We start from the raw sequence: 55,961 nt of genomic DNA, 5'->3' as shown, positions 1-55,961 counted from the left end.
CTTCTTGCCGCCCGTCTGCTTCGGTGTCGCCCGCGACGACTTGCCTGCCGCAAGGCGTCTGACCTCCGCGGGCTCCTCGGCCGGTTCCTCCCCGCGCGACTCCTTCGCTTCCCGCACGCTCTTCTCCAGCGCGGCCATCAGGTCGAGGACCTTGCCCGCGCGGGCCGGCTCGGGCGCCTCCGGCAGGGCCTGCCCGGCTGCCTTCGCCGCGACGACTTCCTCCACGGCCTCGCGGTACTCGTCGTGCAGTTCGTCGAGGTCGATCTCGCCGAGGGTCTCCATGAGGGTGTCCGCGAGGTCGAGTTCCTTGTCGTTGACCATGACCTTGTCGTCGGGGGCGACGCCCGCGGGGTCACGGACCTCGTCCGGCCAGAGCAGTCCGTGCAGGGCGATGGCGTCGCCCACCACCCGCAGCATGCCCAGGCGCTCCTTGCCCCGGAGCGCGAACTTGGCGATGGCGACCTTCTGGCTGCGCTTGAGCGCCTCGCGCAGGAGTGTGTACGGCTTGGCGGCAGCGGCGCCGCCCGCCTCGAGGTAGTACGCGGCGTCCATCTGGAGCGGGTCGATCCGGTCGGCCGGCACGAAGGCCACGATCTCGATCGTCTTGGCCGTCGGCAGCGGCAGGTGGGCCAGGTCCTCGTCGGTGATCGGGATGATCGTGCCGTCGGCGTCCTCGTACCCCTTGCCGATCTCCGCCTGGGAGACCTCCTGGTCGTCCAGCTCGCAGACCTTGCGGTAGCGGATGCGGCCGCCGTCCTCCGTATGGATCTGGCGGAAGGAGATCGAGTGGCTCTCCGTGGCGTTCACCAGCTTGATCGGGATGCTGACGAGGCCGAAGGAGATGGCGCCGTTCCATATGGATCGCACGTGCAGCACCCTTTCGATCGCTTTGTGATGGATTACGACGAGTTTCGACAGTTTTCGGCCAAATCTCTGGGATTCTCATCGTATGACGCCGATCACAGAGGTGGAGGGGCGAAGGCTCGCGCTCAGCAATCTGGAGAAGGTGCTGTATCCCGCGACCGGGTTCACCAAGGCCGAGGTGCTGCACTACTACGCGACCACCGCCGAGGTCCTGCTGCCCCACCTGCGTGACCGGCCGGTGTCCTTCCTGCGCTACCCCGACGGGCCGGACGGCCAGGTCTTCTTCACCAAGAACGTCCCGCCCGGTACGCCCGACTGGGTCACCACCGCCGAGGTCCCCAGATCGGAGGGACCCGCCCGGATGGTGCTGGTGCAGGACCTGGCCAGCCTGATCTGGGCGGCGAACCTGGTCACCGAGTTCCACACCCACCAGTGGCTGGTCGACGCGCCCGGCGAGGCCGACCGGCTGGTCTTCGACCTCGACCCCGGGCCGCCGGCGACGATCGTCCACTGCTGCGAGGTCGCGCTCTGGCTGCGGGAGCGGCTCGCGGCGGACGGGATCGAGGCCTACCCGAAGACCGCAGGGTCGAAGGGGCTGCATCTGCTGGCAGCCGTACGGGGGGCTTCGTCCGATCAGGTGTCCGAGTACGCGAAGGAACTCGCCGTGGAGGCGGAGAAGGCGATGCCCCGGCTGGTCCTGCACCGGATGACGCGGAGCCTCAGGCCCGGCAAGGTGTTCGTCGACTGGAGCCAGAACGCCGCCCGCAAGACGACGGCCACGCCCTACACGCTGCGGGCCCGGGCGCGGCCGCTGGTGTCCGCGCCGGTGACGTGGGTCGAGGTCGAGGACTGCGGGGCGCCCGCGCAGCTGACGTTCCAGGCACCGGACATCGCACCCCGGCTACAGGACCACGGCGATCTGCTGGCCCCGCTGCTCGACCCGGAACGCGCGGGGCGGCTGCCCTGACCACCCGAGGGAGGGGCCAAGGCAGCTCACCGCTGAAGCAGGTCACACCCGCGCCCACGTCTGCCGGTCCCGCGCCATCGCGTGCAGGGCCTCCACGTCCGCCGGTTTCAGGACGCCGCCCAGCCGGGCCAGGCCCTCGACCTCCGCGTCCGTGATGATCCGGACCTCGCGCGGCGGGGCGGTGAGCGACACGGCACCGGGTCCGACGAGGGCCAGGACCGGGTGGACCTCGGCCGTCAGGGTGTAGGAGGCGCGGTCGGCGTCGGCGCGGAGGCGGCGCAGCAGCGGGCGCGGTTCGCGGCGGCCCGGCGTGACCATGGGGTCGGCGACCGTGACCCGCTGCTTGCGCGCGTACAGGCTGTGGACCGCGAAGAGGCCGCCCGGACCGATCGCCAGATGGTGGATACGGTCGCCGCCGGGGAGCGGGATCGAGTGCAGGGCGTGCCAGCCCGCGCCGTCCAGCCGGTCCAGGGCCTCCCCGACCGCCTGCTCGGCCGCCAGCGCCCGGCGGCGCGGGTCGGGGCGGAGCCGGTGCGTGGGGCCCGGATCACGGTCCAGGGCGATCAGCAGCGCCTCGCCGGGGCGGTTGGGCGCCAGGTCGTCGTCCGGGTGGAGGGAGAGCCGGGCCAGCTCCGCGGGGGTCGGCACCGGGGGCGGCCCGACCGCCACCGGGCCGGTCAGGAAGGGTCCGAGTGCGTGGAGTACGTCGTCCTTGCGGTCCTCGCTCAGCAGGTTGACCCGGGCCGCCTCACGGTCGTACCAGGCGATGTTCCTGCCGTCCGTGAGGCAGACGTACAGCCGTTCCTGACCGTGCCGCCAAGTCGGTACGACGCGCAGTCCGCTCATGCAGCATCACCCCAGACCATGGGAACAGGCCGGGCGCTCCCGGGGCAAGGAGCCGGGTCACCTTTGAGGCCGGCTCCGGCCGGGTAGGCACTTTCGTGAGTTGGCAGGGCCTTGGGGAGGCGCCGTTGCGGACGCGCAGGATGCAAGCCGACGTACCCGCTCCGGACAGCCCGTGGAACGAGATCGTGCCGGGTCTGTGGATGGGCGGGCACGAGTTCAGGGGCCGGACCGGGGCGGTGGAGTTCGCCGTCGTGCGCGACGAGTTCGACGTCGTGCAGACCCTGCTGAGGCTGCCGGGGCACGGGCCGGACACCGACGTGGAACACCATGTGTGGCCGATTCCCGACGGGCCGCTGGACGGTACACAGCTCGCTGGGGTGATCCGGCTCGCGCGGGCCGCGTGCGAGGCGCTGGACGGGGGCCGCAAGGTCCTCGTCCGCTGCTACCACGGCTACAACCGCTCGGGCCTGGTCGTCGCGCACGCCCTGATCCGCCGGGGGAACTCCGCGGACGAGGCGATCCGGCTGATCCGGGACCGGCGCTCGCCGTGGGCCCTGCACAACGAGCTCTTCGTGGAGTACCTGCGGGCCGGATTGCCGACGGCTCGGCTGTTGGAGGAGCTTGCGGAGTGAATCGCTGGAGGGGCTTGCCGAGTAACTGGAGGGGCTTGCCGAGTAAAAGGAATGAGTAAATCGTTTCTGTCCTGCGCCTCCACCGGTACGCAAAAAGGACTTCGTGCGGAATAAGGTGTACGGGCTGCTGATCACCCTGTCCCGAGCCGCTGGAGCACCGTGCCCCCCAGACCCGTCCGCACCGCCGCCGCCATCGCCCTGCTGCTGGCGCCCCTGGCGGCCCTGACGGCCTGCGGTGACGCGGGCGGGCTGCGCGGCGCGGGGCCGACGCCGACCGCGATCAGCCCGGACAAGCTGTGGCCGGGCCTGCCGCCGGTGTCGAGTCCGGCCTTCGAGATCGGCGAGGTGGACACGCAGGTCATCAAGGGGATCGCCGTACCCGGCGACGACATCCGCGAGGTGGACCCGGTCGCGATCGTGCGCAAGGAGGTCGCCGCGAGCCCGGGCGACTACGGCTCCGATTCGCCGTACCACGAGACCGGCGGCCGGATGGCCGAGTGCGGCGAGGGCGCGGGGAAGGGCAGGTGCCCCGTCCTCCGGCCGTACTACCGCGACCTGACCGGCGACGGACGCGACGACCTGACGCTGGGCTTCCGGCAGCTGCCCGGCAAACTGACCGCCGTACGCGTCTACACCGTGGACAAGCACCGGCTCACGCAGGTCATGGCCTGGGAGGACGCCATGAGCGGGGTCGAGCTGGCCGGACGGTCGGTGATCATCCGCTCGCCGTCGGAGGTCGCGGGGTACGAGTACCGGCTCCAGTGGACCTGGGACCGGCAGCAGAAGGCGATGCTCCTCACGCACGACGAGATGCTGCGCACCGGCCCGCGCAAGAAGACACCGTCCCCCACGCCGACCGCCGCCCCGGCCCCCTCGCCGTCCCCCACCGCGAGTGGCCGATGAGGCTCGCACTCCCCCGGTGGTCCGGCACGCTCGCCGTGAAGGCCGCCGTCTTCATCACCGTGATGTGCTGCGCGCTGGCCGCGCTGCTCGGCGTCCTCGTGCACGTCTCGGTGACGAACCAGACGGTCGGCCAGGCCCGCGGCCTCGCCCTGACCAAGCTGACGGAGGCGACGGCGGCCTTCGAGGCCGGGGACACGCTGACGTGGGGAGCCGGCGTCGACCCGCCGGGCCTGCCCGAACCGCTGCGCGAACTAGCGGCGGCCGGGGAACGCGGCACGATGGTCGGCGAGCACCATGGGCGCCCCACGATGTGGGCGGCTGGCCCGGTCGACGGCGGCCGCGCCCTGGCCGTGCAGGTCGACTACTCGCAGGGCGCGCGCACGATCGAAGGGCTGGACCGGGCCATCGTCTGGTCGTCGGCGCTGGCGATCGGGGCGACCCTGATCGTGGGCGCGTTCGCGGTGACCCGGGTGACCCGGCGGCTGCACACGACCGCGCGGGTGGCCCGGCGGATCAGCGCGGGCGACCTGGACGCGCGCGTCGACGACCCCCGCACGAAGGAGCCGGCGCGCCCGCAGGACGAGGTGGCCGCGGTCGCCGCCGCGCTGGACTCGATGGCCGCGTCGTTGCAGGGCAAGCTGCTCGCCGAGCAGCGCTTCACGGCGGACGTGGCGCACGAGCTGCGCACCCCGCTGACCGGTCTGCACGCGGCGGCCGAGCTGCTGCCGGCGAGCCGGCCGACCGAGCTGGTCCGGGACCGGGTGGCGGCGCTGCGCACGCTGACCGAGGACCTGCTGGAGATCTCCCGGCTGGACACCGGGCGGGAGCGGCTGGAGCTGGACACCGAGCATCTGGGCGCGCTGGCCGAGCGGGTGGTGCGGGCGTCGGGGACCGACACCGAGGTGGACGTCGTACGGGGTGTGGCGGTGGAGACGGACCGGCGGCGGCTGGAGCGAGTGCTCGGCAATCTGGTGGCGAACGCGCACCGGCACGGGCGGGCGCCGGTGGTGCTGACGGTGGACGGGCCGGTGGTGACCGTGCGGGACCACGGGGACGGCTATCCGGACTACCTCGTGGTGCACGGGCCGCAGCGGTTCCGCACGGAGGGCGGCGCGAGGGGACACGGGCTCGGGCTGACGATCGCGCTGGGGCAGGCGGAGGTACTGGGCGCGGGGCTGACGTTCCGCAACGCGGCGGACGGCGGAGCCCTGGCCACCCTGACGCTCCCTCAGTCTCCTCCGGCGGGGGGCGAGCTCCCCGATGGCCCAGCGTGACGCGCGACCACCCGAAAATACCCCTAATGTGGCGATTAGTCAGGCTTCGCCTCATTCACGGAGGTACCCCATGCCCCTGCGCTCCCGCCTCGCCATAGCCGTCGCCGCCGGCGCCCTTGCCTTCGCCACCGCAGCCACCCCCGCTGTCGCGAGCGACGAGGGTGCGGACGACCCCGCCCTCAGCAGCCAGGAGGACTTGAGTCAGGGCGGTGGCTTCGACCAGAGCGCCGGCGGTGTCGACACCCAGGGCGACCACCGCAACCAGCGCCTCTACAAGGGCCGCGTCACCGCGAGCACGCTGGCGCTGCGCAGCGCTCCGAACCGCGGCTCCCAGATCATCCGGTTCGCCCAGCGCGGCGACATCGTCACGATCTTCTGCAAGACCAACGGCCAGTCCGTCCAGGGCAACCGCCATTGGTACCTCCTCACGGACGGCACCTGGGCCTGGGGCTCGGCCCGCTACATCGCCAACATCGGCCCCAAGCCTCGCTGGTGCTGAAGACCAAGGCGAAGGCGGAAAATACGCACTAATTGGGTAAGTTCCGGACATGACCAAGGCCGGAATCACCATGGTGCGGGCGGGCACGCCCGCCCCCGTCGCACGCCTCCCACGGCGCCGTGGCATCGAACTGGCCCTCATCGTCGTGGCCGTATTCCTCTCCGTGTACGGCTACTGCGATGTCGGCCTCGCCAAGAACGGCACCGTCCCGCCCGGCGCCGCCGGCTACGGCGCCGGGCTCGGCGTGCTCGCGCTCCTCGCGCATCTGGCGGTGCGTTTACGCGCCCCGTACGCCGACCCGCTCCTGCTCCCCATCGGCGTCCTGCTCAACGGCCTCGGCCTGGTCCTGATCTACCGGCTGGACCTGGAGACGCCCGACGACCGGGCGGCCCCCACCCAACTCGTGTGGTCCACGCTCGGCGTGGCCCTGTTCATCGTGGTGGTGTTCCTGCTGCGCGACCACCGGGTCCTGCAGCGCTACTCCTACGTATGTGTCGCCGCCGCCCTGGTCCTGCTCACCCTGCCGATCTTCTTCCCGGCGGTGAACGGCGCCCGCATCTGGATCCGGATCGCCGGGTTCTCCATCCAGCCGGGTGAGTTCGCGAAGGTGCTGCTGGCGGTGTTCTTCGCCGCGTACCTGGCGGCGAACCGCAACGCGCTGGCGTACACGGGCCGCAGGATCTGGAGGTTCACCAGGATGCAGCTGCCCACCGGCCGCGTCCTCGGCCCGATCGTCGCCGTCTGGCTGGTGAGCGTCGGTGTGCTGGTCCTGGAACGCGACCTCGGCACCTCGCTGCTCTTCTTCGGCCTGTTCGTCGTCCTCCTCTACGTCGCCACCGGCCGCACCGGATGGATCGCCGTCGGCCTGCTGCTGGCCGCGCTGGGCGCGGTCGCCGTGGGCTGGCTGGAGCCGCATGTGCACGGCAGGGTCGAGGACTGGCTGCACCCGATCGCGTCGATCGAGGCGGGCGAGGGGCCGAACCAGCTCGCGCAGTCCCTGTTCGCCTTCGCGGCCGGCGGCATCCTCGGCACCGGTCTCGGCCTCGGCCACTCCGTTCTCATCGGCTTCGCCGCCAAGTCGGACTTCATCCTGGCCACGGCGGGCGAGGAACTGGGCCTGGCGGGCCTGGCCGCGATCTTCATCCTGTACGCCCTTCTGGTCGAGCGCGGCTACCGGGCGGGCCTCGCCGTGCGCGATCCCTTCGGCCGGCTGCTCGCCGTCGGTCTCGCCTCGATCGTGGCGCTCCAGGTGTTCGTGATCGCGGGCGGGGTGACGGGCCTGATCCCGCTGACCGGCATGGCGATGCCGTTCCTGGCGCAGGGCGGCTCGTCGGTCGTCACCAACTGGGCGATCGTGGCGCTGCTGATCCGGGTGAGCGACTCGGCCCGCGGCCAGTACGACGGGCAGGTGGCCCCGTGACCCTCGAGGAGGCGTCTTGACGCGCTACATCCGGCACGCCGCCTGCTTCTGCGCCCTGCTGCTGGTGGCCCTCGTGGTCAACGCCGCCCGCATCCAGGTCTTCCAGGCCCGGTCCTACGACGACAACCCGGCCAACCGCCGCACCAGCATCGCCCGCTACGGCCAACCCCGCGGCGACATCCTGGTCGGCGGCGAGCCGGTCACCGGCTCCCGGGACACCCGCGAGCAGCTCCGCTACGAACGGACGTACGCCGACGGCCCCTTGTACGCGCCCGTCACCGGCTTCGCCTCGCAGGAGTACGGGACGAGCCTGCTGGAGCACGCCGAGGACGACATCCTGTCCGGCACGGACCCGATGCTCTCGCCGCTCCCGCTGTGGAACGACTTCACCCGCTCCCAGAACCCCGGCGGCCACGTCGTGACCACCCTCAACCGGGCCGCGCAGCAGGCGGCGTACGACGGACTGGGCGACCGCAAGGGCGCGGTGGCGGCGATCGAGCCGTCGACCGGGCGGATCCTGGCACTGGTGTCGACCCCGTCGTACGACCCGGGGGCGCTGTCCGGGAACAACGCGGCGGTGGGCCGGTCCTGGGCGCGGCTGAACCGCGACGTGGACAAGCCGATGCTCAACCGGGCGGTGCGGAAGACCTATCCGCCGGGCTCGACCTTCAAGGTGGTCACCGCGGCGGCGGCGCTGGACGCGGGCGTGATCAAGAACCTCGACGCGCCGACCGACTCGCCGGACCCCTACACCCTGCCGGGGACGAGGACGAGGCTGACGAACGAGTCCGACGGCTGCGAGGACCTCTCCCTGCGGGAGGCGTTCAAGTGGTCGTGCAACACGGTGTTCGCGAAGCTGGGGGCGGACGTGGGCGTGGCCGGCATGACGGCCACCGCGCAGGCCTTCGGCTTCAACGACACGTCCCTGCGGATCCCCTTCCCGGTGGCGCGGAGCACCTTCGACACGACCGTGGACAGGGCGCAGCTGGCGCTGTCGTCCATCGGCCAGTACAACACGCGGGCCACCCCGCTCCAGATGGCGATGGTCGCGGCGGCGGTCGCGAACGGCGGGCAGGTGCGGCAGCCGTACCTGGTGGAGCGGAGGACCCGGGCGAGCGGCGTCACGTTGACGACGGCCGGCTCGCGCCCCGTGCGGCAGGCGATGCAGCCGTCGACCGCCGCCCGGATGAGGAAGCTGATGGAGGATGTGGTGAGGAAGGGCACCGGCACCAACGCCGCCATCCCCGGCGCCACCGTCGGCGGCAAGACCGGCACGGCCCAGCACGGCCTCGGCAACTCCGGCACGCCGTACGCCTGGTTCGTCTCCTGGGCGCGGGGCGACCGGGACATGGAGGCCAAGGTCGCGGTCGCCGTGGTGGTGGAGGAGGCGGAGGCGGACCGCGGGGAGATCAGCGGCGGCGGGGACGCGGCGCCGATCGCGCGGGCGGTGATGGAGGCGGTGCTCGGCTCATCGCGCGGCGGCCGCGGTTGACACCTCCTGGACCAGCGAGCTCGGCAGGGCCACGTACGCCGTCACGCCCGAGCCGCCGGTCGGCCGCAGCTCGACGTGCGCGCCGAGACGGGCGGCGAGGGCGCCGACGACGTGGTGACCGAGGAACCGGGTGGGCGCCTTGAGGAAGGAGCCCCGGGCGGACAGCAGGGCGTTGGCCTCCGCCATGCGCTCGGCGGTCATGCCGATGCCCCGGTCGAGGACGGCGAGGCAGTACTCGCCGCCGTCCCGCCAGCCGTAGACCTCGACGGGCTGCTTCGGCGGGCTGAACATCAGCGCGTTCTCCACCAACTCCGCCAGCAGATGGGAGAGTTCGGCGACACAGTGGCCGCGGACGCGGCACGGCTCGACGCCGGCCACGGCGACGCGCCGGTACTGCTCCACCTCGGAGACGGCCGACTGCACGACCTCGTGCACGGCGACCGTGCCCCGCCAGATCCGGGCCGGGGACTCCTCGCCCGCCAGCACGAGCAGGGACTCGGCGTTGCGCCGCATGCGGGTGGCGAGGTGGTCCAGTTCGAAGAGTTCGGAGAGCGCGTCCGGGTCGAGCTCCTGGCTCTCCAGGGTGGTGATCAGTCCGAGCTGGCGGTTGAGGAGTGTCTGGTTGCGGCGGCCCAGGCTGGCCAGGGACTCGGTGCTGTTGCGGCGCAGGACGGCCTGTTCGGCGGCGAGGTCGACGGCGGTGCGTTCGACGTTGCGCAGGGCGGCGGCCAGGCGGCTGATCTCCCGTGCGCTTCCGGGAGGTCGGGGGGTTTGTGGTTCCTCGGGGAGCGGGGTGTCGGGGTCGGCCTGCTGGATGTGCCGGACCACGGCGGGCAGCCGGGCGCCGGCCACCGCGTCCGCCTCGTCGGCGAGGGCGCCCAGCGGGCGGGTGATGGAGCGGGCCGAGAACACGGCGAGCGCGGTGGCCACGGCGAGGATGAGCCCGCCGAGGGCGAGGAAGCCGACGAGCTGACGCGTGGCCGCGCCCCCCGTCTCCTCCGCCCGGACGCCCACGTCGTCGCCGACCTGCTTCTGCACGTCGTGCAGATCGTCGACGAGGGTCGTCATGTCGGCCCACCAGCGGGCGGGGGCGACGGCCAGGGCGGAGCCGTCGGCACCGCGTTCGGCCTGCTGCTCGTAGCCGGTGACGCGGCGGGCGGCGGCGGTCGCGAAGGTGTCGTCGAGGGCGGGCTCCTCGTCGCGGGTGGCCAGTTGGCGGAACTGGTCGAGAGCGGCCACACGGGTGGCACGGATCTCGGTGAAGTCGAGGTACTCGCCGGAGCGGAAGCGCCCGGCGGCGAACACCCCGTTGAGGGAGCCTCGTTCGAGAGCGACGGCCTCCGTGGCGCGGGCCAGCGCCTGGAGCGCCTGCACGCCCTGGGCGATACGGCGGTCGCCGTCGGGCGTGCCGGCGGACTCGGCGTCGATCAGGGCGGTGACGGCCTTGGTATAGGTCGTCAGGGTGGCGGCGCGGCCGGCGGTCCCGGCGTCGACGTCGACCCGGGTCCGCGTGAGCGCGGCGAGTGGCGCCTCGGCGGTGTCGAGGGCGGAGACGGCGGCCCGCGGCAGCTCACCGCTCTCTTCCGAGAGCGCCGCTCTCAGCGCCTCCCGCGCCTCGTCGGTACGGCCCCGCTGGGCGCGCACGTCGTCCCGGTACTCCTCGGCGCCGCCCAACAGCCCGCTGGTCAGCCCGCGTTCGCGCTGCACCTCCCGGACGAGATCCTGCACGCGCAGCAGGACGCCGACGTGCGCCTCGGTCGCGCGAGCGGCGGACCAGTCGGCGGCGCGATCGGCGGCGCCGATCCCGATCAGGGCGAGCAGCAGGCAGGTCGGGACGGCCAGCACGATGGCCATACGGCCGCGGATGGAGCTCCAGCCGGGCAGCGCGGGCGCCCTCAGGGTGGAGCGGAGGATGGTCGGTACGTTCCCCGTCATGCCCGACGAGGCTACGGGCGGGCCGGTCAGAGGACAGTTTCCCGCCCGTAAGGCGGCGGTACACAGGTACTCACGCGCAGGTCGGGACCGCTGTGAAACGTGGACGATTCTCACCGGCCGAGAAGTGATCTGGGCCGGACGCGGCCCGCCGACCTATCGTTCGGCCATGACGACAGCCGCCGCGTTGGAACCCGCCCAGGTCAACATCTCCCGTTCGGCCTTGGACTTACCGTGACCCAGAATCCCCTGTTGTCCCACGTGATTCTCGCTCCGCAGACGCCCACTGCCCACGCGAGGGCATCGACCGTCGCGGCGATGCTCCCCGCCCCGGAACAGGTCGCGCGGGTCCGCGCGTTCTTCGGCGAACGCGGCTTCGAGGTGGACGAGATGCAGGGCCTGAGCCTCACGCTGACCGGTCCTCGGTCCGCCTACGCGGAGACCTTCGGGGAGCCGGCCGTGACGGAGACGGGTGAGCTACCGCTCGGCCGACTCCCGCACGAGATCGCGGAGTGCATCGACGCGGTGGTCTTCCCCGAACCGCCGGACTTCGGACCGACGTCCTACTGAGAGGCCCCGGGGTCGTCCTTGGACCCCCCGGCCTCGATCGCCTCCGCCACTTCCGCGACCCGCTCCCGCTCCTCCGCCGCGAAGCGCTCCGCGTCGAGTTGTTCGGCGATCTCCTCGTCCTGGGACATCAGCAGATCCAGGTTGGAGTCGCCCATCTCGAAGACGCCCATGTCGACGTAGGCCTGCTGGAGCCGCTTGCCCCACAGCCCGATGTCCTTGACGCAGGGGACGATGCGGGAGAAGAGCAACTTCCGGAAGAGGGCGAGGAATTCCGACCGCTCGCTGTACTCCTCCGCCTCCGCCTTCGGGATGCCGAAGTTCTCCAGGACCTCCACGCCGCGCAGCCGGTCGCGCATCAGGTAGCAGCCCTCGATGACGAACTCCTCGCGTTCGCGCAGTTCGGCGTCGGTGAGCTGCTTGTAGTAGTCACGCAGGGCCATCCGGCCGAAGGCCACGTGACGGGCCTCGTCCTGCATGACGTAGGCGAGGATCTGCTTCGGCAGGGGCTTGTCCGTCGTGTCACGGATCATGCCGAAGGCGGCCAGTGCCAGGCCTTCGATGAGCACCTGCATGCCCAGGTACGGCATGTCCCAGCGGCTGTCTCGCAGGGTGTCGCCGAGCAGGGACTGGAGGTTGTCGTTGATCGGGTAGAGCAGCCCGATCTTCTCGTGCAGGAAACGGCCGTAGATCTCGGCGTGCCGGGCCTCGTCCATGGTCTGGGTCGCCGAGTAGAACTTGGCGTCGAGGTCGGGGACGGACTCCACGATCCGCGCCGCGCAGATCATCGCGCCCTGCTCGCCGTGCAGGAACTGGCTGAACTGCCAGGAGGCGTAGTGCTGCCGCAGCTCGCCCTTGTCCCGGTCGGTGAGCTTGGCCCAGTGCGGGGTGCCGTAGAGGGACATCGCCTCGTCGGGCGTGCCGAGGGCGTCGTAGGGATCGACCTCCAGATCCCAGTCGATGCGCCGCTGTCCGTCCCACTGTTTGTCCTTGCCCTTCTGGTAGAGGGCGAGGAGGCGGTCGCGGCCGTCGTCGTACTCCCAGCTGAAGCGTGCCGCGCCGGTCGCGGGCACCTGCCAGAGCTGGTTTCCGGGGTTGTTGGCGTACAGCTCGTCTGTCGGCATGCCCCGCAGGCTCACACGTAGACGCCGAGTCAACAAGTCGCGCGGAAGGGATTGACGGCCTTGCTGACAAGCAGTCTCATAAGTCTCGGACGATGTGACCCCGGGTAACGAGGTGAATCAGCCATGACGACCCTGACGGAAGCCGACGCGCTCGACGGGCTGCGCGACGCGCTCGGTCTGCTCAAGGACCGGGAGCAGGTGGCCGAGCGGCTGCTCGCCTCTTCCGCCAAGCACTCCTTCGACCCGGACAAGGAGCTGGACTGGGACGCTCCCGTCGAGGAGGGCAAGTGGTTCTGGCCGCCGGAGCTGGTGTCGCTGTACGACACCCCGATGTGGAAGCGGATGAGCGAGGAGCAGCGGATCCTGCTGTCACGGCACGAGGCCGCCGCGCTCGCCTCGCTGGGGATCTGGTTCGAGATCATCCTGATGCAGCTGCTCGTGCGGCACATCTACGACAAGGCGGCGACGAGCGCGCACGTGCGGTACGCGCTCACCGAGATCGAGGACGAGTGCCGGCACTCGAAGATGTTCGCCCGGCTGATCGCGCACGGCGGGACGCCCTGGTACCCGGTGAGCCGGCCGCACCAGGCGCTGGGCCGGCTGTTCAAGACGATCTCCACCACGCCCGGTTCCTTCACGGCCACGCTGCTCGGGGAAGAAGTCCTGGACTGGATGCAGCGGCTGACCTTCCCGGACGAGCGGGTGCAGACGCTGATCCGGGGCGTGACCCGGATCCACGTGGTGGAGGAGGCACGGCATGTGCGGTACGCCCGGGAGGAGCTGCGGCGGCAGATGGTGACGGCGCCGAAGTGGTCGCAGGAGTTCACCCGGGTCACCTCCGGTGAGTTCGCGCGGGTGTTCTCGGTGGCGTTCGTGAATCCCGAGGTCTACACGAACGTGGGACTGGACAAGCGGGAGGCCATGGCGCAGGTGAAGGCGAGCGGGCACCGCCAGGAGGTCATGCGGACGGGCGCGAAGCGGCTCACGGACTTCCTCGACGACATCGGGGTGTTGCGGGGGGTCGGGCGGCGGCTGTGGAGGTCGTCCGGCCTGTTGGCCTAGGGCCCTTCTGGATCAGGCCGCAGACGCGGGGGCTGGCACGCATCGCCCCCGCTCACCTGCGTTGTGTGGGCCGGGGCCGATACGCTGCTGGTCATGACCCCCCAGGCCCCCGCGTACCGCCGCCTGAGCGTCGAGGAACGCCGCAGCCAACTCCTCGACGCCGCGCTCACCCTCTTCGCGCACCGCGTGCCCGAGGACGTGTCGCTCGACGACGTGGCGGAGGCGGCCGGGGTGTCGCGGCCCCTGGTGTACCGCTACTTCCCGGGCGGCAAGCAGCAGCTGTACGAGGCGGCCCTGCGCTCCGCCGCCGAGGAGCTCCAGCAGTGCTTCGACGAGCCCCGCGAGGGCCCGCTCCTCCCCCGCCTCGCCCGCGCCCTGGACCGCTACCTCACCTTCGTCGACCAGCACGACGCCGGCTTCAGCGCGCTGCTCCAAGGGGGCAGCGTCGTGGAGACCTCCCGTACGACGGCCATCGTGGACGGCGTACGGCGGGCAGCGGCCGAGCACATCCTGCGGCACCTGGAGGTCACGGAGCCCGGCTCCCGGCTGCGGATGACCGTCCGCATGTGGATCACGGCGGTCGAGGCGGCCTCCCTCATCTGGCTGGACGAGGACAAGCAGCCGCCCGCCGACGAGCTGCGGGACTGGCTCGTCGAGCAGTTCGTGGCGGTCCTGTCGGTGACCGCGCGCCGCGACCCGCAGACCTCGGCTCTGGTCGGGGTGCTCGCGGAGGACGTCTGAGACGACCGGCGGCCGATATCCGATCGCCGATGGCCGATGGCCGACACTGGTGCCGTGAAGAGCGAAGACACCCCGTTCGAGGGCGGCCCCATGGACGGCCGCGTGCTGCCCGTGCTGCTGGGCCCCACCGGACACCCGCCCAAGACGTACCGCATCCCCGTCCCGGACGCCGCCGGCGGCCCGCCCACCGTGCTCGTCTACCGCCGCGTGCCGCGCGGGCACAGCAGGCTGGGGTTCCAGCAGGGGTGGAGGTACGAGTACGACCCCGAGGGCGAACGCGGGAGCAGGCTCAAGTGGCCCTGGTCCAAGCCGGGCGCCGGGCAGAGCGGCAAGCCGGACGACACCGACGGGTGACCTCGTTGCGCCGAACCGCGCACACGCGGGGCGCGGACCTCGCATACACGTCTAATCCTCCTATACGTCTAATCCTCACGGTGCGGAACGGCGCGGAGGGTCCGCCTGCCGCGCAACCGGAGGTGATGACGTGTCAGGAAGGCTTCTGCGTCTGGTCTGTACGGCGGCGATGGCGGCCGGCACCGCCCTCGCACCCCTGCCCGCGGCGGCCGCCCCCGAGCCCCGCGCACCGGGTCAGCGCCCGGTCGCCGAACTGCTGACGGACCTTCAGCGCCGGTACCGGGAGGCCGAGCGGGCCACCGAGACCTACAACGCCACCGAGGAGCGGCTGAAGAAGCAGCGCGCCGAGGTGGCCCGGCTGGACGCCGAGCTGGCCCGCACACGGCTCTCCCTGCACGACAGCCGAGGGGCGGCAGGGCGTCTGGCCCGGCAGCAGTACCAGAACAGCACCGACATCTCCCCGTACGTACGGCTGCTGCTCGCGCGCGACCCGCAGCACGCCCTCGACCAGGGCCATGTGATCGGCCAGTTGGCGCGGGAGCGAGCCGAGACGGTGGGCAAGCTGACGGCCGGTGAAAAGAGGGCCGGTGAGCTGACGCGCGAGGCCCGCAAGGCCTTGGACAAGCAACTCGCCCTCGCCGAACGGCAGAAGAAGGACCGGGACGCCGTACACAAGCGCCTCAAGGACGTCGAGGAACTCCTCGCCTCCCTCACCGCCGAACAGCTCACCGCACTGGCCGAGTTCGAGAAGAACGGTATCGCGAAGGCCCAGAAGGAGTTCATGGCGTCCGGCGCGCTCAGCGACGACCCGAAACCGTCCACGGAGGGCGACCGTGCGTTGCGGTACGCCGTACAGCAATTCGGGAAGCCGTACGAATGGGGTGCGGAGGGCCCGAAGTCGTACGACTGCTCGGGCCTGACGTCCGAGGCGTGGGCGAGCGCCGGAACGCCCATTCCCCGCACCAGCCAGGAGCAGTGGGCACGGCTGCCGAGGATCCCGCTGAACGAGCTGAGACCCGGGGACCTGGTGATCTACTTCCCCGAGGCGACGCACGTGGCGATGTATCTCGGCGGCGGGGTGGTGGTGCACGCACCGAGACCCGGCGAGAAGATCAAGGTCTCACCGATCGCGGCCAACCCGGTCCTGGGGGCCGTACGCCCGGACGGACCACCCGCGCCCCCGACAGCGCTCAAGCCCTCGCCGCCGAAACCCCGAATGGGTCACTCAGGGTGAGCTGTCGGCTGTTTCGTGGCAAGCATGGAGGCGTTGACCGACCAGCGGTGAACCGGCAAAGAAGATGAGGTGTGGGCTATGACCAGCCTTTCGAACCCCGTTCTGGAAGCGTTTCTCTCGGTCCTCGACGAGGGCGAGCGGCAGATCCTGCGGCGGAAGCCCCGGGAGACCCAGGAGGCCCTCGCGGAGCAGTGGCAGGACGTGGTCAAGATCGAACTGGGCGACAACGCCAGTGTGTTGGACCCGGCGATGATGACCATGGAGCGCGACAAGGTTCAGGAACTGGCGAGGCGCATGGTCCTCGACAGTGAGTGAGTGAAACGGCCGGACGCGCTCGCCTACGGCTGCCGTCTGCCCCCCTTGGAAGGCCCGCAGGACGGCCTTCCAAGGGGCGTTCGAGGAGCGCCCAACGCGACCGGAACCGGTCAGGCTCCGGCGACCGAGGCCAGATAGGCCTCCGTCTTCTCCGGCTCGTAGAAGAAGTTCTCGAAGTCGGCCGGATCATTGAACCCGTTGGCGAACCGATCGGCGACCGGCGGAAGCTGCCCCGCCGCACCGATCAGGTTGAGCACATGCTCCGGCGGCGGAGCCAGCATCGCGTTGGTCCACTTGGTGACGTACTGGGCGGTGTTCCAGTAGCGCTCGAAGGTCGCCGTCATCCACGCCTGGTCGAACTCCTTGTCCCCGTGCTCGAGGATCGACGCGAGATACGAAGCCGCGCACTTGGACGCCGAGTTGGAGCCCTGCCCGGTGATCGGGTCGTTGGCGACGACCACGTCGGCGACGCCGAGGACCAGGCCGCCGCCGGGCAGCCGGCCGATGGGGTTGCGGACGGTGGAAGCGTAACGGCCGCTCAACACCCCGCCCGCGTCGGTCAGTTCGACCTTTCCGGCCCGCGCGTGTTCCCAGGGAACGAACTTCTCCATGAGTTCCAGGGTCAGGGAGAGGTGCTCCGCCGGGTCCTTGACGCCGTTGAAGACGTCGAGCGGGCCGCCCGGTATGCCCTCCCAGAAGAGGATGTCCGCGCGGCCGGAGGTGGTCAGGCACGGCATGACGAACAGCTCGCCGACGCCGGGGACCAGGTTGCAGCGGACCGCCTCCGTGTCCGGGTGCTCCGGGCGGGGGCCCAGGCCGTGGACGTAGGAGACCGCCAGGGCCCGCTGCGGTTCGCTGTAGGGGGACCTTTCGGGATCCCGGCCGAACATCTGCACCAGCTCGCCCTTGCCCGCCGACACCAGCACCAGGTCGTACGTCCGGGAGAAGTAGTCGAGGTCGCCGACCGCCGCGCCGTGGATGACCAGCTGGCCGCCGCGCTGCGCGAACGTCTCCATCCAGCCGGCCATCTTCACCCGCTGGTCGACGGACTGCGCGTACCCGTCGAGCTTGCCCACCCAGTCGATCGCCCGCTGCGTCGGGCCTGGGTCGTGCGAACCGGGGGCCGCGACCGAGACGCCGAGTCCTTCGATCTTCGGGGCCTGGGACTCCCAGAAGTTCAGTTGGAGGTCGCGCTCGTGCTGGAGTGCCGTGTGGAACATGCACTGCGTCGACATCACCCGGCCGGAGCGGATCTCGTCCGCGGTCCGGTTGGACATCAGGGTGACCTCGTACCCGTGCGACTGGAGTCCGAGGGCGAGCTGGAGCCCGGACTGGCCGGCTCCGACGACGAGTATCTTCCGCATGCGGGTGCGGGCTCCTAACGACGACGACTGGACAATGACTGACGGGGACGACTACTCGGGGGTTTCCTCGAGTGCGTGAGCCACGAGCGCCAGCAGCGTCTCGATCACCGAGATCCGGCGCCGCGCGTCCATGATCATGACAGGTATGTGCGGCGGGATCGTGAGCGCCTCCCGCACGTCCTCCGGCTCGAACAGCTCGCTGCCGTCGAAGTGGTTCACCGCGACGACGTACGGCAGTCCGCAGCTCTCGAAGTAGTCCAGCGCCGGGAAGCAGTCCTTCAGGCGCCGGGTGTCGGCCATCACGACCGCGCCGATCGCACCGCGCACCAGGTCGTCCCACATGAACCAGAACCGCTGCTGGCCCGGCGTACCGAACAGGTAGAGCACCAGGTCGTCGTCGAGCGTGAGGCGGCCGAAGTCCATGGCCACGGTGGTGGTCATCTTGCCGGGCGTGGCGGTGAGGTCGTCGTGCTCCTCGCTCGCCTCGGTCATCAGCGCCTCGGTCTGCAGGGGCGTGATCTCCGAGACGGCGCCGACCAGCGTGGTCTTGCCGACGCCGAAACCGCCCGCCACGACTATCTTCGTGGCGATGGGGGCCCGGGTGGGGTCCGTCTGCCAGGACTTGAGGTCCTCGTCGGCCTCGACGAACGGGGAGACGCCCCTAGGGGCGGGGACGCCACGGGCGGCGTCAGAGACGACGGAGTCCACTCAGCACCCTTTCCAGCAGAGCGCGGTCCGGACGGCCCGTGCCGTGACCGGTTCCGGTTCCGTACACACGGATCTTTCCCTGGTCCGCGAGGTCGCTGAGCAGCACGCGGACCACGCCGAGCGGCATCTTCAGCAGCGCGGCGATCTCGGCCACCGTGCGCATACGGCGGCACAGTTCGACGATGGCCCGCATCTCCGGCATGACCCGGGTGGTGAGGGAACCATTCGTCAGTTCCTTGCGGTCCTCGGGGGCTTCGAGGGCCGCGGTGCTCGCTACGAACGTCTCCACCAGCAGGACGTGTCCGAAGCGGGTACGCCCGCCGGTGAGCGAGTAGGGGCGCACGCGGGCGGGTTTGCGGTCCGCGCCGCGCACGGGAAGCTTCTTCGGCGTACTGGTCATCGGGTACTCCCCGTCGCCTTGAACTCCAGTTCGTTCTCCAGGGACCGCCGTAGCTCACTGCGGAGTTCGGGCGTCAGAACGTGTCCGGCGCGGCCCACGAACAGCGCCATGTGGTACGCCACCACGCTCATGTCGCAGTCCGCCGAACCGTGCACCCCGAGCAGCGAGCCGTCGCTGATCGACATCACGAACAGGCTGCCCTCGTCCATGGCGACCATCGTGTGCTTCACGGGCCCGGACTCCATCAGCTTCGCGGCGCCGATGGTGAGACTGCCGATGCCGGAGACGATGGTGGCGAGGTCGGCGGAGGAGCCGCGGGGGCCGGTGAGCTTTTCGTCGCGGGTTTCCCGTGCCTCGGCGATGGGGGTCCCCCCGCGCGAGGTTGTTCGAGCGTGGGGGAGGCCGGGCTCCGAGGAGAGCAGCAGCAGGCCGTCGGAGGAGACGACGGCGACCGACCGGATGCCTGGTACCTCCTCGACGAGATTGGTCAGCAGAAAGTGAAGATTGCGGGCCTCACGGCTCAGTCCGAAGGTACTGGGCGCGGTCAACTGCTTGCCTCCTCGACTGTGCCCCCCGTGGCTTCTTCGGATCCTGCGGGTCCTGCTGCCGGCCTCTTCGTCTGGCCGGTCTGTTCGAAAATCTCCGCCTCTACGTCGCGGTAGCCGGCCTCCGCCCCCCGGCGGAAGCCGCCGAGGCGGCGGCGGAGAGCTTCGGCGTCCACGGAGGCACTGCGCTGGCGGGGCGGCGGTGCGGGGGCGGTGATCTTGGGGGTGCGCTTGGGGAGGCCCTTGTCGGTGAGCTGCTCATCCGGGGCGCGTTCGTGTTCCGTCTCGGTTTCGCCTTCGACGGGTTCGTTCCCACCCGCACCGCCCGTGCTGCTTTCGTCGTCGGGTGCGGGCGGCCCTTGTGGGGCCTCCTCACCGTCGGCGGCCGCGGGAGTCGGGACCAGGAGTGCCATCGTGGTCTCGGCCGGGGTCTCCGGTGCCGGAGTCTGCGGTGCCGGGTCCTCGTCCGGGGGCGTCGCCTCGGACTGTCGTACGGCCTTCTCCGCGAGCGCCACCAGCGGGTCCCCGCTCTCCGAACGGCCGCGCAGGACGTTGGAGTTGACCTCCGCGTCCGCTCCCGGCAGGGAGAAGCTGTGCGTGTCCGCGGTGACCGGCGAGGAAGAGGACGACGCCGGGACGGCGGCGGACGGTGCGGCCGCCAGCAGGGACTTCGGCAGGACCACGACGGCGGCGACGCCACCCTGCTTCTGCTCGCGCAGCTGCACCCGCACGCCGTGCCGGTGGGCGAGGCGGGCCACGACGTACAGGCCGAGGCCGAGCCCCTCTTCGCCCTCGTGGTCGTAGGAGTCGTACGGCGTCTCAGGGTCGAAGTCGGCGAGCCGGGAGTTGAGGGCGCTCATCCGCTCGGCGGTCATGCCGATGCCCTCGTCCTGGACGGAGAGCATGACCTCGCCGCTCTCCAGGAGCCAGCCGGAGACCTCGACGGGCAGGTCGGGCGGGGAGAACGAGGTGGCGTTCTCCATGAGTTCGGCCAGCAGGTGGGAGAGGTCGTCCGCGGCGAAGCCGGCCACGTGCGCGTGCGGCGGCAGCGCGGCGATGCGGACACGCTCGTACCGCTCGATCTCACTGACCGCTGCGCGTACGACGTCGACGAGCGGGACCGGTCCCGCGCTCTGCTGGACATGCTCGGTGCCGGCGAGGACGAGGAGGTTCTCGCTGTGTCGGCGCATGACCGTGGCGAAGTGGTCGAGCTTGAAGAGCGTGGCGAGCCGGTCCGGGTCCTGCTCGCGCTCCTCCAGGCCCTCGATGACGGCGAGTTGCCGCTCGACGAGGCCCAGGGTGCGCAGCGCGAGGTTGACGAAGGTGGCGGAGATGCCGGTGCGCAGCCGCTCCAACTGGGCGGCGGAATCGGCGAGTTCGCTCTTGAGCTGCTCGCGGGCGTCGGCCATCTTCTGCCGCTGGCCGACCAGGTGCTTGCGGTCGGCCTCCAGGGTGGTGACGCGCTCGGCGAGTGCGACTGCGTGCGCGTGCAGGGCGTTGACGGAGCGGACGACCTGGGCGAACTCGTCGTTGCGGCCGGTGAAGGTGACCGGTTCCTGGGCGGTGGGGTCCTCCGCCTCGGCGAGCCGGGCCGAGCCGCGCCGCAGGACGGACAGCGGCCGGGTGAGGGTGCGGGCCATGGCGGTGGCGATGCCGACGGCCAGCAGCAGGAGGGCGCCGAGGACGGCGATACGGATCTCCAGCGCGGTGACGTCGTCGTCCCTCAGCTGCGCGAGGTCCTTGACCCGGCGGTCGTACAGGGCGGCCTCCGCCCCCCGCATGGCGTCGATGCGGGCGGAGAGGGCGGCGTCGACCTTGGTGGCGCCGGTGCCGAGTTCGCCGTCGCTCAGGGTCGGCTGGTCGGTGAGGGTGGCGAGGTACTTCTCGGCGGAGTTCACCTCGGGGCCGGTGACGGTCGAGTCGTACGACGTGACGGCGGCCTTGGGCGCGAAGTCCTGGAAGTCGGCGAGGGCGGCGTCCGAGCGGAGGCGGGCCTGCTGGGCGGCGGCGGTCAGGGCGTCACGCTGCCTGGCGTCGGCGTCCGAGGAGGTCCTCTCGGTCGTCGGCAGGCCGGTGACGGGGTCGATGACCGTCTGGGTCGTCGTCGGCACGTTGAGGGCGGCGAGGAGGAGCCCGCGGGCGGCGGCGGCCTGCTGGACGGCGGAGTCCAGCTCGGCGAGGGAGTACGTACCGGAGCCCGCGCGGGGCGGCATCCGTTCGGCCAGGCCCTCGGCGAGCCGGTGGAGCTCGGTGATGGTGGTGGAGTAGGCCTGGTGCGCCTCGAGAGCACTGCTCTTGCCGGTGAGCGCCGCTCGCCGTACGGCGTCTATGCCGTCGAGGTCGCCGCGCAGGGAGGCGGGCGCGGCCCCGTCGGCCCGCAACTCCTCGACCTGCCGGTCGACGCGGACGCTGCGCTGCTCGCTGGGCGCCTTGGACTTGGACCGCCCGGCGGCGATGTAGGAGGTGACCTCGTCCCGCTCGTCGGCGAGCGAGTGGGCGAGCGCGAGGGCGTCCTGGGTCTGCTCGGCGAGGGTCACCAGATCCTGCGCGTCGCTGAGCTCCCCGGAGGCGGTGACGACGGAGGGGACGCCGGCCCCGGCTATGGCGGCGGCCACGACGGCGACGGCGAGAATGAGCCGGGTGCGTACGTGGGTGGGCCGGCCCTTGCCGACAGGGGTGTCGGAGCCGATGCCGGAGTTGGCGGTGCCGGGCGTGGGCTCCACCCCTTTGCCGGAGGCCGCCTGCTTGCCTGTGCGACGAGGCCGCGTCTTCTGCACCGGTGCTCGCATTCCTGACTCGTGAGTACCCATGGGCCCGGGTTACGCTCCGCCACTAGTGCCGACTCTGCGTACACGCAGTTACGGACCCCGACCCTCCCAGTGCCGGTGGGCAGTGGCCGCGCATCAGCCAGACCCGCCACCCAAAGGAGTGAACATCGGAGGAGAGTTGGCGGGCAAGTTCCCGCGGCGCATCCGACACTCTTGCCGGGCGGGCCGGTTGGACGTCTGCGGCGGGCGGTGGCAGTATTCGCCGCCACGCCTTCCCGGAGCGGATCATTCCACCCCAAAACAGGCTCCTGACCTGCGAAGGTTCGTTAATTCGGCAATCGATGGCAGCCTTTCGCGCACCTTGTGAAGAGCTCGTGCAGACTGGCCGGATGCGTACGGAACTTGTTTCGGCCCCTGGTGATCCGACCCGCCCCAACGAGGACTTCGCGAGTGTCGGACTTCCGGCTTCCGGACTGGGTGGAGCACTCGTGATCCTGGACGGGGTGACACCACCGAAGGACGCCACGGGCTGTCTGCATTCCGTGCCCTGGTTCACCGCGCGCCTCGGCGGGGCCCTGACCGAACTGACCGTTTCCCGCCGAGATGTGACGCTGCCGGAGATCCTGTCACAAGCGATTCTCCGAACAGCCGAGTCCCACTCGGCCACTTGTGACCTTTCTCACCCACGCACCCCTCAGGCAACGGTGGTTGTGGCCCGCTGGTCCCCGGAGACGGTCGAGTACCTGGTGCTGTCGGACTCGGCGCTGTTGCTGGAATCACCGACCGGTTCGGTCACCCCCGCCCTGGACGACCGCATCTCCCGCCTCCCCCGCTCGGCCCTCGCCACGGACGCACTCGTCGACTCCACCGTCCGCAACAAGGAGGGCGGCTTCTTCACGGCGGCGGCGGATCCGTCGGTGGCGGGGAGGGCGGTGACGGGCGCCCTGCCCCGCTCCGAGGTCCGCACCCTGGTCGCACTCACGGACGGGGCGACGCGATGGGTGGAGAAGTTCCGGGAGGGCGGCTGGGCGGACTGCTTCACCTTCGTACGGAAGGAGGGTGCGCGGGCGCTGGTGGAGCGGGTGCGGGAGCTGGAGCGGGGGGATGCGGAGGAGCGTGCGTATCTGGGCCGGAGCAAGACGCATGACGATGCGACGGTGGTGTACGTGGAGCTGTGACCTACCGGGCCAACGGCAACGGACCAACCGGCGCTCACCCCAGCCAACCCAGAGCGCCCGCCAAACCCTCCCTGCCTCACTTCTCCATCCCCCGATTCAGCTGACGCAGCAACCGCGCCAGCTCCGCCACCTCCCGCCGATCCCAGTGCGCGAGCTGGCTCACGTACCGTGCCCGGCGGGCCTCGCGGACCTTGCCCACGCGGCTGCGGCCCTCCTCGGTGAGGTGGACGAGCCAGGCTCGGCCGTCGGCGGGGTCGGGTTCGCGGGCGATCAGGCCGAGGTGTTCCAGGGCGCGCAGCTGACGGGACATGGTGGCCTTGCCGACGCCGATGTAGGCGGCGAGCTCGGTGGCACGCTGGCGGCCGCACTCGTCCAGGCGTACGAGAAGGCCGTACGCCGCCGACTCCAGGTCCGGATGGACCTCGCGGGCCATCTCGCCCGACGACGCCCGAGCCCGCCGTAGCAGAACCGTCAGCTCACGCTCCAGCGCGAGGAACTCCCGGTCCGCACCATTCGGCGACACCTCGGCTTCGACTCGGCGTCCGTCGCCGTTCTCGTCGCCGTTCCTGTCTACGTGCACGTCAGCCCCTGCCTCGGTCTTCCCGGTCCTGAAACGCTCCGCCAAATCGCGTCATCGCCGCAGCTCCGTCAGTATTTCGCAGGGCTAGACCAACGGCACCCTCCGGACCGGCTTCCCGCCGGCTGAGCCACCCCGCATACGGCGAAGGCCCGGATCTCCCTCACGAGAACCCGGGCCTTGCCTTATCCGATGGCGTCCGTCACGCCGCCACCGGAACCTCCGGCGCGGCCCCGTTCGTCGCCGGGGACAGCGCCAGCTCCAGGACCTGGCGGACGTCGGTGACGGCGTGGACGTCGAGCTTGTCCAGCACCTCCGCCGGGACGTCGTCCAGGTCCGGCTCGTTGCGCTTGGGGATGACGACCGTCGTGACACCCGCCCGGTGCGCGGCGAGCAGCTTCTGCTTCACACCGCCGATCGGCAGGACCCGCCCGGTCAGCGACACCTCGCCGGTCATCGCCACGTCGGTCCGTACCAGCCGTCCGCTCAGCAGCGACGCCAGCGCCGTCGTCATCGTGACGCCCGCGCTCGGGCCGTCCTTCGGCACCGCGCCCGCCGGGAAGTGGATGTGCACGCCCCGGTCCTTCAGGTCGGCCACCGGGAGTTCGAGCTCCGCGCCGTGCGAGCGCAGGAAGCTCAGCGCGATCTGCGCCGACTCCTTCATGACGTCGCCCAGCTGGCCCGTCAGGGTCAGGCCCGCCGCGCCCGTCTCCGGGTCCGCGAGGGACGCCTCGACGAACAGGACGTCACCGCCCGCTCCGGTGACCGCGAGGCCCGTCGCCACGCCCGGCACCGCCGTGCGCCGCTCGGCCGGGTCCTGCGCGGACTCCGGCACGTGGTGCGGCCGGCCGATCAGGTCGCGCAGGTCGCCCTCGCCGACCGTGAACGGCAGCTTCCGCTCGCCCAGTTCATGCTGGGCCGCGACCTTGCGCAGCAGCCGCGCGATGGACCGCTCCAGGTTGCGGACGCCCGCCTCGCGCGTGTACTCGCCGGCGAGCTTGCGCAGCGCGCCCTCGTCGACGGCGACCTCGTCCTTGTCGAGCCCCGCCCGCTCCAGCTGGCGCGGCAGCAGGTGGTCGCGCGCGATGACGATCTTCTCGTCCTCGGTGTAGCCGTCGAGCCGGACCAGTTCCATACGGTCGAGCAGCGCCTCCGGGATGGCCTCCAGGACGTTCGCCGTCGCCAGGAAGACGACGTCCGACAGGTCCAGCTCCACCTCCAGGTAGTGGTCCCGGAAGGTGTGGTTCTGCGCGGGGTCCAGCACCTCCAGCAGGGCCGCCGCCGGGTCGCCGCGGAAGTCCGAGCCCACCTTGTCGATCTCGTCGAGCAGGACCACCGGGTTCATCGACCCGGCCTCCTTGATGGCGCGGACGATACGACCGGGCAGCGCGCCGACGTACGTACGCCGGTGTCCGCGGATCTCCGCCTCGTCCCGGACGCCGCCGAGGGCGACCCGGACGAACTTCCGGCCCATGGCGTGGGCGACGGACTCGCCGAGCGAGGTCTTGCCGACGCCGGGTGGGCCCACGAGGGCCAGTACGGCACCGCCGCGTCGGCCGCCCACGACACCCAGGCCCCGGTCGCTGCGGCGCTTGCGCACCGCCAGGTACTCGGTGATCCGCTCCTTCACGTCCTCAAGGCCCGCGTGCTCGGCGTCGAGGATCTCCTTCGCTCCCTGGATGTCGTACGCGGAAGAGCTGTCATCGGTTCGCTCGTTCCACGGCAGTTCGAGCACGGTGTCGAGCCAGGTGCGGATCCACGATCCCTCGGGCGACTGGTCGCTCGACCGCTCCAGCTTGTCGACCTCCTTGAGGGCCGCCTCGCGGACCTTCTCGGGCAGGTCGGCGGCCTCGACGCGGGCACGGTAGTCGTCGGACTCCTCGCCCTCCTTCTCGCCGTTGAGCTCGCGCAGTTCCTTGCGTACGGCTTCCAGTTGCCGCCGCAGCAGGAACTCCCGCTGCTGCTTGTCGACGCCCTCCTGGACGTCCTTGGCGATGGTCTCGGCGACGTCCTGCTCGGCGAGGTGGTCGCGCAGCTGCTGGGTGGCGAGCTTGAGGCGGGCCACCGGGTCGGCGGTCTCGAGGAGTTCGACCTTCTGGTCGGTGGTGAGGAAGGGCGAGTAGCCGGAGTTGTCGGCCAGGGCGGAGACATCGTCGATGGCCTGCACCCGGTCGACGACCTGCCAGGCACCGCGCTTGCGCAGCCAGGCCGTGGCCAGTGCCTTGTACTCCTTGACCAGTTCGGTGACGTGCCCCGGCAGCGGCTCGGGCCCGCGCTCGTCGAGCCGCGTCCCCTCGACCCACAGCGCCGCACCCGGCCCGGTCGTCCCCGCGCCGATCTTCACCCGCCCCCGGCCGCGGATCAGGGCGCCCGGGTCGCCGTCGGCCAGCCGGCCGACCTGCTCGACGGTGCCGAGCACACCCGTGCCCGCGTACGTCCCGTCGATGCGTGGCACCAGGAGAACCTTCGGTTTTCCGGGCTCGGACCGGGCGGCGGCCTGGGCGGCCTCCACCGCGGCGCGTACGTCGGCGTCGTTCAGGTCCAGCGGAACCACCATCCCGGGCAGCACGACCTCGTCGTCGAGCGGCAGCACGGGCAGGGCGAGCGGTGTGAACGCCGTGGACTCAGCAGCCATGATCTCCCCTTCGGCAGTCAAGTTGAGCTATGCCGACTCAATGCACGTGAGCCTCGGATTGTTCCCCGGGCGGCGTTCGCTGTGAGCGATCACCTCGCAGGGCCCCGAACGCGGGCCTGTCGTCATGCGCGGATGACCGCTCCGATACCCCGGTGGGGCCTGCTGGGGGTATGTCCGACAACGCCCAGCCGGCCCTCGGCCTTCCCGGCGGCCTTGAGCTACGGCCGTGGCGGGCGACGGACGCCGAACTACTGCCCTCGTCACCGCCAGTCACGACCCGGACATCAGCAAGTGGAACCTCTTCCGGGGGCTCACGAATCAGGCGCCGTCGGGCACGGGGTCCCGTAGCGGCCAGGCCCCGGCCCAGCGCCGTACCCACGGCCAGGTCGCGATGCCGATGGCGAACGCCACCAGGTGGCCCCAGTCCGTCATCGGGTCCGTGAACGCGAGCAGATCCAGGGTCAGCATGCCGCCGAAGGCGGCCAGGAGCGGCCGGCGCAGCCAGGGTGTGAGCAGTCCGGCCAGGGCGCCCACGCCGGCGGCGACGCCGAAGCTGACGCCGTAGTCGAGGCGGTGCAGCGAGCTGTCGGGGAGGTGGCCGACCAGTACCGCGAGCCCCACCGGCACCTCGGTCGCGAGGGTGGCGAGGACGTGCCCGAGCAGGAAGACGCAGGCCGTGCGCGCCCCGCCGATCCGGCGCTCCAGCGCGGTCAGGACGAGCAGGAAGCCGATCGCGAACGGCGAGAGGATCCCGCCCGCGATCCACAGCGCGCTGGCCACCAGCACCAGCGCGGGCGTCTGCACGAGGTGCGCCACATCGGTGCTGGACGCCTGGTGCAGGGTGTGCACGAGCGCGGGGTCGGCGTACTCGGTGATCAGCGAGGTGACGGTGAGGACGGCCGCGTACCCGAAGGTGAACGGCGTCCCGGTGGGGGTCGGGAGCAGGCGCCAGGGGCGGAGCGAGCGGTCCCTGGCGACCCGCACAGGATCCTGCGGCGGGGCGGACCGAGGGCCCTGGCCCCGCTGACGCGGCATCGCGTCCAGCAGCCCGGAGACGGCGGGCAGGCATGCGTCGTACGGCGGAGGGGGCACGGCCGGAGACGCGGTCCCGTGCGGCGCGCCGGGCGCGTTCGGAGCCGCCGTCGTGCCGGCCGTCGCAGTCCGTTCCACGGTGAGGCGCTCCTTCCGTCACACCTCACCCTTCGCGCCCCGCCCGGCGCTGTCTATGACCGGCGCCACGGAGGTCCGCATTCACAGCAACTTGTCAGGTTCGAACCGGAGCGGACGGCTACCGCCAAATCACCGTCCCGGCCCGGTAATTCACTCGGGCGTTGCCTCACCGAAGTGCCAGGATGGGCAGATGGCCACCTCGTACGACATTCCCGACACCCCTCCCGAAGTCCTGGACCGTCGTGAAGGCCCCCACGGCGAGGTCGTACTGCGCCGGCACGGCGCGTTGCTGCAGATCGTCGCCAACGGCTGCTTCCTGATGGACACCTCCGACGGCCGCTCGGAGCGGCGGCTCGTCGACGCGGCACTCGACGCCCTCGGCGGGCGGGCGCGGCCGAGTGTGCTCATCGGCGGCCTCGGTGTCGGTTTCTCGCTCGCACACGCCGCGGAGAATCCCCGGTGGGGCCGGATCACGGTCGTCGAGCGCGAGGCCGCCATCATCGACTGGCATCTCGGCGGGCCCCTGTCCGCGCTCTCCTCGCGGGCTCTGGCCGATCCGCGTACCGAAATTCTGAAAACCGATCTGGTCGCTTTCGTCAATGAGACTTCCGACACATTCGACGCCCTGTGTCTCGACGTCGACAACGGCCCCGACTGGACCGTCACCGAGGGCAACCGCGGTCTCTACTCGCCGGACGGACTGGCAAACTGCGCAAGGGTGTTGAGACCGGGAGGAGTCCTGGCCGTGTGGTCGGCCAAGCCCTCTCCGGAATTCGAGGGAACCTTGCGGAATGCCGGGTTCCAACGGGTGCGTACCGAAGAGATCCCGGTTGCCCGGGGCGTTCCCGACGTCGTACACCTCGCCGTCCGGCCTGGATAGCAAATGCGAGGTGACTCCCCGTACGCTGCACCCCTGACGCCGATCATTCAAGCGTCAATCGCAGTCATGCGCAGACAAGGAATCACCCCACTGGTTCCGGAAAGCACACCTCAGGGGCGGGCGATGGAGCAGACACACACCTCCCACAACGGCACGGCGACGACTCCGGGTGCACAGCGCCGAGTCCTGGTCGTCGAAGACGATCCGACGATCGTGGACGCCATCGCGACCCGCCTGCGCGCCGAGGGATTCCTCGTGCAAACGGCGAGCGACGGTCCGTCCGCCGTGGACACGGCCGAGGCCTGGCAGCCCGATCTGCTGATCCTCGACATCATGCTGCCCGGCTTCGACGGTCTGGAGGTCTGCCGGCGCGTGCAGGCCGCCCGGCCGGTGCCGGTGCTGATGCTCACCGCGCGCGACGACGAGACCGACATGCTGGTCGGACTCGGTGTCGGCGCGGACGACTACATGACCAAGCCGTTCTCGATGCGTGAGCTGGCCGCGCGCGTGCACGTACTGCTGCGCCGGGTGGAGCGGGCCGCGCTGGCCGCCGCCACGCCGCGCAGCGGCATCCTGCGCCTGGGCGAACTGGAGATCGACCACGCGCAGCGCCGGGTACGGGTGCGCTCCGAGGACGTCCACCTGACGCCGACGGAATTCGACCTGCTCGTGTGCCTGGCGAACACCCCGCGCGCGGTGCTCTCCCGTGAGCAGCTGCTCGCCGAGGTGTGGGACTGGGCGGACGCCTCCGGCACCCGCACGGTCGACAGCCACATCAAGGCGCTGAGGCGGAAGATCGGCGCCGAGCGGATCCGCACGGTGCACGGCGTGGGCTACGCCCTGGAGACGCCGACGCCATGAGCGACGGGCCGGCCGCACGGAGAGGCCTCGGGGACGCCTGGGGCGGCGTACGCCCGTTCTCGATCAAGACCAAACTGGGCGCGCTCGTCGTCATCTCGGTGTTCATCACCACGGGTCTGACGTTGATCGCCGTGCGCACCGAGACCGAGCTGCGTTTCATCACGGTCTTCTCGATGATCGCCACACTGCTGCTCACACAGTTCGTGGCGCATTCGCTCACCGCGCCGCTGGACGAGATGAACGCGGTGGCCCGCTCCATCTCGCACGGTGACTACACGCGCCGGGTGCGTGAGAACCACCGCGACGAGCTGGGCGACCTGGCCCAGACGATCAACCGTATGGCGGACGACCTGGAGGCCCAGGAGCGGCAGCGCAAGGAGCTCGTGGCGAACGTCTCGCACGAGCTGCGCACGCCGATCGCGGGCCTGCGGGCGGTCCTGGAGAACATCGTCGACGGCGTCACGGAGGCCGACCCCGAGACGATGCGTACGGCCCTGAAGCAGACCGAGCGTCTGGGGCGTCTCGTGGAGACCCTCCTCGACCTGTCCCGGCTGGACAACGGGGTCGTACCGCTGCGCAAGCGGCGTTTCGAGGTGTGGCCGTACCTGTCGGGCGTGCTGAAGGAGGCCAACATGGTCGCCTCAGCGCGCGCGGGCATCGCGTCCGGCTCCGGCAGCCACACCCGTACGGACGTCCATCTGCACCTCGACGTGTCCCCGCCGGAACTGACCGCGCACGCCGACCCGGAGCGGATCCACCAGGTCGTCGCCAACCTGCTCGACAACGCGGTCAAGCACAGCCCGCCGCACGGCCGGGTCACGGTCAAGGCGCGGCGCGGGAGCGCCCCGGAGTCGCTGGAGCTGGAGGTTCTCGACGAGGGCCCCGGCATTCCCCGCTCGGAGTGGCGTCGCGTCTTCGAGCGGTTCAACCGGGGCAACGTCAGCCGGCCGCACGGCCCCGGCAGCGACGGCGGCACGGGACTCGGTCTGGCGATCGCCCGCTGGGCGGTGGATCTGCACGGGGGCCGGATCGGAGTGGCCGAATCCGAGCGGGGTTGCCGGATTCTTGTCACCCTTCCGGGACTTCCATCTTTGCCAAGTTGACGTAAAGTTCGAAGCGGAGCCACAAGATCCACGGGCGTCCGCGCTGCCGGACACGTGTGATCAGGCACAGGCCCGCGCCGTCGTCGCGCTGGGGCCCGCTCAGCCCTTCCCTGCCGAAGCGGAACCACGCTTGTTTCCCGCCATTTCCACCCCTGAAACACGCTGTTTGATGTGACTTACGCGACGATGAACGGGCCCGGCCTGACCTTCGCGGTCTTGGAGGCGTAGCCTTAATTCCCGCTGTCCATCACCTTGTGAAGCGGAAGAGGGCGGTTGCCGCCGTGTCGCCACAGTCCCCCAGTAACTCGAGCATCTCGACCGACGCCGACCAAGCGGGCAAGAACCCCGCTGCCGCGTTCGGACCCAACGAGTGGCTCGTCGATGAGATCTATCAGCAGTACCTCCAGGACCCGAATTCGGTAGACCGAGCCTGGTGGGACTTCTTCGCCGACTACAAGCCGGGCGCGGCCGCCGCCTCGGCTCCGGCGGGTACTGCGGCCGCGGGGGCCGCAGGGACCACGACGGCCCCGTCCACCCCTGCTGCCCCGCCTGCCCAGGCCCAGGCACCCGCGCAGGCTCCGAAGCAGGCCCAGGCTCCGGCCCCGGCGCCCGCCGCGAAGCCCGCGGCCGCCGCTCCGGCGCCCGCGAAGGCCGCCCCGGCAGCCCCGGCAGCCAAGCCTGCCGCCGCGAAGCCGGCGGCCAAGGCCGAGCCCGCCGCCGCGTCCGCGGACGGCGCGGGACCGGAGCTGGTCACGCTGCGCGGCCCGGCCGCCGCGGTCGCGAAGAACATGAACGCCTCCCTGGAGCTGCCCACGGCCACGTCCGTGCGCGCGGTCCCGGTGAAGCTGCTCTTCGACAACCGCATCGTCATCAACAACCACCTCAAGCGCGCCCGGGGCGGGAAGATCTCCTTCACGCACCTGATCGGCTACGCGATGGTGCAGGCCATCAAGGCCATGCCGTCGATGAACTGGCACTACGCCGAGAAGGACGGCAAGCCGACCCTCGTCAAGCCGCCGCACATCAACTTCGGCCTGGCGATCGATCTGGTGAAGCCGAACGGCGACCGTCAGCTCGTCGTCGCCGGCATCAAGAAGGCCGAGACGCTGAACTTCTTCGAGTTCTGGCAGGCCTACGAGGACATCGTCCGCCGCGCCCGCGACGGCAAGCTGACGATGGACGACTTCACCGGCGTCACGGTCTCGCTGACCAACCCGGGCGGCCTCGGCACGGTCCACTCGGTCCCGCGCCTGATGCCCGGCCAGTCGGTCATCATGGGCGTCGGCTCGATGGACTACCCGGCCGAGTTCCAGGGCACCTCCCAGGACACGCTCAACAAGCTGGGCATCTCCAAGGTCATGACCCTGACGTCGACGTACGACCACCGGGTCATCCAGGGCGCCGCGTCCGGCGAGTTCCTGCGCATCGTCGCGAACCTGCTGCTCGGCGAGAACGACTTCTACGACGAGATCTTCGAGGCCCTGCGGATCCCCTACGAGCCGGTCCGCTGGCTCAAGGACATCGACGCCTCGCACGACGACGACGTCACGAAGGCCGCCCGCGTCTTCGAGCTGATCCACTCCTACCGGGTCCGCGGCCACGTCATGGCCGACACCGACCCGCTGGAGTACCAGCAGCGCAAGCACCCCGACCTGGACATCACCGAGCACGGCCTCACCCTGTGGGACCTGGAGCGCGAGTTCGCCGTCGGCGGCTTCGCCGGCAAGTCGATGATGAAGCTGCGCGACATCCTCGGTGTGCTGCGCGACTCGTACTGCCGCACCACCGGTGTCGAGTTCATGCACATCCAGGACCCGAAGCAGCGCAAGTGGATCCAGGACCGCATCGAGCGTCCGCACTCCAAGCCGGAGCGCGAGGAGCAGCTGCGCATCCTGCGCCGGCTGAACGCGGCGGAGGCCTTCGAGACCTTCCTGCAGACGAAGTACGTCGGTCAGAAGCGCTTCTCCCTGGAGGGCGGCGAGTCCGTCATCCCGCTCCTCGACGCGGTGATCGACTCGGCGGCCGAGTCGCGCCTGGACGAGGTCGTCATCGGCATGGCCCACCGCGGCCGCCTGAACGTCCTCGCGAACATCGTCGGCAAGTCGTACGCGCAGATCTTCCGCGAGTTCGAGGGCAACCTCGACCCGAAGTCGATGCACGGCTCCGGCGACGTGAAGTACCACCTGGGCGCCGAGGGCACCTTCACGGGCCTGGACGGCGAGCAGATCAAGGTCTCGCTCACCGCCAACCCCTCGCACCTGGAGGCGGTCGACCCGGTCCTGGAGGGCGTCGCCCGCGCCAAGCAGGACATCATCGGCAAGGGCGGCACGGACTTCACGGTCCTGCCGATCGCCCTGCACGGCGACGCTGCCTTCGCGGGGCAGGGTGTGGTCGCCGAGACGCTGAACATGTCGCAGCTGCGCGGCTACCGCACGGGCGGCACGGTCCACGTCGTCATCAACAACCAGGTCGGCTTCACGGCGGCGCCCGAGTCCTCGCGTTCCTCGATGTACGCGACGGACGTGGCCCGCATGATCGAGGCGCCGATCTTCCACGTGAACGGCGACGACCCCGAGGCCGTCGTCCGCGTCGCTCGCCTGGCCTTCGAGTTCCGCCAGGCGTTCAACAAGGACGTCGTGATCGACCTCATCTGCTACCGCCGCCGCGGTCACAACGAGTCGGACAACCCGGCCTTCACGCAGCCGCTGATGTACGACCTGATCGACAAGAAGCGCTCGGTGCGCAAGCTGTACACCGAGTCGCTGATCGGCCGGGGCGACATCACCCTGGAAGAGGCCGAGCAGGCCCTCCAGGACTACCAGGGCCAGCTGGAGAAGGTCTTCACGGAGGTCCGCGAGGCCACCTCGCAGCCCCCGTCGGTGGAGCCCTCGGACCCGCAGGCGGAGTTCCCGGTCGCTGTCAACACCGCGGTCACCACGGAGGTCGTCAAGCGGATCGCCGAGTCCCAGGTCAACATCCCCGACCACATCACCGTCCACCCGCGTCTGCTGCCGCAGCTGCAGCGCCGGGCGTCGATGGTCGAGGACGGCACGATCGACTGGGGCATGGGCGAGACCCTCGCGGTCGGCTCCCTCCTGCTGGAGGGCGTCCCGGTCCGGCTGTCCGGCCAGGACTCCCAGCGCGGTACGTTCGGCCAGCGCCACGCGGTGATCATCGACCGTGAGACGGGCGAGGAGTTCACGCCGCTGATGTACCTCGCGGAGGAGCAGGCGCGTTACAACGTCTACAACTCCCTCCTCTCCGAATACGCGGTGATGGGCTTCGAGTACGGCTACTCGCTGGCGCGTCCCGACGCGCTGGTGATGTGGGAGGCCCAGTTCGGCGACTTCGTCAACGGCGCCCAGACGGTCGTGGACGAGTTCATCTCGTCGGCGGAGCAGAAGTGGGCCCAGACCTCCGGCGTCGTCCTGCTCCTGCCCCACGGCTACGAGGGCCAGGGCCCGGACCACTCCTCGGCCCGCCCGGAGCGCTTCCTGCAGCTCTGCGCCCAGAACAACATGACGGTCGCGATGCCGACGTCGCCGTCGAACTACTTCCACCTCCTGCGGTGGCAGGTGCACAACCCGCACCACAAGCCGCTGGTCGTCTTCACCCCGAAGTCGATGCTGCGTCTGAAGGCCGCGGCGTCCAAGGCGGACGAGTTCACGACCGGTCAGTTCCAGCCGGTCATCGGGGACGCGTCGGTCGACCCGGCCGCGGTCAAGAAGGTCGTCTTCACCGCGGGCAAGGTCTACTACGACCTCGATGCCGAGCGGAAGAAGCGCGGCGCCACGGACACGGCGATCATCCGCATCGAGCGCCTGTACCCGCTCCCGGGTGCCGAGCTCGAGGCCGAGATCGCCAAGTACCCGAACGCCGAGAAGTACCTGTGGGCCCAGGAGGAGCCGGCGAACCAGGGTGCATGGCCCTTCATCGCCCTCAACCTGATCGACCACCTCGACCTGGCGGTCGGCGCGGACGTGCCGCACGGCGAGCGGCTGCGGCGGATTTCCCGTCCGCACGGCTCTTCGCCGGCGGTGGGTTCCGCGAAGCGGCACCAGGCCGAGCAGGAGCAGCTGGTGCGTGAGGTGTTCGACGCGTAGTCCTCACCGGCACTGCGGAAAGGCCCGGTCCCGAGTTTCGGGGACCGGGCCTTTCCCTGCCCGCACGGCCTCGCGGACTCCGGGCCCCCCACCCAGTCCTTAGGCTGTTTCCGGCACCACCATCCCGTACGAACGCAGGAGAACAACCCATGTACTTCACCGACCGCGGAATCGAGGAACTTCAGAAGCGGCGCGGCGAGGAGGAGGTCACCTTCGAGTGGCTCGCCGAGCAGCTGCGGACCTTCGTCGATCTGAACCCGGACTTCGAGGTGCCGGTGGAGCGGCTGGCGACGTGGCTGGCCCGGCTGGACGACGAGGACGACGAGGACGACGAGTAGGGAGCTTCGTGGTTGTCGGTCGCGCGGGGGTCAGTCGCGCGGATGTCAGTCGCGCGGATGTCAGTCGCGCGGGTGGGCCAATTCGTACGCGAGTCCCAGCGCGCCGTGCGCCAGCAAGAGCACCCCCGCGGTGATCCAGCCGCCACTGCGGCGCCGTACGCCCCAGGCCGTGAGCGGGAGGCCGACCGCCACCTGGGCGAGGGACAGGGCGTGAGCCTGGGGCCCGCCCGCCCAGGGGAGCCAGGGAGTCATACGGCTTCCGTGGACCGCGTCGCGCCGTCCCGGCCCCATCTCCCCGATCTGCCGGGCGTCCGGACGGACGTGGGCAGCCGCGCTGAGGCGCTCGGCGGGTTCGCCGGGGGTGAGGCCCACGGGTAGGGAGACGCCCGCACGCGTGAGAACGGCGAGCAGGCCGCGCAGGCGGGCGTGGGCGTCGGCCGCGGAGTCGGGTTTCGTGAGCCGGTCGAGAGACTCCAGGTCCATGACCGGGTCGAGGCCCAGGCGCCCGGCGAAGGTGCGCATGGCCTCGTCCTCGCCCGCGGGGGTGCCGTTGGCCAGCCAGACGTAGCCGACGGGGCGGCGGAAGCCGGAGGCGAGGGTGTAGCCGGCCCGGTCGGCGTCCCACCACAGGGCGAGTACGGGACAGGCGGCGCCGACGGCGAGAGCGGTGGCCCAGCCGGTGGCGACGCGGTCGACGGGGTCGGCGCCGTGCCGCCAGGGCGTGCCCTCGGGGACGAGGACGCTCCAGTCCTCGCCCGCGCGCGTGAGCAGCGTCCGTTCGCGCAGCAACCGGGCTGCGGGGGCGACGGAGTCGGGCACCGCCCGGCACAACAGCAGGGCGCCGGGGGCGGGACCGGTACGGGCGGCTTCCGTCGACATGGTCACACGCTAGGGTTATTCGCCCCATTTGAGAACTTTTGAGACATTTTTGAGGCTCTCGAGGCGTCAGACATCCCCAAAACGAGTGTCTTGACTTTCCCTCCCCGCGATATATCGTGAATTGCATGGAGACGCGATATGGCGCGTCACGACGGGGAGGTCTGCACCATGTCCGAGTGGTCCGTCACGGAGCCCGCGAAGCTCACGTTCGACGATCCCGTCACGGCCCTCCACGTACGCATCGTCGACGGAACGGTGAACGTGGTGGGCACGGACGAAGGTTCCGCCCGCCTGGAGGTCTCCCACCTCGAGGGACCACCCCTGGTGGTGACCCAGGAGGACGGCACGCTCACCGTGGCGTACGACGACCTGCCGTGGAAGGGCTTCCTGAAGTGGCTCGACCGCAAGGGCTGGCGGCGCAGTGCCGTCGTCTCCCTGGCCGTGCCGGCCGAGACCCGCGTCGAGGTGGGCGTGATCAGCGCCGGTGCCGTCGTCTCCGGAGTGCGCGGGACGTCCGTGGTGAAGGGCGTCACCGGTGACACGACACTCGTCGGGCTGTCCGGCCCGGTCCGCGCCGACACGGTCTCCGGGAACCTGGAGGCCCAGGCCGTCACCGGAGACCTGAGGTTCAACTCCGTCTCCGGCGACCTCACCGTGGTGGAGGGCTCCGGCTCCTCCGTGCGGGCCGACTCGGTCAGCGGCTCCATGATCGTCGACCTCGATCCGGACGGCCCCACCGATGTGCGGCTGACCAGCGTCTCGGGCGAAATCGCCATCCGGCTGCCGCATCCGGCGGATGCGGAGGTCGAGGCGAACACCGCGAGCGGCACGATCTCCAACGCCTTCGACGGCCTCCGGGTGCACGGCCAGTGGGGCGCGCACCGGATCACCGGCCGCCTCGGCACGGGCAGCGGCAAGCTGCGGGCGACGACCCTCTCCGGCTCCATCGCCCTGCTGCGCAGGCCGCCCCGGGAGGACGAGGACGAGCGGTGGGACGACATGGGGAACTCCGACGCGTGGGCGAAGGACACCAAGTCCGGCACCGGCGACCCGACGGACAGTCCGCAGGGCGACCCGGCGGACGGCCCCCAGGGCGACTCGGGAGACAATTCCGCTTCCGGCCCGGGCGCGGACTCGACCAGCGCCCCGGCCGACAGCACGACCGACAAGAAGGTGCTCTGACATGCCTCCCGTCTTCGCCCACGGCCGCCTCCGCCTCTATCTGCTGAAGCTGCTGGACGAGGCCCCGCGCCACGGCTACGAGGTGATCCGCCTCCTGGAGGAGCGCTTCCAGGGCCTGTACGCGCCGTCGGCGGGCACCGTCTATCCGCGCCTGGCCAAGCTGGAAGCCGAGGGCCTGGTCACCCACACCACCGAGGGCGGCCGCAAGGTGTACGCCATCACGGACGCGGGCCGCGCCGAACTGGCCGACCGCAGCGGCGAACTGGCCGACCTGGAGCTGGAGATCCGCGAGTCGGTCGCGGAGCTCGCCGCCGAGATCCGGGCCGATGTGCGCGGCGCGGCGGGCGACCTGCGGCGCGAGATCCGGGCGGCGGCCTCCGAGGCGCGCCGCGAGGGCGGGCCGCGGGCCGGTGGCGAACAGGAGGGCCCCTTCGGGGACTTCGGGGAGCACGCCGACAAGGAGGCCTGGCGCGCCGCCAAGGAGGAGATGCGCCGCGTCAAGCAGGAGTGGAAGGAGCAGGCCCGGCGTGCCAAGGACGAGAGCCGACGGGCCCGCGAGGAGGCCCAACGGGCCCGTCGTCAGGCCAAGGAGGCGCAGGAGCGGGCCCGGGCGCAGGCGCAGGAGGAGGTGCAGCGCATCGCCCGGAGGGTCCAGGAGCAGGTTCAGGACCACTTCACCCGGGGCGACTGGCCGACAGGGGTGCGTGAGGGCCTGACGGAACTGGCCAAGGAGTTCGGCGAGTTCGGAAAGGACTACGGCAAGGAGTTCGGGAAGGACTTCGGCTTCGGCCGGGGCCACGGCAACGCGGAGAAGGCGGCACCGACCGCCGAGTACTCGCACACCCCGGAGGACTTCCCTGCGGAGTACGAGCCGGCCTGGGCCCACGAGGACTCCACCGGCGACCCGGCCCGCGACCTGGACCGCCTGCTCGACCGCTTCCGGGACGACATCCGCGACGCCGCCCGGGACCACGGCGTCACACCCGACCAGCTCCGCGACGCCCGCCGCCACCTCTCGACGGCGGCGGCACACATCGGGGCACTGCTGCGCGCCCCGAAGGCCTAGACGCGAAGGCCTAGACGCGAAGGCCTCCTGGATGCAGGCTGCCGGAGCGTCGTTCACGCGCTGGCCGGGCGGCGGGCCACCGAGCAGCCCGCCGCCCTCCCCGCACGCCTCCCACCACGCACCGGTCAGCCCGCCTTGGCCTCTCCCCCGCCGTACAGCACGCGCGTCAGCGATTCGTACGTCACCCCGTGGTCGGCGAGAACCTCTGCGGGGACGCCGGGCCGGACGGTGAGAGCCAACAGGATGTGCTCGTCGCCGATGTGACGGTCGCGACGGGCGACGGCGATACGCAAGGCCTTCTCCAGCACCTCCTTGGCGCCCCGGCTGAAGGACCGGCGGCCCGCCCACCACCCCTTGTCCTTCCGGTCGCCGGACATCGCCCCGACGCCGTGCACCTCCTCGACGCGGGCGACGATCTCCGAGACGTCGATCCCCAGTCCCGCCAGGGCATCGGCCTCGGCCTGGGACAACCCGGCACGCCGCCGCGCCTCGACCAGCGCCGCCCGGACCTCTTCCCTCCGCTCCCCCAGCCCGACCGCGGCCAAGGCGAACGAGCCCCGACTGCCCTCCCGATCGAGCAGAGCAAGCAGCACATGCTCCGCGTCCACGGACTGCGCCCCCGCCCCTTCCGCGTGCTCGACCGCCCCCCGCACCACGTCCCGGGCGTCCTTCGTGAACCGCTCGAACATCAATGCCTCCCGTACTTCTTGTGCACGGCCTGCCTGCTCACACCGAGTTCCGCGGCGATCTCCTGCCACGACCAGCCCTGATTGCGCGCGCTGCGCACCTGCACGGCCTCCAACTGCTCCAGCAGCCGGCGCAGCGCGGCGACGGCCCGCAGCCCGACCCGGGGATCGCGATCACCCGCACGCTCGGCGAGATCCGTTGCTTCACTCATGACGTCAACCTACGTTGACGCGACCCATTTGTCAACCATGGTTGACACGCGCACACACCAACGGCCGGCCCGGGAACGGAGCCGGACCGGCCGCAAGTCAGAAGGAACTACTAGCCGTTCGTGAGGACGATCTTGCCGAACTGCTCCCCGGACTCCATCCGCTCAAAGCCCTCGCGGGCCCGGTCCAGAGGCAGCACCTCGTCGATGACCGGGCGCACACCGGTGGCGGCGCAGAAGGAGAGCAGGTCCTCCAGCTCGTCCTTGGTCCCCATCGTCGATCCCACGATCTTGAGCTCCAGGAAGAAGATCCGGGTCAGCTCGGCGTGCGAGGGCCGGTCACCGCTGGTGGCCCCGGAGATGACGAGCGTGCCCCCCGGCTTCAGCGACTTGACCGAGTGCGACCAGGTGGCGGCACCCACGGTCTCGATGACGGCATCGACGCGCTGCGGCAGCCGAGCCCCCGACTCCAGGGCCTCCACGGCCCCGAGCTCAACCGCCCGCTTCCGCTTGGCCTCGTCCCGGCTGGTGGCGAAGACCCGCAGCCCGGCCGCCTTCCCGAGCACGATCGCGGCCGTGGCGACACCGCCCCCCGCGCCCTGCACGAGCACGGAGTCACCGGGCCTGACGCCCGCGTTCGTGAACAGCATCCGGTACGCCGTCAGCCAGGCGGTGGGCAGACAGGCGGCCTCCTCGAAGGAGAGCTCCTTGGGCTTCGGGAGCAGATTCCACGTCGGTACGGCGACCTGCTCGGCGAACGTCCCCTGATAACGCTCGGTGAGGATGGAGCGGGGCTCCTTGGGGCCGACGCCGTGCCCGCTCTGTCCGACGACGGAGTGCAGGACGACCTCGTTGCCGTCCTCGTCGACGCCGGCGGCGTCACAGCCGAGGATCATCGGCAGCTTGTCCTCCGCGAGGCCGACGCCGCGCAGGGACCACAGGTCGTGATGGTTGAGGGAGGCGGCCTTGACGTTGACGACACTCCAGCCGGGGCGGGCCTCGGGAGCCGGACGCTCTCCCGACTCAAGGCCGGAGAGCGGCTGGTCGCGGTCGATTCGGGCGGCGTAGACAGCGAACATGACCTTGACGATAGGCTCCGCCGGCGGTGCGGGGAACCAGGGGGTGCTGTGACACACGCCCTGTCGCCGGAGTGGGTCGGGTCATAGTGCCCCCGGCCACCCACCCGAACAGCCGCACCCAAGGTAAAGAAACGGCCCCGCCCAACCGGACGGGGCCATCACAACACGACTCAACTCCGTGCAGGCTTGCTCATCGCAACGGCTACCGCCGAGCAACCCCCGCCGCCCGAGCCGCCGCAGCCACCGCCGCCGTAACGGCCGGAGCCACCCGCTCGTCGAACGGCGACGGAATCACGTAGTCCGCGGCGAGGTCGTCCCCGACCACCGCGGCCAGCGCCTCGGCCGCCGCGAGCTTCATCCCCTCGGTGATCCGGGAGGCCCGCACCTGCAACGCCCCCGCGAAGATCCCGGGGAACGCCAGCACGTTGTTGATCTGGTTCGGGAAGTCCGACCGCCCGGTGGCCACCACGGCCGCGTACTTGTGCGCCACATCGGGGTGCACCTCAGGATTCGGGTTGGCCATGGCGAACACGAACGCCCCCGGAGCCATCGACGCCACCGCGGCCTCCGGCACCGTACCGCCGGACACGCCGATGAAGACGTCCGCACCTTCCAGCGCCGTCTCCAGCGACCCGATGATCCCCGCCTTGTTCGTGAACGAGGCCAGCTCCCGCTTGACCGACGTCAGATCGTCCCGGTCCCCCGACACGATCCCCTTCCGGTCCGCGACGGCGACATCCCCGATTCCGGCCTCGACCAGCATCTTCGCGATCGCGACACCCGCCGCTCCCGCACCCGAGATGACGGCCCGCAACTCCCCGATCCCACGACCGGTCAGCTTCGCCGCGTTCCGCAGCGCCGCCAGCGTCACCACCGCCGTACCGTGCTGGTCGTCGTGGAAGACCGGAATGTTCAGCCGCTCCTGCAGCTTCCGCTCGATCTCGAAGCACCGCGGCGCCGAGATGTCCTCCAGGTTCACGCCACCGAACGACGGCGCGAGCCGCACCACGGTCTCGACGATCTCGTCGACGTCCGTGCAGTCCAGCGCGATCGGAACCGCGTCCACGCCCCCGAACTGCTTGAACAGGATCGCCTTCCCCTCCATCACCGGAAGGGAGGCCTCGGGCCCGATGTCGCCGAGTCCGAGCACGGCCGTACCGTCCGTCACGACGGCGACGACCGACGACTTCCACGTGTAGTCGTGGACCAGGTCCGGCTGCTCCGCGATGGCACTGCACACCTTCGCGACGCCGGGCGTGTACGCCAGGGACAGGTCGTCCTTGTCGCGGACCGGCACGGTGGCCTGCACGGCCATCTTGCCGCCGCGGTGCAGCGCGAACGCCGGATCGAAGGAATCGAGGGGCTCGGCCCCGGCTTCCTGCTCCGTACTGCTGTCGCTGCGAGGATTGACGATCTCCGCTGCCACTTTGTTCTACCCCTTAGGTCTTCATGGTTTGAGGGTGGCCACTCCTGGTTGAGAAGTGGGCGGGCACCGCGTACGGCCCTGATGGTGCTGTGCACGGGATACGCACGGGCACATACGCGACGGGCGCGCCGCACACGCGCCCTGAGCCCCGGATGAGGGGTGTAAAGAACCTTCTTACCGGACGGACGGCGCCGACGACGAGTCGATTCCGCGCAAGGCCTGCAAGATCACACGCAACACCGCGGAACCCGAGGCGAACGCCTCCGTGCCGGTGACATGAATCATGACGGCATTCCAGGCACAAACCCTCAAGAGCTCCTTGACGGCCACCGCAGGGGCGCTCAACCGGCCCCGACCAGCACAGACCCGATCGTCCGCATCCCGAGATGCGCCGAAGATCTTCCGGCCGGAAGGACAGATTCCCGCAGATGGTGCGGTCGGGATGTACCGACCTGGTGCGGTTCGGGGGTCGCCCGTTATCCGATTTTGACATGGCGGGCCCCCTGAATGCCTTCGTCCGAATGGCAAGATGCCGTAATCACACGAGGTCGCGACACTCGAAGGCGTGTGCTCTCGTCGACCCAGGACCCAAGGCACCTGCCGAACCCATCGGCCGTTGCCCGCCCCATCGGCAACTCCACCCATCCGCCGGAGGAACCCACCATGACCGCAAGCTCCACCCGTCGTACGACCGCCGCGCACAACCGGCTAGCAGCGGTCGGTGCGATCGCGGTCGCAGGCGCTCTGCTGCTCACCGGTTGCGGTGACCAGACCAAGGACAGCGGCTCGGACAGCACCGACACCGCCTCGGCGCCCTCGGCACCGCTGGCCGACAAGCTGCCGCAGTCGATCCGTGACAAGGGCACCATCAAGGTCGGTTCCGACATCGCCTACGCGCCGGTCGAGTTCAAGGACAGCTCCGGCAAGACGGTCGGCATCGACCCGGACCTCGCGGCCGCGATGGGCAAGCAGCTGGGCGTGACGTTCGAGTTCGAGAACGGCACGTTCGACACGCTGATCACGGGTCTGCGCTCCAAGCGGTACGACATCGCCATGTCCGCGATGACCGACACCAAGGACCGCCAGGAGGGCGTCGACTCCGACACCGGCAAGAAGGTCGGCGAGGGCGTCGACTTCGTGGACTACTTCACCGCCGGTGTCTCGATCTACACCAAGAAGGGCGACGACCAGGGCATCAAGACCTGGTCCGACCTGTGCGGCAAGAAGATCGTGCTGCAGCGCGGCACGGTCTCCGAGGACCTCGCCAAGGCCGAGGCGAAGAAGTGCCCGGCCGGCAAGAAGCTGTCCATCGAGGCCTTCGACAACGACCAGCAGGCCCAGACCCGCCTGCGCGCGGGCGGCGCCGACGCCGGTTCCTCCGACTTCCCCGTGGCCGCGTACGCCGTGAAGACCTCCGGTGGCGGCAACGACTTCCAGCTGGTCGGCGAGCAGGTCGAGGCCGCGCCGTACGGCATCGCGGTGGCCAAGGACAACACGCAGCTGCGGGACGCCCTGAAGGCCGCGCTGGACGCGATCATCGAGAACGGCGAGTACGGCAAGATCATCGAGAAGTGGGGCGTCGCGGACGGCGCCGTCAAGGAAGCCACCATCAACGGCGGCAAGTGACCGCGGCCGGCGGGCACTGAAAGGCAACACCCGTGACTGTTGACATCGACAAGACGGACGGGCCGGCGGACACCCCGCCGGCCGGCCCGGAGGCCATCAAGGCCATTCCGGTCCGTCACTACGGCCGGTACGTCTCGGCCGTCGTCGCCCTCGCCGTGCTGGGCGGCATCGTCTACGCGTTCTCCCAGGGCAGGATCAACTGGGGGGCGATCCCGGACTACTTCTTCAACGACCGCATCCTCAGCGGCGTGGGCAAGACCCTTCTGCTCACGGTGCTGTGCATGCTGATCGGCGTCGTCGGCGGCATCCTGCTGGCGGTGATGCGCCTGTCGAAGAACCCGGTCACCTCGTCCATCGCGTGGTTCTACATCTGGTTCTTCCGCGGCACCCCGGTCCTGGTCCAGCTCATCGTCTGGTTCAACCTGGGCCTGGTCTTCGAGTACATCAACCTCGGGCCGGTCTACAAGGACGAGTGGTCGCAGTTCATGACCCCGTTCCTGACGGCACTGCTGGGCCTCGGCCTCAACGAGGCGGCGTACATGGCGGAGATCTGCCGGGCCGGTCTGCTCTCGGTCGACGAGGGCCAGACCGAGGCGGCGCACGCGCTGGGCATGAGCCACGGCAAGACGCTGCGCCGGATCGTCGTCCCGCAGGCGATGCGCGTGATCGTGCCGCCCACGGGCAACGAGGTCATCAACATGCTGAAGACGACCTCGCTGGTGTCCGTGGTCCAGTACTCGGAGCTGCTCCGCGTCGCCCAGGACATCGGCCAGACCTCCGGCGCCCCGGCCGAGATGCTGTTCCTCGCCGCGGCCTGGTACCTGGTGCTGACCTCGGTCTTCAGCGTCGGCCAGTACTACCTGGAGCGGTACTACGCCCGCGGTTCGAGCCGCAGCCTGCCGGCGACTCCGCTGCAGAAGATCAGGGCGAACCTGCTGTCCCTGTCGAACCGTCCGTCGGCGGGAGGTACCGCATGACCGCCATGGTGAAGGCCGAAGGCGTCCACAAGTCCTTCGGGCTCGTCGAGGTCCTCAAGGGCATCGACCTGGAAGTGAAGTCCGGCGAGGTGTTCTGCCTCATCGGCCCCTCCGGCTCCGGCAAGTCGACCTTCCTGCGCTGCATCAACCACCTGGAGAAGATCAACGCCGGGCGGCTGTACGTCGACGGTGAGCTGGTCGGCTACCGCCAGAAGGGCGACAAGCTGTACGAGCTGAAGGACGCCGAGGTCGCGGTCAAGCGCCGGGACATCGGCATGGTCTTCCAGCGCTTCAACCTGTTCCCGCACATGACGGCCGTGGAGAACATCATGGAGGCGCCGGTCCAGGTCAAGGGCACCAGCAGGGCCGAGGCCAGGGAGCGCGCGCTTGAGCTCCTGGAGCGGGTGGGGCTGGCCGACAAGGCGCAGAACTACCCCTCGCAGCTCTCCGGCGGCCAGCAGCAGCGTGTGGCGATCGCCCGGGCGCTGGCGATGGACCCGAAGCTGATGCTGTTCGACGAGCCGACCTCGGCCCTCGATCCGGAGCTGGTCGGCGACGTCCTGGACGTCATGCGCGACCTCGCCGAGTCCGGCATGACGATGATCGTCGTCACCCACGAGATGGGCTTCGCCCGGGAGGTCGGCGACAGCCTGGTCTTCATGGACGACGGCGTGGTGGTCGAGTCCGGCGACCCGAGGGAAGTACTGACGAACCCGCAGCACGAACGGACGCAGTCGTTCCTGTCGAAGGTGCTGTAGCGAGCCGGCGCGATCGGAGAAGGGGCGGTACGGGGATCCCCGTACCGCCCCTTCTCATGCCCCCGCTACTTCAGCCCCAGCAACAACGTGTCCGCGGGCGAGCACCACACCGGCCGCGCCTCCCCGAACCCCTTCTCGCGCAGCACGCGCGCGTGCCACGCCGCCGACGGCATGTCGCCGTCCGCGTGTTCGCCGTAGATCTCGAAGCGCTTGGCCGTCGGCTCGGCCAGCACCGGATCCTTGGCCGCCACCTGCCACCACTCGGCCCAGTTCAGGGCCCCGTCCCGCTTGGCCTGATCCATACGGGCGTGCCGCAGTGCGCGCTCCGCCGCGTTGATCCGGGGCGTGGCGTCGTCGATCATGTGGTCCGCGTTCATGAAGACACCGCCGTCGCGGACGAGCTCCGCGACCTGACCGTAGAGGGCCGCGAGGGGTTCGCTGTGGAGCCAGTGCAGGGCCGTGGCGGTCAGGACGGCGTCGTACGACTCGTACGGCAGCTTGGCGGGCCAGTCGGGGTCCTTGAGGTCGGCGGTGACGAGGGTGACCCGCTCGTCGCCCGCGAAGGTGCCCTCGGCGATGGCGAGGAGCGCCGGGTCGAGGTCGACGCCGGTGCTGGTGGCCTCCGGGAACCGGGCGAGCAGGCGGGCCGTGATGGTTCCCGTGCCGCACGCGAGGTCCAGCACGCGCGGGGCGGTGCCGACGAGGGCCTCGACCATGTCGAGCATGGTCCGGAAGCGTTCCTCCCGGTCGGGCATGTACCACCCCTGCTGGCGGTCCCAGCTCTCCTGCCAGGCCTGCCAGTCGGCGCCGGTCGTCGTGGTGTCCGTGTCCGTCATCGAGCCCCTCCGTCATGAGATGCCATGTAACACACGTCACGTAATACCCTGGATGCACGACCGGCTGTTACCCCGACCGCATCACGACCATAGAACGCCTCCGTAAGGACTACAAGTGGAACTGGCCTATTACTCGGATTACGCGGTACGTCTCGTCAACAGCGAGGAACCGGGCCGGGGCAAGGACTCTCTGACCTCGGTCGAGGCCGTCCGCGACCTGTTCGGGGTCAACCAGTCGGCGGCCCGCCGCGCCACCGACGCGGACGTGACGCGGTTCCGCTCGGTCCGGGCCCGGCTGCGTGCGGTCTTCGAGGCGGCGGACGGCGGCGACGAGACCCTCGCGGTGGACCTGCTGAACTCACTGCTGCTGGAGTTCCCGGTGAGCCCGCAGATCTCCGGCCACGACTTCCGGGACGACGACGGCCGCCCGCTGTGGCACATGCACCTGGCGGACCATCCCTCCAACGCGACCGCCGGCTTCGCGGCCATCGCGGCGATGGGCCTGGCGTTCCACCTGACGGAGTACGGCGTGGACCGCCTCGGCCTGTGCGAGGCGGCACCGTGCCGCAACGCCTACCTGGACACCTCCACGAACCGCTCCCGGCGCTACTGCTCCGACCGCTGCGCCACCCGCGCCAACGTGGCGGCCTACCGCGCCCGCAAGCGCCTGGAGGCGGACCGGTCGGGCAGGACCGGCCTGGCGGCCGACAGCGCCCAGCGCAGCACGGCGAGCGGCGAGCGCTGATCCGGCTTCAGCGGCCGGTAGCGGAAACGGACCTTGCCCAGGATCAGCTCGTCGGGCACGGGCCCGTAGTCGGTGCTGTCGCCACCGGCGTACGCGTTGTCCCCGAGCACCCACCAGCCGCCCTCACGGCGCTCCGCCGCGCGCTTGACGACGAGCAGGTCCTGCTGGAACGGATGGCGCAGGACGACGATGTCGCCGGGCCTGATCCGGCCCCGGTGCCGCACCACGAGCCAATCGCCGTGGTACAGCGTGGGCACCATCGACGGCCCGGTCACCTCGACCCAGCCGAAGGGCCGCTCCGCCCTCCCCCGTTCGGCATCCTGCGACAGCTCCGGCATCACCCGGCACCTCCCCGGTTCGTCCTCCACCAGTCTCAGTCTCACCCCGGACTTTTGTCCTAAGCCCATGGGGGCACTCGCGAAATCCCCTCCCCCGGGGAGTAATGTCGCACCTGAGAAGACGATCACGAGGAAGGATTGCTTCATGCTTTCCCGCCTGTTCGCCCCCAAGGTCAAGGTCAGCGCCCACTGCGACCTGCCCTGCGGCGTGTACGACCCGGCCCAGGCCCGCATCGAGGCGGAGTCGGTGAAGGCCATCCAGGAAAAGATGGCCGGCAACGACGACCCGCACTTCCAGGCGCGCGCCACCACCATCAAGGAGCAGCGCGCGGAGCTCGCGAAGCACCACGTCTCCGTGCTGTGGAGCGACTACTTCAAGCCGCCGCACTTCGAGAAGTACCCGGAGCTGCACCAGCTGGTCAACGACGCCCTGAAGGCCCTCTCGGCCGCCAAGGGCTCGACCGACCCGGCCACGGGCCAGAAGGCGCTGGACTACATCGCCCAGATCGACAAGATCTTCTGGGAGACCAAGAAGGCTTGATCTATGGCTAGGCAGCCTGACCTGCGGTTTCGCGGGTCGCATCGCCTACCTGTCCGCACCCGGTCCGCAGGCCGCCGAGAACGGCGTCCATGACGGAGCGGGTGCGGTCTTCTTCTCCGGGCCACAGGTGCGCGTAGATCCGCAGCGTGATGACGGCGGACGCGTGGCCGAGGACGAGCTGGACCTGCTTGCCGCTCGCTCCGCCGGCGATGAGGGCGGAGGCGTAGAAGTGGCGCAGGTCGTGGGTCACCATGTGCGGCAACTCGCCGGGCTTACGGCTCTCCCGCTCGGCCGCCTCGGCCTCCGCCGCTTGGAGCGTCCTGCGAGCGCAGTTCCACTCCGTCTTCCAGCGGCGGTAGTTGAGGGGCTCACCCTCCTCCATCCTGAACAGCCACTCCTTGGAGGGGCGTGCGGCGAGGTGCGTGAGGAGGGCGTCTGTGACGACCTCGCCGACCGGGACGGTGCGCCGGGACTTGGCGGTCTTCGGCAGGCCGACCTTCCCGGACTGGAGGCGCTGGCGCTCGACGCGGATGGTGCCGGCCTTGAAGTCGACGTCCGACACCTTGAGGCCGAGCAACTCGCCTATTCGCAAGCCTGATCCGGCGAGCGTGACGATGGCCGCGCGGATGTACGGCGGCATCACGTCCATCGCCTTGGCCGGCGCCCCCGACCCCGGCCGCGACCCCACCGCCACCTACACCCAGCTCGCCCGGCGCCTAGACCACCATGTCAACCTGCGCACCCGGGAGCTCGGTGGAGAGAAGCCGCCGCAGCATGTGAGGCACTGCCCCGTACGCACCGCGCCTGGCGACCGCTACCTCACCGACGCCGAGTGGGCCGAGGTCGCCCGCCGCGTCGTCGCCGCCACGGGCATCGCCCCCGAGGGCGACGAGAAGGCGTGCCGATGGATCGCGGTCCGGCACGCCGACGACCACATCCACATCATGGCCACCACCGTCCGTGCCGACGGCCGCCGCCCCCGTACGAACCGGGACGGCTGGCGGGCACAGCGGGAATGCCGCAAGATCGAGGCTGAGTTCGGGCTGCGCCGCCTCAAGTCCGGCGACCTCACCGCCCCGCGCACCCCCACCGGAGCCGAGCACGCGAAGGCCGAGCGCCAAGGGCGGGATGAGGCCGCGCGAGAGTGGCTGGGCGAGCGGGCGTACGCGGTCGCCGCCGCCGTACGCAGCATCGACGAGTACTTCACCGTGCTGCACTCCCTAGGCATCCAGATCAGGCCGCGCATCGGCCCCGAGACCGGCGAGGTGACCGGCTACAGCCTGGCCGCGCCCGGCGACACGGCCAACGGCGAGCCGGTCTGGTACGGCGGCTCAAAGCTCGCCCCCGACCTGTCCTACAACCGTCTGTGCGAACGCCTCCCGACCCAGGACCTGGCCGACCGCCCTCAACCGGTGGCGGACCCGGCCGAGCCGTGGCGCCGCGCCGTAGCTGCCATCCGCCACGCCCACGCCGTCCTCAACTCGGCTGGCGACGCCGTGGCACAGGGCCACCTGGATGCCTTCGGCGACACCCTCCACAACCTGGCCCTCGCCACCCACGGCTCGCACCGGGCCGAACTACAAGCAGCGGCACAGGTGTTCAGCCGAGCCCGCCGCTCGGCGATCCGGGCCGACCATCAAGCCGCCACCGCCCTACGGGAAGCCGCCAAGCAACTCGTCTACGCCACACACGATCCGGGCGGACTCACCATCGCCCTTGATCTTTGCCGCACTCCAGTTGGCGCGGGCAGCCGCCAAGTGGCACGAACAACGCGGCCACGAGCAGCAGGCCGCCGCAGCTGAGCAAGCCTTCCGTCACCTACAGGCCGGTTACCAGGAAGCCGCCGCGCCAGTCCTGGCGGATCTCACCCGACGCGCGCCACGCGCCGCCACCATCAGCCGCTTCGAGCAGGATCTACGCGCAGCCCTCCCCGACCAGGCCGACCGCATCCTCGCCGATCCCGCCTGGCCAGCCCTGACCACAACCCTCGCCCGCGCCGAGACCGCCGGCCACAACCCCCGGCGTCTCTTGGCCGAAGTCGCCGCCCAGCGAGAACTCGACACCGCCGAACGCCCTGCCGAGGTCCTCAACTGGCGCATCACCGTCCAGCCGAACAGGCGAGCACAGGCAGCACGCAGGCGAAGTACCCGGACACCCACGCCCGTCACACCCGCACCGCAGCCCACACCCATGACAGTGAGCGAACCGCCACTGGACCGCAACCGACGCCGCTAGCGAAGTTGGCCCTCAGCGACGGCAGACGAGGATGCCGCCCAGGCACGTGACCTCGAAGGCCCCGTACTGGGCGATGTGATCGACGAGAATCGCGCGGGCCCGCTCGATCGTGGCCTCGAACGGCACATCGTGCTGGTCCGCCCAGGCCCGGTAGGACGCCATGTGCGCGATGACCGGCTCGGGATCCTGGACCGAGATGGTGCCGGGCAGTTCGATCGTCTCCACGCGACCGAACTGCTCCCCCAGGAAGGCCCCGGCCTTCTCCAGGGAGAAGCGGGCGCTGAGCGAGATGCGGGCTGGGCCCCGTCCGGTGCCGAGGACGTCGCCTGCGGCCCGCTGCCACAGGTCGTCGAGTTCGGCCTTGTCCTGGTCGCTGTTGGTGGAGGCGATCACCAGCCCGTCACGGGCGACGACGCGGGATAGCTCCCGCACTGCCTGGGGGATGTCGGGGACGTGGTAGAGCATGTGCAGCGCCAGGGCGGCGTCGACACTCGCCGTGACCAGCGGCAGGCGGGTGGCATCCGCCACGGCGACGGGGCCCGGCACGCTAGCGAGGATGCCGGGGGCGATGTCCAGGCCGAGCAGGGCCAGATCGGGCCGCTCGTCGCGAAGCCGCTGGATGAACTTGCCATTGCCGCAGCCGACATCGACCAGGCGCCCATGCACACCGCTCAGTTGCTCGGCGACGATGCCGGGCAGGTCGTAACGGGGCTTCTGCCACTGGTAGAGCGACTGGCGGGCGGCCAGATCCCGGTCACTACTGTAGGCGCTCCCGGCAAGGCGGCTCCGGTCGGTGACAGCGGCGTTGTGTGCGGCGGACAGTTCGGTCACGTCGGCAGCTCCGGTGGGCGGGCGGCGGGTGAGGCCGCGAGGACGGCCGTGTGCTGGAGTCGTTCGCGTAGGTGTGCGGCCTGCGCGGCTCCACCGTACTGCGGGCCGCTCAGCTCCCGGCCCAGAGCAGTGAGCCGGCGCACGACAGCGGGTACGCCTACGACGCGTTCGGCCGGGCCACCGCCCTGCCCGGCGGTGCGGCGATCGACTACTACACCACCGATCTCGTCCACCGGCAGATCGCCAACGGCAAGCGGCAGACCTGGCAGCTCGACGCCGCCCACCGGTTCCGTTCCTGGACGGTGGAGACCGGCAGCGCAAGCACCTGGACCCGGACCGAGTCCAAGCTCAACCACTACGACGGTGATTCGGACAGCCCTCGCTGGATCGTCGAGGACACCGCCACGGGAGCGCTCACCCGCAACGTGGACTCACTCGGCGGATCCCTCGCCGCGACCACGAGCAAGACCGGCGACACGGTTCTGCAGCTCACCGACATCCACGGGGACGTGGCTCTCCAGCTCCCGCTGGACGGGGCCACGGCGCCCGTCGCCCTCGACACGGAGGAATACGGAAAGGCCCGCGGCGGCACGGCGGCCCCCCGGTACGGCTGGCTCGGTGGAGAGCAGCGCTCCAGCGAGACCGTCACCGGGCTCACTCTCATGGGAGTTCGCCTGTACGACACCACCGCGGGACGGTTCACGTCGGTGGACCCGGTCGTCGGCGGCAACGCCAACGCCTACGACTACTGCTCGGGCGATCCGATCGACTGCACGGACACGACCGGCCGGTTCAGCATCAACGACATCTGGCACGAGGGCGTGGCCTGCGCCAAGTACTGGTGGGCCTGCTGGGGTGTCGCCGACGACAGCTACTGGGCACTGAAGGAGGCCAAGAAGGCGTACAAGAACTCCAACAAGCAGAACGCGTACCGGCACTGCATCTGGCAGGCCATGCTGGTGTGGGACTTCGGTAAGACGATCGCCAAGGCGTTCGGCGACGCCCACGAGAAGAAGCACAAGAATTCCAAGAACAAGGCCCAGCGGAGGGACTCGAAGGTCGACTACTACAACAACAAAGTAGGCCGGAAGATCGGCAGCCAGATCACCGCGTGGACCCGGTGGGGCGCGCACAAGGCAGCCTGCAGCAGGTGCAAGAAGGCTTTGAAGAACGGCAAGCTGGCCCTGCGCTGACCCGATGAACACCCCTGTGCCGGGTGGCGAGGTACACCTCGCCACCCGGCCTCCCCACATCACCAGAGAGAGCACTGCTCAATGAACTCGTCAGCACAGCGGCTGGCCCCGCGATGGACCATCGTTCTGGCACTGGACACGGTCACCACGTCTCTCACCGCGCTCGTATCGGTGGGCATCGGTCTGCTGCTGCCGGGAATCACCGAGAACTACGACGCGTCCCTGGCCGACTCCATCCCCTATTTCGCCCTTGCCGCCTTCCTCCTGCTGTCGCTCGCCGTCACCGCCTCGGTCGTCCGTAACCGGGTCGGGGGCCGGAATAGCGACAAGGCGGTGCGCGTCTGCCTCTCGCTGTCGGCCGTGCGACTCGGGCTCATCGTCTGCGGCTTCCTCGTATACGTGGTCTACGGGGCGCTCACGTACGGATTCTGAGAACCTCCCCGCTTCGGCGTAGTCGCGTGAAGCCCGGTTTGTGATCAGTCGGGGCCGAGGAGTGCGAGGGGGCGACGTGGGTTGCGGGCATTGTGGCGGAGGCCGGCCGCGACGTTCTTCACTCCGGCTGCCCTGTTCCAGCCGTCCGAGGGTGAGCGGACCACGCGCCGGCTGCCGCTGGTGGCCGAGGCCGCGCCGGGCACGTACGACAAGGTGTCGTTCTCCTGGCGGCGTTCGGAGGCCGACGAGTGGGTGCGGATCCCGGCCGGTGACGTCACCTCCGGCGACACCGCGCTGACCGCCTGGCCGGTGGCACTGACCGACGGCAGGAACTCCCCGCTCGTGTGGTCGGCCACCGACACCGTCGACCCGGACGGCACGGTCCAGATCAAGGCCGACTTCACCGGCCCCACCTCCGCCGCGCGCAGCACCGACCCGCTGACCGTTGTAGTGGATCGCAACGCCAACACGGCCGCGACGACGGACGTCGGACCCGGTTCGCTGAACCTGCTCACCGGTGACTCCACGCTCTGCGCCGACGACGCCTCGTTCTTCGGCATGAGCGTCACGCGCAGCATCTCCTCGCGCACCCCCGGCGAGGGCGCGAAGCAGGAGGGCCAGGCCGCGATCTTCGGCAAGGAGTGGACCTCCGGCACGGTCGCGGAGACGTCCCAGTCCGACTACACCTACCTGGAGAAGGTCTCCAACACGGCCCGGCGGGTGGTGACGCAGGACCAGCGCAAGCTGAGCTTCACCGCGAACGCCGCGCAGACCGGCTGGATCGCCGAGCACGGCCTCGACGACCTGGCAGGTGACCGGCTCACTGCTGGGCGGCCTGACGAACTCGACGACCACGGTCGCCTCCGAGAACGTCGTGGTGGCCGGCGAGACGCTGGCCTGTCCCAAGCGGATCATCGCCCCGACGGCGGCCGCCACCGCGGCCGCGTGCGAGGCCGATCACGGTGAGTTCGCTCATGCTCATGGGCGTGCGCCTCGGCAACCCGGACACCGGGCGCTTCCTCTCCGTCGCCCCCGTCCACGGCGGGAACGGTCCGCTGCTGGAGGCCGTGGTGGTCGCCGAAGTACTTCCTCAGGCTCGGCCTGACCAGGTCGGAGACCGCCTGGGTTCACCAGCTGTGCCAAGGACATCAAGTGGACCCCGAAGAACTGGAAGCACGCGATCACCGCGCTGCGCGGATACCTCTGGTACTGCACCACGGTGGCCGCGTGCGCCGCCGCAGTCCTGGCGGCCCTGGCCATCCCCCTCGCGGACCAGCACGAGACCGCACTCGCCGTAGTCCTGGCCGTGGGCTGCGCCTCCTTCGTCGTCGACGCGACGCGGCGGGTCCGCAGGAGCGGCAGGGACTGACGTCGGCACCGACCGGGGCGCCCCGTACACGGGGCGCCCCGGTTCTCTGTACGAACAACCCGCGCTGCGGCAGCACATCAAGGACACCATGGACGGCTGAAGGCCCCGGCGAACCGTCAGGTCAGTGGAACTGAGGCACGATCAGATAGATGCCGTACGCCACCACCGCCGCGCAGGCGAGGAAGCACAGGCCGGCCTGGGTGAGGGCGACGGCGGATGTGCCGTTCTGTTCCCGGGCGTCCTCGTAGCGGGCGAGGCCGAGAATGCCGAGGGCGAAGACGACGACCACGGCGACGGTGACGCCGATGCTCACCGCGGCGACCTGGCCCAGTGCGGTCCAGTCGAGACTCATGCTGTGAACTCCCGTGACTCAGGCGGCCGTACCGACGCTCGACGGCGTGGTGGCTCGGATGGCGACCTCGTGGGCGTCGTTGACGTTGTTGGCGTGCACCGGGTTGCGCCGGGAGAGGGCCACGATGCCCGCGGCGACGGCCGCGCCCACCAGGGCGACGACGACCGTGCCCGTGTTCCCGCCGTGCTTGACCACGCTCGCGGAGACACCGCCGACCAGCGCGGCGGCGGGCAGCGTGACCAGCCAGGCGATCACCATCCGGCCGGCGACGCCCCAGCGGACCTCCGCCAGCCGCCGGCCCAGCCCCGCGCCGAGGATGCTGCCCGAGGCGACCTGCGTGGTGGACAGGGCGAAGCCGAGGTGCGCGGAGGTCAGGATGACGGTCGTGGAGGCGGTCTCTGCGGCGAAGCCCTGCGGCGACTGGATCTCGGTCAGGCCCTTGCCCATCGTGCGGATGATCCGCCAGCCGCCCAGATACGTGCCGAGGCCGATCGCGAGGCCCGCGGACGCGATCACCCAGAACGGCGGACCGGCGTCGTGGCCGAGCGCCCCCGCGGAGATCAGGGTCAGCGTGATGACGCCCATGGTCTTCTGCGCGTCGTTCGTGCCGTGCGCGAGCGAGACCAGCGAGGCCGAGGCGATCTGACCGAGCCTGAAGCCCTTGGTCACCGACTGCTTGCGGGCACGGGTGGTGAGCCGGTAGGCGAAGTACGTCGCGATCAGCGCCGCGACCCCGGCCACCACCGGCGAGGCCACCGCCGGGATCAGCACCTTTTCGACAACCTTGTCGAAATGCACTCCGTCGGAGCCGGCACCGACCCAGACCGCCCCGATCAGCCCGCCGAACAGCGCGTGCGACGAACTGGACGGCAGTCCGACCAGCCAGGTCAGCAGGTTCCACAGGATCGCACCGACAAGGCCCGCGAAGATCATTCCAGGCGTGACGAGGGTGTCGTCCACGATGCCGCCGGAGATTGTCTTCGCAACCTCGGTGGACAGGAAGGCGCCGACCACATTGAGGATCCCGCTGATCAGTACGGCCGTTCTCGGCCGCAGCGCCCCCGTGGCGATGGAGGTGGCCATCGCGTTCGCCGTGTCGTGGAACCCGTTGGTGAAGTCGAAGGCGAGCGCCGTGACGATGACGACGGCCACCAGGAACGTGATGTGGTCCATTCCTTAATGCAAACAAGCGGAAGGCAATCTCAGGCGAACTGAAGGCAAAGGCTGTTCCAGGACCACGCGCCCGAGTGATGGAGGGCGTGCGATGCTGACGTGGTGACGCCATTGTCTACGATCACGCCATGAGCATCCGTTGGACGTACGCCTTCGCCGACCGGCCCCAGGACGTGTTCGGCCGGGCAGGTGAGTTCTGGACCGCGGTGACGGACACGCGGCTGTCCGAACTCCGGGGTGAGCGGGACGAGTTCGTGACTCTCGTGCCGGGTGAGGGCGATGCGTGTGCGAAGGTCCAGGGCGTCGTCGAGGGCGCGGGCGGGGCGCATCTCGACTTCGCCGTCGAGGACGTACCGGAGTTCGTCGTGTCGGCGCTGCGGCTCGGGGCGAGGGCGGTGGCCGATCACGGCACGCTGGTCGTGCTGCGCTCCCCCGCCGGGCAGCTGTTCTGCACGGTGCCGTGGCGCGGCGAGTCGGTCCGGCCGCCGGTCGTGCGGGGCAGCCGCCTCGACCAGGTCTGCATCGACATCCCGCCTTCCCTCTACGACGCCGAAGTCGCCTTCTGGAGCGGCCTGTTGCCCGAGTGGCAGTCGCTGCCCGGCTCGCTCCCCGAGTTCCACGTGCTCAAGCCGCCGCCCGGCCTGCCCATCCGCATCCTCCTCCAGCGCCTCGGCGAGGAACGGCCCCTCTCCGCCCACCTGGACCTGGCCTGCGCGGACATCGAGGCGACCCGCGCCGCCCACGAGCGGCTCGGTGCGCGTCTGGTCGCTCACGGCAGCCACTGGACCGTGATGCGGGACCCGGCGGACGGCCTCTACTGCCTGACGGGACGCGATCCGGAGACGGGCGGGCTGCCTAGTGCCCCGGCAGGCAACGTTCGCCCCGTCGCGACGCCCGGCACGCTCCCCCACTGCCTTAAGGGCGTGGGAGGTGCCCCACTCGCCGCACCGGACGCCGCTCCTTAACGGGCAAACGTTGCCTGCCGGGGCACTAGTGTGATGCACCAGAAATCCTGAGGGTTAGTCCTCCTCTGTTTCCTGACTGTTGGTTCCGACCTTGGTGAGGTAGTCGGCGAGCGAGTTGAGGATCTCGTCGGCGGTCTTGGTCCAGGCGAAGGGCCGTGGGTTCTCGTTCCAGGTGTCGATCCACCCGGCGATGTCGTCTTCCAGGGC

General features: G+C 70.4%; 51 protein-coding genes and 4 pseudogenes (1 of these 55 running past the window's edge). 32 read left to right on the top strand and 23 right to left on the bottom strand.

Going from position 1 to position 55,961, the window contains the following annotated elements; translation table 11 throughout:
* A protein-coding gene (ku, locus tag ABT063_RS35325; RefSeq protein WP_502990943.1) for a non-homologous end joining protein Ku crosses the window boundary here: on the bottom strand, positions 1 to 867 show its 5' portion. The gene continues 246 nt to the left of window position 1, outside the view; 867 of the gene's 1,113 nt are visible here — the first part of the coding sequence; the start codon lies at positions 865 to 867; its stop codon lies beyond the left edge, outside the window.
* Positions 868 to 949: 82 nt separating this feature from the next.
* Here ku and ligD point away from each other — a divergent pair, with 82 nt between their 5' ends.
* Positions 950 to 1,831, top strand: a complete 882-nt coding sequence (ligD, locus tag ABT063_RS35320) for a non-homologous end-joining DNA ligase (RefSeq protein ID WP_351064184.1) — start codon at positions 950 to 952, stop codon at positions 1,829 to 1,831.
* Between the two features lie 42 nt (positions 1,832 to 1,873).
* Here ligD and ABT063_RS35315 read toward each other — a convergent pair whose 3' ends face one another.
* Positions 1,874 to 2,677: a nuclease-related domain-containing protein gene (locus ABT063_RS35315; RefSeq protein WP_351064183.1), complete on the bottom strand. Its 804-nt coding sequence runs from the start codon at positions 2,675 to 2,677 to the stop codon at positions 1,874 to 1,876.
* Between the two features lie 140 nt (positions 2,678 to 2,817).
* Here ABT063_RS35315 and ABT063_RS35310 point away from each other — a divergent pair, with 140 nt between their 5' ends.
* The 6 genes from ABT063_RS35310 to ABT063_RS35285 all read left to right on the top strand — a co-directional run bounded on the left by ABT063_RS35310 (position 2,818) and on the right by ABT063_RS35285 (position 8,897).
* Positions 2,818 to 3,309: a protein-tyrosine phosphatase family protein gene (locus ABT063_RS35310; protein WP_351064181.1), complete on the top strand. Its 492-nt coding sequence runs from the start codon at positions 2,818 to 2,820 to the stop codon at positions 3,307 to 3,309.
* Between the two features lie 159 nt (positions 3,310 to 3,468).
* Entirely contained in the window at positions 3,469 to 4,212 is a 744-nt protein-coding gene (locus tag ABT063_RS35305) for a hypothetical protein (protein WP_351064179.1), read from the top strand.
* Positions 4,209 to 5,486: an ATP-binding protein gene (locus tag ABT063_RS35300; protein WP_351064178.1), complete on the top strand. Its 1,278-nt coding sequence runs from the start codon at positions 4,209 to 4,211 to the stop codon at positions 5,484 to 5,486. The genes ABT063_RS35305 and ABT063_RS35300 overlap by 4 nt, the downstream gene beginning before the upstream one ends.
* A 70-nt stretch (positions 5,487 to 5,556) precedes the next feature.
* Positions 5,557 to 5,985 (top strand): SH3 domain-containing protein, encoded by a 429-nt coding sequence (locus ABT063_RS35295; protein ID WP_351064177.1) that lies wholly within the window; start codon positions 5,557 to 5,559, stop codon positions 5,983 to 5,985.
* Between the two features lie 49 nt (positions 5,986 to 6,034).
* The gene (locus tag ABT063_RS35290) at positions 6,035 to 7,405 is read left to right on the top strand and encodes an FtsW/RodA/SpoVE family cell cycle protein (RefSeq protein ID WP_351064176.1); all 1,371 of its coding nucleotides are present in this window, start codon (positions 6,035 to 6,037) and stop codon (positions 7,403 to 7,405) included.
* Between the two features lie 16 nt (positions 7,406 to 7,421).
* Positions 7,422 to 8,897 (top strand): penicillin-binding transpeptidase domain-containing protein, encoded by a 1,476-nt coding sequence (locus tag ABT063_RS35285; protein ID WP_351064174.1) that lies wholly within the window; start codon positions 7,422 to 7,424, stop codon positions 8,895 to 8,897.
* Here the strand turns inward: ABT063_RS35285 and ABT063_RS35280 are convergent.
* On the bottom strand, positions 8,874 to 10,832 hold the full coding sequence (locus ABT063_RS35280) for a sensor histidine kinase (protein WP_351064172.1): 1,959 nt from the start codon (positions 10,830 to 10,832) through the stop codon (positions 8,874 to 8,876). The two genes, ABT063_RS35285 and ABT063_RS35280, sit on opposite strands and share 24 nt — an antisense overlap.
* A 249-nt stretch (positions 10,833 to 11,081) precedes the next feature.
* Between ABT063_RS35280 and ABT063_RS35275 the strand changes: the two genes are divergently transcribed.
* Positions 11,082 to 11,399: a hypothetical protein gene (locus tag ABT063_RS35275; RefSeq protein ID WP_351064170.1), complete on the top strand. Its 318-nt coding sequence runs from the start codon at positions 11,082 to 11,084 to the stop codon at positions 11,397 to 11,399.
* On the opposite strand, the gene ABT063_RS35270 is transcribed toward ABT063_RS35275, so the two are convergent.
* Entirely contained in the window at positions 11,393 to 12,520 is a 1,128-nt protein-coding gene (locus tag ABT063_RS35270; protein WP_351064168.1) for a ferritin-like domain-containing protein, read from the bottom strand. The two genes, ABT063_RS35275 and ABT063_RS35270, sit on opposite strands and share 7 nt — an antisense overlap.
* A gap of 123 nt (positions 12,521 to 12,643) precedes the next feature.
* On the opposite strand from ABT063_RS35270, the gene ABT063_RS35265 reads away from it, so the two are divergent.
* From ABT063_RS35265 to ABT063_RS35245, 5 genes are all read left to right on the top strand, one after another.
* Positions 12,644 to 13,582, top strand: a complete 939-nt coding sequence (locus tag ABT063_RS35265) for an AurF N-oxygenase family protein (RefSeq protein WP_351064167.1) — start codon at positions 12,644 to 12,646, stop codon at positions 13,580 to 13,582.
* 93 nt (positions 13,583 to 13,675) lie between these two features.
* Entirely contained in the window at positions 13,676 to 14,323 is a 648-nt protein-coding gene (locus ABT063_RS35260; protein WP_351064166.1) for a TetR/AcrR family transcriptional regulator, read from the top strand.
* A 54-nt stretch (positions 14,324 to 14,377) separates the two neighbouring features.
* Complete coding sequence (locus ABT063_RS35255) at positions 14,378 to 14,677, top strand: DUF8847 domain-containing protein (RefSeq protein WP_351064165.1); 300 nt, start codon at positions 14,378 to 14,380, stop codon at positions 14,675 to 14,677.
* Positions 14,678 to 14,807: 130 nt separating this feature from the next.
* Positions 14,808 to 15,911 carry a C40 family peptidase gene (locus ABT063_RS35250; RefSeq protein WP_351064163.1) on the top strand — a complete coding sequence of 368 codons (1,104 nt, stop codon included), beginning with the start codon at positions 14,808 to 14,810 and terminating at the stop codon, positions 15,909 to 15,911.
* Between the two features lie 78 nt (positions 15,912 to 15,989).
* Positions 15,990 to 16,226 carry a hypothetical protein gene (locus ABT063_RS35245; RefSeq protein WP_351064162.1) on the top strand — a complete coding sequence of 79 codons (237 nt, stop codon included), beginning with the start codon at positions 15,990 to 15,992 and terminating at the stop codon, positions 16,224 to 16,226.
* A gap of 110 nt (positions 16,227 to 16,336) precedes the next feature.
* Here ABT063_RS35245 and ABT063_RS35240 read toward each other — a convergent pair whose 3' ends face one another.
* The 5 genes from ABT063_RS35240 to ABT063_RS35220 are packed head-to-tail and all read right to left on the bottom strand — an operon-like array spanning position 16,337 to position 22,020.
* Entirely contained in the window at positions 16,337 to 17,590 is a 1,254-nt protein-coding gene (locus ABT063_RS35240) for a styrene monooxygenase/indole monooxygenase family protein (protein ID WP_351064160.1), read from the bottom strand.
* 51 nt (positions 17,591 to 17,641) lie between these two features.
* A complete protein-coding gene (locus tag ABT063_RS35235; protein WP_351064158.1) occupies positions 17,642 to 18,298 on the bottom strand; it encodes a GTP-binding protein in 657 nt (218 codons plus the stop codon).
* Entirely contained in the window at positions 18,279 to 18,698 is a 420-nt protein-coding gene (locus ABT063_RS35230; protein ID WP_095755634.1) for a DUF742 domain-containing protein, read from the bottom strand. The genes ABT063_RS35235 and ABT063_RS35230 overlap by 20 nt, the downstream gene beginning before the upstream one ends.
* Entirely contained in the window at positions 18,695 to 19,246 is a 552-nt protein-coding gene (locus tag ABT063_RS35225; RefSeq protein WP_351064157.1) for a roadblock/LC7 domain-containing protein, read from the bottom strand. Before ABT063_RS35225 ends, ABT063_RS35230 begins: the two co-directional genes overlap by 4 nt.
* Positions 19,243 to 22,020, bottom strand: coding sequence for a sensor histidine kinase (locus ABT063_RS35220; RefSeq protein ID WP_351064155.1), 2,778 nt, complete (start codon positions 22,018 to 22,020; stop codon positions 19,243 to 19,245). Before ABT063_RS35220 ends, ABT063_RS35225 begins: the two co-directional genes overlap by 4 nt.
* Before the next feature lie 380 nt (positions 22,021 to 22,400).
* Between ABT063_RS35220 and ABT063_RS35215 the strand changes: the two genes are divergently transcribed.
* The gene (locus tag ABT063_RS35215) at positions 22,401 to 23,189 is read left to right on the top strand and encodes a hypothetical protein (RefSeq protein ID WP_351064153.1); all 789 of its coding nucleotides are present in this window, start codon (positions 22,401 to 22,403) and stop codon (positions 23,187 to 23,189) included.
* A 76-nt stretch (positions 23,190 to 23,265) separates the two neighbouring features.
* Here the strand turns inward: ABT063_RS35215 and ABT063_RS35210 are convergent, their stop codons facing one another.
* The 3 genes from ABT063_RS35210 to ABT063_RS35200 form a co-directional block, all read right to left on the bottom strand.
* A complete protein-coding gene (locus ABT063_RS35210; RefSeq protein ID WP_351064151.1) occupies positions 23,266 to 23,769 on the bottom strand; it encodes a MarR family winged helix-turn-helix transcriptional regulator in 504 nt (167 codons plus the stop codon).
* Between the two features lie 199 nt (positions 23,770 to 23,968).
* Positions 23,969 to 26,401, bottom strand: a complete 2,433-nt coding sequence (gene lon / locus ABT063_RS35205; protein WP_351064149.1) for an endopeptidase La — start codon at positions 26,399 to 26,401, stop codon at positions 23,969 to 23,971.
* A 318-nt stretch (positions 26,402 to 26,719) separates the two neighbouring features.
* A complete protein-coding gene (locus ABT063_RS35200) occupies positions 26,720 to 27,571 on the bottom strand; it encodes a rhomboid-like protein (protein ID WP_351064148.1) in 852 nt (283 codons plus the stop codon).
* A gap of 190 nt (positions 27,572 to 27,761) precedes the next feature.
* Here ABT063_RS35200 and ABT063_RS35195 point away from each other — a divergent pair, with 190 nt between their 5' ends.
* The 5 genes from ABT063_RS35195 to ABT063_RS35175 all read left to right on the top strand — a co-directional run bounded on the left by ABT063_RS35195 (position 27,762) and on the right by ABT063_RS35175 (position 34,856).
* On the top strand, positions 27,762 to 28,451 hold the full coding sequence (locus ABT063_RS35195; RefSeq protein WP_351064147.1) for a spermidine synthase family protein: 690 nt from the start codon (positions 27,762 to 27,764) through the stop codon (positions 28,449 to 28,451).
* A 123-nt stretch (positions 28,452 to 28,574) separates the two neighbouring features.
* Positions 28,575 to 29,312 carry a response regulator transcription factor gene (locus ABT063_RS35190; RefSeq protein ID WP_351064144.1) on the top strand — a complete coding sequence of 246 codons (738 nt, stop codon included), beginning with the start codon at positions 28,575 to 28,577 and terminating at the stop codon, positions 29,310 to 29,312.
* The gene (locus ABT063_RS35185) at positions 29,309 to 30,415 is read left to right on the top strand and encodes a HAMP domain-containing sensor histidine kinase (protein WP_351064142.1); all 1,107 of its coding nucleotides are present in this window, start codon (positions 29,309 to 29,311) and stop codon (positions 30,413 to 30,415) included. Before ABT063_RS35190 ends, ABT063_RS35185 begins: the two co-directional genes overlap by 4 nt.
* 281 nt (positions 30,416 to 30,696) lie before the next feature.
* Complete coding sequence (locus tag ABT063_RS35180) at positions 30,697 to 34,518, top strand: multifunctional oxoglutarate decarboxylase/oxoglutarate dehydrogenase thiamine pyrophosphate-binding subunit/dihydrolipoyllysine-residue succinyltransferase subunit (RefSeq protein ID WP_351064141.1); 3,822 nt, start codon at positions 30,697 to 30,699, stop codon at positions 34,516 to 34,518.
* Positions 34,519 to 34,667: 149 nt separating this feature from the next.
* Positions 34,668 to 34,856 (top strand): DUF6104 family protein, encoded by a 189-nt coding sequence (locus ABT063_RS35175; RefSeq protein ID WP_351064139.1) that lies wholly within the window; start codon positions 34,668 to 34,670, stop codon positions 34,854 to 34,856.
* A 60-nt stretch (positions 34,857 to 34,916) separates the two neighbouring features.
* Here ABT063_RS35175 and ABT063_RS35170 read toward each other — a convergent pair whose 3' ends face one another.
* A complete protein-coding gene (locus tag ABT063_RS35170; protein ID WP_351064138.1) occupies positions 34,917 to 35,735 on the bottom strand; it encodes a hypothetical protein in 819 nt (272 codons plus the stop codon).
* 168 nt (positions 35,736 to 35,903) lie between these two features.
* Here ABT063_RS35170 and ABT063_RS35165 point away from each other — a divergent pair, with 168 nt between their 5' ends.
* Together ABT063_RS35165 and ABT063_RS35160 are read left to right on the top strand one after the other, a co-directional pair.
* Positions 35,904 to 36,917, top strand: a complete 1,014-nt coding sequence (locus ABT063_RS35165; protein WP_351064270.1) for a DUF4097 family beta strand repeat-containing protein — start codon at positions 35,904 to 35,906, stop codon at positions 36,915 to 36,917.
* A gap of 1 nt (position 36,918) precedes the next feature.
* Positions 36,919 to 37,983, top strand: a complete 1,065-nt coding sequence (locus ABT063_RS35160) for a PadR family transcriptional regulator (RefSeq protein ID WP_351064136.1) — start codon at positions 36,919 to 36,921, stop codon at positions 37,981 to 37,983.
* A gap of 125 nt (positions 37,984 to 38,108) precedes the next feature.
* Here ABT063_RS35160 and ABT063_RS35155 read toward each other — a convergent pair whose 3' ends face one another.
* The 4 genes from ABT063_RS35155 to ABT063_RS35140 all read right to left on the bottom strand — a co-directional run bounded on the left by ABT063_RS35155 (position 38,109) and on the right by ABT063_RS35140 (position 41,383).
* Positions 38,109 to 38,672, bottom strand: a complete 564-nt coding sequence (locus ABT063_RS35155) for a Clp protease N-terminal domain-containing protein (RefSeq protein WP_351064134.1) — start codon at positions 38,670 to 38,672, stop codon at positions 38,109 to 38,111.
* Positions 38,672 to 38,881, bottom strand: a complete 210-nt coding sequence (locus ABT063_RS35150; RefSeq protein WP_014674937.1) for a helix-turn-helix domain-containing protein — start codon at positions 38,879 to 38,881, stop codon at positions 38,672 to 38,674. Before ABT063_RS35150 ends, ABT063_RS35155 begins: the two co-directional genes overlap by 1 nt.
* A 110-nt stretch (positions 38,882 to 38,991) precedes the next feature.
* Positions 38,992 to 39,957 (bottom strand): zinc-binding dehydrogenase, encoded by a 966-nt coding sequence (locus ABT063_RS35145; protein ID WP_351064132.1) that lies wholly within the window; start codon positions 39,955 to 39,957, stop codon positions 38,992 to 38,994.
* A gap of 202 nt (positions 39,958 to 40,159) precedes the next feature.
* Positions 40,160 to 41,383 (bottom strand): NAD(P)-dependent malic enzyme, encoded by a 1,224-nt coding sequence (locus tag ABT063_RS35140; protein ID WP_351064130.1) that lies wholly within the window; start codon positions 41,381 to 41,383, stop codon positions 40,160 to 40,162.
* A 663-nt stretch (positions 41,384 to 42,046) separates the two neighbouring features.
* On the opposite strand from ABT063_RS35140, the gene ABT063_RS35135 reads away from it, so the two are divergent.
* From ABT063_RS35135 to ABT063_RS35125, 3 genes are read left to right on the top strand one after another with little or no spacing between them, the layout of a single operon-like run.
* Complete coding sequence (locus ABT063_RS35135) at positions 42,047 to 43,009, top strand: ABC transporter substrate-binding protein (protein WP_351064129.1); 963 nt, start codon at positions 42,047 to 42,049, stop codon at positions 43,007 to 43,009.
* Positions 43,010 to 43,041: 32 nt separating this feature from the next.
* Positions 43,042 to 43,986 (top strand): amino acid ABC transporter permease, encoded by a 945-nt coding sequence (locus tag ABT063_RS35130; protein WP_351064127.1) that lies wholly within the window; start codon positions 43,042 to 43,044, stop codon positions 43,984 to 43,986.
* Positions 43,983 to 44,744 carry an amino acid ABC transporter ATP-binding protein gene (locus tag ABT063_RS35125; protein WP_351064125.1) on the top strand — a complete coding sequence of 254 codons (762 nt, stop codon included), beginning with the start codon at positions 43,983 to 43,985 and terminating at the stop codon, positions 44,742 to 44,744. Before ABT063_RS35130 ends, ABT063_RS35125 begins: the two co-directional genes overlap by 4 nt.
* A gap of 65 nt (positions 44,745 to 44,809) precedes the next feature.
* On the opposite strand, the gene ABT063_RS35120 is transcribed toward ABT063_RS35125, so the two are convergent.
* Positions 44,810 to 45,580: a class I SAM-dependent methyltransferase gene (locus ABT063_RS35120; RefSeq protein ID WP_351064123.1), complete on the bottom strand. Its 771-nt coding sequence runs from the start codon at positions 45,578 to 45,580 to the stop codon at positions 44,810 to 44,812.
* 115 nt (positions 45,581 to 45,695) lie between these two features.
* Here ABT063_RS35120 and ABT063_RS35115 point away from each other — a divergent pair, with 115 nt between their 5' ends.
* Entirely contained in the window at positions 45,696 to 46,325 is a 630-nt protein-coding gene (locus ABT063_RS35115; RefSeq protein WP_351064121.1) for a CGNR zinc finger domain-containing protein, read from the top strand.
* On the opposite strand, the gene sodX is transcribed toward ABT063_RS35115, so the two are convergent.
* A complete protein-coding gene (gene sodX / locus ABT063_RS35110; RefSeq protein WP_351064119.1) occupies positions 46,229 to 46,663 on the bottom strand; it encodes a nickel-type superoxide dismutase maturation protease in 435 nt (144 codons plus the stop codon). The two genes, ABT063_RS35115 and sodX, sit on opposite strands and share 97 nt — an antisense overlap.
* Positions 46,664 to 46,808: 145 nt before the next feature.
* Here sodX and sodN point away from each other — a divergent pair, with 145 nt between their 5' ends.
* Positions 46,809 to 47,204, top strand: a complete 396-nt coding sequence (sodN, locus tag ABT063_RS35105; protein ID WP_059416585.1) for a superoxide dismutase, Ni — start codon at positions 46,809 to 46,811, stop codon at positions 47,202 to 47,204.
* A 7-nt stretch (positions 47,205 to 47,211) separates the two neighbouring features.
* On the opposite strand, the pseudogene ABT063_RS35100 reads toward sodN, so the two are convergent.
* Positions 47,212 to 47,856: pseudogene (locus ABT063_RS35100) on the bottom strand (site-specific integrase); the annotation flags it as partial.
* Between ABT063_RS35100 and ABT063_RS35095 the strand changes: the two are divergent.
* Positions 47,819 to 49,439, top strand: a pseudogene (locus tag ABT063_RS35095) (relaxase/mobilization nuclease domain-containing protein). The pseudogenes ABT063_RS35100 and ABT063_RS35095 sit on opposite strands and share 38 nt — an antisense overlap.
* A gap of 12 nt (positions 49,440 to 49,451) precedes the next feature.
* Here the strand turns inward: ABT063_RS35095 and ABT063_RS35090 are convergent.
* Positions 49,452 to 50,270, bottom strand: coding sequence for a class I SAM-dependent methyltransferase (locus tag ABT063_RS35090; RefSeq protein WP_351064118.1), 819 nt, complete (start codon positions 50,268 to 50,270; stop codon positions 49,452 to 49,454).
* Positions 50,271 to 50,413: 143 nt separating this feature from the next.
* Between ABT063_RS35090 and ABT063_RS52410 the strand changes: the two are divergent.
* From ABT063_RS52410 to ABT063_RS35070, 4 genes and pseudogenes are all read left to right on the top strand, one after another.
* Positions 50,414 to 51,463 (top strand): annotated as a pseudogene (locus ABT063_RS52410) (DUF6973 domain-containing protein); the annotation flags it as partial.
* Between the two features lie 81 nt (positions 51,464 to 51,544).
* Positions 51,545 to 51,895 (top strand): hypothetical protein, encoded by a 351-nt coding sequence (locus ABT063_RS35080; protein WP_351064116.1) that lies wholly within the window; start codon positions 51,545 to 51,547, stop codon positions 51,893 to 51,895.
* Between the two features lie 123 nt (positions 51,896 to 52,018).
* A pseudogene (locus tag ABT063_RS35075) lies at positions 52,019 to 52,853 on the top strand (sugar-binding protein); the annotation flags it as partial.
* A 261-nt stretch (positions 52,854 to 53,114) separates the two neighbouring features.
* On the top strand, positions 53,115 to 53,264 hold the full coding sequence (locus tag ABT063_RS35070) for a hypothetical protein (RefSeq protein WP_351064114.1): 150 nt from the start codon (positions 53,115 to 53,117) through the stop codon (positions 53,262 to 53,264).
* Between the two features lie 121 nt (positions 53,265 to 53,385).
* Here ABT063_RS35070 and ABT063_RS35065 read toward each other — a convergent pair whose 3' ends face one another.
* The gene (locus tag ABT063_RS35065) at positions 53,386 to 53,616 is read right to left on the bottom strand and encodes a hypothetical protein (RefSeq protein WP_351064112.1); all 231 of its coding nucleotides are present in this window, start codon (positions 53,614 to 53,616) and stop codon (positions 53,386 to 53,388) included.
* Between the two features lie 18 nt (positions 53,617 to 53,634).
* Positions 53,635 to 54,789 (bottom strand): inorganic phosphate transporter, encoded by a 1,155-nt coding sequence (locus ABT063_RS35060; RefSeq protein ID WP_351064110.1) that lies wholly within the window; start codon positions 54,787 to 54,789, stop codon positions 53,635 to 53,637.
* A 128-nt stretch (positions 54,790 to 54,917) separates the two neighbouring features.
* On the opposite strand from ABT063_RS35060, the gene ABT063_RS35055 reads away from it, so the two are divergent.
* Entirely contained in the window at positions 54,918 to 55,754 is an 837-nt protein-coding gene (locus ABT063_RS35055) for a VOC family protein (protein WP_351064109.1), read from the top strand.
* Positions 55,755 to 55,961: the final 207 nt, after the last annotated feature.

The organism is Streptomyces sp. NPDC002838 (assembly GCF_040295365.1).
Taxonomy (GTDB): Bacteria; Actinomycetota; Actinomycetes; order Streptomycetales; family Streptomycetaceae; genus Streptomyces.
This window is presented reverse-complemented; position numbering and strand designations above follow the sequence as displayed.

What these genes read in the sequence shown, in the direction of transcription:
- ligD (WP_351064184.1), top strand. Translation starts at nt 950, where the DNA reads ATGACGCCGATCACAGAGGTGGAGGGGCGAAGGCTCGCGCTCAGCAAT.
- ABT063_RS35315 (WP_351064183.1), bottom strand. Translation starts at nt 2,677, where the DNA reads ATGAGCGGACTGCGCGTCGTACCGACTTGGCGGCACGGTCAGGAACGG.
- ABT063_RS35310 (WP_351064181.1), top strand. Translation starts at nt 2,818, where the DNA reads ATGCAAGCCGACGTACCCGCTCCGGACAGCCCGTGGAACGAGATCGTG.
- ABT063_RS35300 (WP_351064178.1), top strand. Translation starts at nt 4,209, where the DNA reads ATGAGGCTCGCACTCCCCCGGTGGTCCGGCACGCTCGCCGTGAAGGCC.
- ABT063_RS35295 (WP_351064177.1), top strand. Translation starts at nt 5,557, where the DNA reads ATGCCCCTGCGCTCCCGCCTCGCCATAGCCGTCGCCGCCGGCGCCCTT.
- ABT063_RS35290 (WP_351064176.1), top strand. Translation starts at nt 6,035, where the DNA reads ATGACCAAGGCCGGAATCACCATGGTGCGGGCGGGCACGCCCGCCCCC.
- ABT063_RS35280 (WP_351064172.1), bottom strand. Translation starts at nt 10,832, where the DNA reads ATGACGGGGAACGTACCGACCATCCTCCGCTCCACCCTGAGGGCGCCC.
- ABT063_RS35270 (WP_351064168.1), bottom strand. Translation starts at nt 12,520, where the DNA reads ATGCCGACAGACGAGCTGTACGCCAACAACCCCGGAAACCAGCTCTGG.
- ABT063_RS35265 (WP_351064167.1), top strand. Translation starts at nt 12,644, where the DNA reads ATGACGACCCTGACGGAAGCCGACGCGCTCGACGGGCTGCGCGACGCG.
- ABT063_RS35260 (WP_351064166.1), top strand. Translation starts at nt 13,676, where the DNA reads ATGACCCCCCAGGCCCCCGCGTACCGCCGCCTGAGCGTCGAGGAACGC.
- ABT063_RS35245 (WP_351064162.1), top strand. Translation starts at nt 15,990, where the DNA reads ATGACCAGCCTTTCGAACCCCGTTCTGGAAGCGTTTCTCTCGGTCCTC.
- ABT063_RS35240 (WP_351064160.1), bottom strand. Translation starts at nt 17,590, where the DNA reads ATGCGGAAGATACTCGTCGTCGGAGCCGGCCAGTCCGGGCTCCAGCTC.
- ABT063_RS35230 (WP_095755634.1), bottom strand. Translation starts at nt 18,698, where the DNA reads ATGACCAGTACGCCGAAGAAGCTTCCCGTGCGCGGCGCGGACCGCAAA.
- ABT063_RS35215 (WP_351064153.1), top strand. Translation starts at nt 22,401, where the DNA reads ATGCGTACGGAACTTGTTTCGGCCCCTGGTGATCCGACCCGCCCCAAC.
- lon (WP_351064149.1), bottom strand. Translation starts at nt 26,401, where the DNA reads ATGGCTGCTGAGTCCACGGCGTTCACACCGCTCGCCCTGCCCGTGCTG.
- ABT063_RS35195 (WP_351064147.1), top strand. Translation starts at nt 27,762, where the DNA reads ATGGCCACCTCGTACGACATTCCCGACACCCCTCCCGAAGTCCTGGAC.
- ABT063_RS35190 (WP_351064144.1), top strand. Translation starts at nt 28,575, where the DNA reads ATGGAGCAGACACACACCTCCCACAACGGCACGGCGACGACTCCGGGT.
- ABT063_RS35185 (WP_351064142.1), top strand. Translation starts at nt 29,309, where the DNA reads ATGAGCGACGGGCCGGCCGCACGGAGAGGCCTCGGGGACGCCTGGGGC.
- ABT063_RS35175 (WP_351064139.1), top strand. Translation starts at nt 34,668, where the DNA reads ATGTACTTCACCGACCGCGGAATCGAGGAACTTCAGAAGCGGCGCGGC.
- ABT063_RS35170 (WP_351064138.1), bottom strand. Translation starts at nt 35,735, where the DNA reads ATGTCGACGGAAGCCGCCCGTACCGGTCCCGCCCCCGGCGCCCTGCTG.
- ABT063_RS35165 (WP_351064270.1), top strand. Translation starts at nt 35,904, where the DNA reads ATGTCCGAGTGGTCCGTCACGGAGCCCGCGAAGCTCACGTTCGACGAT.
- ABT063_RS35160 (WP_351064136.1), top strand. Translation starts at nt 36,919, where the DNA reads ATGCCTCCCGTCTTCGCCCACGGCCGCCTCCGCCTCTATCTGCTGAAG.
- ABT063_RS35155 (WP_351064134.1), bottom strand. Translation starts at nt 38,672, where the DNA reads ATGTTCGAGCGGTTCACGAAGGACGCCCGGGACGTGGTGCGGGGGGCG.
- ABT063_RS35150 (WP_014674937.1), bottom strand. Translation starts at nt 38,881, where the DNA reads ATGAGTGAAGCAACGGATCTCGCCGAGCGTGCGGGTGATCGCGATCCC.
- ABT063_RS35145 (WP_351064132.1), bottom strand. Translation starts at nt 39,957, where the DNA reads ATGTTCGCTGTCTACGCCGCCCGAATCGACCGCGACCAGCCGCTCTCC.
- ABT063_RS35135 (WP_351064129.1), top strand. Translation starts at nt 42,047, where the DNA reads ATGACCGCAAGCTCCACCCGTCGTACGACCGCCGCGCACAACCGGCTA.
- ABT063_RS35125 (WP_351064125.1), top strand. Translation starts at nt 43,983, where the DNA reads ATGACCGCCATGGTGAAGGCCGAAGGCGTCCACAAGTCCTTCGGGCTC.
- ABT063_RS35120 (WP_351064123.1), bottom strand. Translation starts at nt 45,580, where the DNA reads ATGACGGACACGGACACCACGACGACCGGCGCCGACTGGCAGGCCTGG.
- sodX (WP_351064119.1), bottom strand. Translation starts at nt 46,663, where the DNA reads ATGCCGGAGCTGTCGCAGGATGCCGAACGGGGGAGGGCGGAGCGGCCC.
- sodN (WP_059416585.1), top strand. Translation starts at nt 46,809, where the DNA reads ATGCTTTCCCGCCTGTTCGCCCCCAAGGTCAAGGTCAGCGCCCACTGC.
- ABT063_RS35080 (WP_351064116.1), top strand. Translation starts at nt 51,545, where the DNA reads ATGAACTCGTCAGCACAGCGGCTGGCCCCGCGATGGACCATCGTTCTG.
- ABT063_RS35065 (WP_351064112.1), bottom strand. Translation starts at nt 53,616, where the DNA reads ATGAGTCTCGACTGGACCGCACTGGGCCAGGTCGCCGCGGTGAGCATC.
- ABT063_RS35060 (WP_351064110.1), bottom strand. Translation starts at nt 54,789, where the DNA reads ATGGACCACATCACGTTCCTGGTGGCCGTCGTCATCGTCACGGCGCTC.
- ABT063_RS35055 (WP_351064109.1), top strand. Translation starts at nt 54,918, where the DNA reads ATGAGCATCCGTTGGACGTACGCCTTCGCCGACCGGCCCCAGGACGTG.